The following is a 57,671-nucleotide window of genomic DNA, read 5'->3' on the forward strand; positions in this document are numbered from 1 at the left end:
CCCGTTGGCCAGCGCGGCGGCCACCTTGGCCTTGACCACCGCGTCGTCCTCGTTGTGGTACGCCCGCCGCTCGGAGTGGCCGACGGTGACGTACTGGCAGCCCAGCTTCGCCAGCATCGCCCCGGAGATGTCACCGGTGTAGGCACCGGAGGCGTGCGGCGACAGGTCCTGCGCGCCGTAGCCGATGGCCAGCTTGTCGCCGTCGATCAGCGTCTGCACGCTGCGCAGCGCGGTGAACGGCGGCAGCACCGCCACCTCGACGTCGGTCAGCTGCTGCTCGTTCAGGCTGAACGCCAGCTTCTGGACCAGCGCGATGGCTTCCAGGTGGTTGAGGTTCATCTTCCAGTTGCCGGCCATCAGCGGCCGGCGGGCAACGGTCTCAGGCACTGCTCTCACTTCTCCAGGGCGGCGATGCCGGGCAGGGTCTTGCCCTCCAGGTACTCCAGCGAGGCGCCCCCGCCGGTCGAGATGTGCCCGAAGGCGGACTCGTCGAGGCCGAGGGTGCGCACCGCGGCCGCCGAGTCGCCGCCGCCGACGACGGTGAAGCCGTCGACCTTGGTGATCGCCTCGGCGACGCCCCGGGTGCCGGCGGCGAACGGCGCCAGCTCGAACACGCCCATCGGGCCGTTCCAGAACACCGTCCGGGCCCCGGCGAGGGCCTCGGCGAACGCGGCGACGCTGCGCGGGCCGATGTCCAGGCCGAGCCGGTCGGCCGGGATCGCGGCGGCGTCGACCACGTCGTGGTCGGCGTCGGCGGCGAACGCGGTGGCGGCCACCACGTCCACCGGCAGCACGATCTTGCCGGCACCCCGCTCCAGCAGGTCGCGGCAGGTGTCGACCATCTCGGCCTCCAGCAGCGACTTGCCGACCTCGTGGCCCTGGGCCTTGAGGAAGGTGAAACACATGCCGCCGCCGACCAGCAGCTTGTCGACGGTCGGCAGCAGCGCCTCGATGACGGCGAGCTTGTCGGAGACCTTTGACCCGCCGAGCACCACCACGTACGGCCGCTCCGGTGCGCCGGTCAGCTTGCCGAGCACCTCGACCTCACGGTGCACCAACTTGCCGGCGACGTGCGGCAGCCGCGCCGGTACGTCGTACACGCTGGCGTGCTTGCGGTGCACGGCGCCGAACGCGTCGTCGACGTACGCGTCGGCGAACGCCGCCAGCTGGTCGGCGAAGGCGCCCCGCTCGTCGGCGTCCTTGCTGGTCTCCCCCGGGTTGAACCGCAGGTTCTCCAACAGTGCGACCTGTCCGCCGGTCAGGCCGGCGACGGTGGCCTGCGCCGAGGTACCGACGGTGTCGGTGGCGAACGCGACCGGCGCGCCGAGCAGCTCACCGAGCCGGGCGGCGACCGGGGCCAGGGTGTACTTCGGATCCGGGGCGCCCTTGGGCCGACCCAGGTGGGAGCAGACCACCACAGCCGCGCCGGCGTCACGCAGCGCGGTCAGGGTGGGCAGCACCGCCCGAATCCGGCCGTCGTCGGCGATGACCCCCGGGTTGTCCTTCTCGAACGGGACGTTCAGGTCGGCGCGCAGCAGCACGCGCCGACCCGACACACCCTCGGCGAGAAGGTCGTCGAGAGTGGTTACCTGGCTCACAGGGACGCGCCCACCAGCTTGACCAGGTCCACCAGGCGGTTGGAGTAGCCCCACTCGTTGTCGTACCAGCCGACGACCTTGACCTGGTCGCCGATCACCTTGGTCAGGCCGGCGTCGAAGATGCACGACGCCGGGTCGGTGACGATGTCGGCCGACACGATCGGGTCCTCGGTGTAGGTGAGGATGCCGGCCAGCGGGCCCTGCGCGGCGGCCTTGACCGCGGCGTTGACCTCTTCGACGGTGGTCTCGCGGCCGACGGTGACGGTCAGGTCGGTGGCCGAGCCGGTCGGGATCGGCACCCGCAGCGCGTAGCCGTCCAGCTTGCCCTTGAGCTCCGGCAGCACCAGGCCGATCGCCTTGGCGGCGCCGGTCGAGGTCGGCACGATGTTCAGCGCGGCGGCGCGGGCCCGGCGCAGGTCCTTGTGCGGGCCGTCCTGCAGGTTCTGGTCCTGGGTGTACGCGTGGATGGTGGTCATCAGGCCGCGCTCGATGCCGAACGTGTCCTGCAGCACCTTGGCCATCGGGGCGAGGCAGTTGGTGGTGCAGGAGGCGTTCGAGATGATCGTGTGCTTGGCCGGGTCGTACTGGCCGTCGTTGACGCCGAGCACGACGGTGAAGTCCTCGTTCTTGGCCGGGGCCGAGATGATCACCTTCTTGGCGCCGCCGTCGACGTGCGCCTTGGCCTTGGTGGCGTCGGTGAAGAAGCCGGTCGACTCGATCACCACGTCGGCGCCGAGCTCACCCCAGGGCAGCTTGGCCGGGTCGCGCTCGGCGAGGGCCTTGATGGTCTGCCCGCCGACGGTGATCTCGTCGCCGCTGGCCTTCACCTCGTGCGGCAGCCGGCCCAGGATGCTGTCGTACTTGAGCAGGTGCGCGGTGGTCGCGGTGTCGCCCAGGTCGTTGAAGGCGACGATCTGGATGTCCGCGCCGGAGGCGAGCACCGCCCGCGTGAAGTTACGGCCGATACGGCCGAAGCCGTTGATGCCAACCCGGATGGTCACAGGTCCCATCTCCTTGCTTCTCGCCCGTCCGGGCCGGAGCCGGACGGATTGGTGTGCGCCGACCGCGTGGCGGGCCGGGCGCCGATCAGATGATCCGGCTGGTCACGCCGCAGCCGTACGTGGCTCGGGCGGGACACCCGAGGCGGTGGTCGCGGCGGGAGAGCCGGGTGCCGGCCCCGTCGCCGTACACTGCGACCCTATCCGAGAAGCCCGTGCCGTGTTGCGCCGGGGCGTCCGGTCACCCTGGTTCACAACTGGTGTTCACCCGACGAGCATCTCCGCCGTCACCGCGTCCTCGGTGTCCGGAATGCCGAGATCGCGGGCCCGTTTGTCGGCCAGCGCCAGCAGCCGCCGGATCCGCCCTGCGATCGCGTCCTTGGTCAGCGGCGGGTCGGCCAGGGCGCCCAGCTCCTCCAGCGACGCCTGGCGGTGCTCCAGCCGCAGCCGGCCCGCCGACGTCAGATGCCGCGGGGCGTCGTCGGCGAGGATCTCCAACGCCCGGGTCACCCGGGCGGCGGCGGCCACCGCCGCCCGGGCCGAGCGGCGCAGGTTGGCGTCGTCGAAGTTGGCCAACCGGTTCGCGGTGGCCCGCACCTCCCGGCGTACCCGCCGCTCCTCCCAGGTCAGCACGCTGGAGTGCGCGCCGATCCGGGTGAGCAGCGCGGCGATCGCGTCACCGTCCTTGACCACCACCCGGTCGACGCCGCGCACCTCGCGTGCCTTGGCGGCGATCCCCAGCCGCCGGGCGGCACCGACCAGCGCCAGCGCCGACTCCGGCCCCGGGCAGGTGATCTCCAACGCGCTGGACCGACCCGGCTCGGTCAACGACCCGTGCGACATGAACGCGCCCCGCCAGGCCGACACGGCGCAGCAGACGTTCGCCGACACCAGGTGCGGGGGCAGGCCACGCACCGGCCGGCCCCGCACGTCCAGCAGGCCGGTCTGCCGGGCCAACGCCTCGCCGTCCTTGACCACCCGGATGATGAAGTGGTTGCCCTTGCGCAGCCCACTCGGGCTCAGCACGTGAATCTCGCTCGAGTAGCCGTAGACGTCGGCCACCTCCCGGCGCAGCCGCCGGGCGACCGCGTTGGTGTCCAGCTCGGCTTCGACGACGACCCGGCCGGCGACGATGTGCAGTCCGCCGGAGAAGCGCAGCAACGCGGCCATCTCGGCGCGACGGCAGCACGGCTTGGGCACGTCGACCCGGCTCAGCTCGTCCTTGACGGCAGCGGTCATCGCCATAGTCATTCACCTCACGGGGGCCGGTTAGACGGCGGGTACCGATACGTACGTGCTTAACGAGCGGACCCCAGGACAGGCACCAGGGCGGCACCCAACGCGACCGGATCGTGCCGGGGGCTGCCGTCGGCGACCGCCAACGGGGCGAGCGTCAAACGCGCACCCAGCGATTCTGCCGCACGGGCCGCCGGCTCGGGATCGCCGACCGCCGTACCGTCGGCGAGCACCGTGTCGACCTGCAGCTGCGGCAGGTACCAGCTGAGCGCGGCGAGGTGGTCGGCGACCGACAGCCCGAGGGTCTCCTTCTCCGCCGCCAGGTTCAGCGTGACCAGCCGCCGGGCCGGGCTGGCCACGATCGCGGCGGCCAGGTCCGGCACCAGCAGATGCGGGATGACGCTGGTGTACCAACTGCCCGGCCCGAAGATCAGCCAGTCGGCGTCGCGTACCGCCGCCAGCACCGGCCGGCAGGCGGCCGGTGCCTTCGGCTGCAGCCGCACCGACTCGACCCGGCCCCGGGTGACCGCCACCGCGTGCTGGCCCCGGACCGTGACCACGTCAGTCGGCCGGCGCGGGTCACCGCCGCGCACGTCGGCTTCGATCGACACCGGCTCGCAGGACATCGGCAGCACCCGGCCGGTCGCGCCGAGCAGCCGGCCGACGTGGTCGAGGGCGGCGACCGGGTCACCGAGCAGCTCCATCAGCCCGCACAGCACCAGGTTGCCGACCGCGTGCCCGGTGAGTGGGTCGGGACGGTCGGTGGCCGGTGCCTCCCCCGGCACCGGCACGAACCGGTGCTGGAACAGCTCGGCGGTCAACTGGTCGGCCGACGCCGGCCCGGCCAGCGCGGCGAGCGCCTGGCGCAGGTCGCCGGGGGGCAGCGCGCCCCGGTCGGCCCGCAGCCGACCGCTCGACCCACCGTCGTCACCGACCGTGACCACCGCGGTGAGGTCCAGCGCCAGCTCGGCACCGGCGTGACGCAGGCCACGCAGCGAGGCGGCCAGCCCGTGCCCGCCGCCGAAGGCCACCACCCGCAGTACGCTCACTCGCGCCCCAGGTCACGGTGCTGGGCGTTGACCGACAGCCGGGCCTGACGCAGCCGTACGGCGAGCTCCTCGGCGATCGCCACGGAGCGGTGCTTGCCGCCGGTGCAGCCGACCGCCACGGTCAGATAGCGTTTGCCCTCCCGCTCGAACCCGGCGGTGGTGGCGTTGACCAGCTCGGCGTAGTTGCGGACGAAGTCGTCGGCGCCTTCCTGGCTGAGCACATACCCGCTGACCGACGCCTCCCGGCCGGTGTACTCGCGCAGATCCGGGACCCAGTACGGGTTGGGCAGGAACCGCGCGTCGATGACGAAGTCGGCGTCCGGCGGCAGCCCGTACTTGAAGCCGAACGACAGCACGGTGATCCGCAGCCGGCGGGCGTCCTCGCCGCCGAACAGCTCCTCGACCCGGCGCCGGAGCTGGTTCTCGTTCAGATGGCTGGTGTCGATGATCACATCGGCCTGGTCGCGGGCCTCGGCGAGCAGGTCCCGCTCGGCGGCGATGCCGTCGGCCAGCCGGCCGTCGCCCTGCAGCGGATGCGAGCGCCGGACACTTTCGAACCGGCGGATCAGCACGTCGGCGGCGGCGTCGACAAAGACCACCCGGGGCTGGTAGCCGCGTTCCTTGAGCGCCCGGATCGCGCCGACCAGGTCGGTGGAGAAGGCGCGGCTGCGCACGTCCAGCACCATCGCGGTACGCCGGGCCGCCCCACCGGCCCGCATCGCCAGCTCGGCCATGTCGAGCAGCAGCGCCTGCGGCAGGTTGTCCACCACGTAGTAGCCGACGTTCTCCAGGGCCCGGGCCACCGTGCTGCGTCCGCCACCGGACACCCCGGTCACCACGACCAGCCGGGCCTCGTTCTGGTCGGCCACGGTACCGGCCGGTTCGCCGTCGTGCACGGCGCTGCTGGCCAGGTCGTCGACCGCCGCGACGCTGGCCGGTGTGTCGTCGGCCGGCCGGGTGATGTCGTCGCCCGGGTTCAGGCTGTTCTGCCTCACGGTCCTCCTGCCTCGGGTACGCGGCGCGCCAGGTGCGCGCAGGTCGGCACCACAGATGGGATTCTAGGTGCGATCCGCGCCGTCATCCGGCGACCCGGCGAGCGCAGCGACGATCGTCTCCGCGATCCGCCGGCCGATGCCGGGCACCTCGGTGATCTCGTCGACGGTCGCCGAGGCGATCCGCCGGACCGAGCCGAAGTGCCGCAGCAGCGCCTTGCGCCGGGTCTCGCCGAGCCCGGGCACCTGGTCCAGCCCGGAGGCCGTCATCCGCTTCGACCGGCGCTGCCGGTGGTAGGTGATCGCGAACCGGTGCGCCTCGTCGCGGATGCGTTGCAGCAGGTAGAGCCCTTCGGAGGTGCGCGGCAGGATCACCGGGTAGTCGTCGCCGGGCAGCCACACCTCCTCCAGCCGCTTGGCCAGCCCGCACAGCGCCACGTCGTCGACGCCGAGCTCGGCCAGCGCCGTCGCGGCGGCCTGCACCTGCGGCGCACCGCCGTCGACCACGACCAACTGCGGCGGGTACGCGAACCGGCGTGGCCGTCCGGTCTGCGGGTCGACACCCGGCGGTGGCTGGGCCACGTCCGCCGCCGGCGGCGCCGGCACGTCGTCAGCAGGCACCGTCGCCTGCGACGGCGGTTCGTCGGCGGGCTGGCGGTGGCGGGCGAAGCGTCTGCGCAGCACCTCGCTCATCGCGGACAGGTCGTCGGTCGCCCCCCGGACTGCGAACCGGCGGTACTCGGCCTTGCGGGGCAGCCCGTCCTCGAACACCACCAGGCTGGCCACCACGTCGGTGCCCTGGATCTGCGACACGTCGAAACACTCGATACGCAGCGGCGCGGCGGCCAGCCCCAGCGCCTCGGCGATCTCCTCCAACGCCTGGCTGCGGGTGGTCAGGTCACTGGCCCGGCGCAGCTTGTGCCGGGTCAACGCCTCGCCGGCGTTGCGGGCCACCGTCTCCATCAGGGCGCGCTTGTCGCCGCGTTGCGGCACCCGCAGCGTCACCCGGCTGCCTCGGCGGGCGGTCAGCCAGTCGGCGAGCGCCGGCGCGTCCGCCGGCAGCTCGGGCACCAGCAGCTCCCGGGGCACGTCGGTCTCGCCCTGCTCGGGGCCGTACACCTGGGTGCAGAAGTGATGCACCAGGTCGGCGGTGGTCAGCTGCTCGACCTTCTCCACCACCCAGCCGCGCTGACCGCGCACCCGGCCGCCGCGGACGTGGAACACCTGCACCGCGGCTTCGAGCGGGTCCTCGGCGAAGGCGACCACGTCGGCGTCGGTGCCGTCCCCGAGCACCACGGTCTGCTTCTCCATCGCCTTGCGCAGCGCGGCGACGTCGTCACGCAGCCGGGCGGCCCGCTCGAACTCCAACGCCTCGGCGGCGTCGTGCATGTCCCGCTCCAACCGGCGCACCATGGTGTCGGTGCGCCCGGCCATGAAGTCGCAGAACTCGTCGACGATCGCCCGGTGCCCGGCGGCGTCGACCCGGCCGACGCACGGCGCCGAGCACTTGCCGATGTCACCGAGCAGACACGGCCGCCCGACCTGGCCGGCCTGCCGGAACACGCCGGCCGAGCAGGTCCGCGCCGGGAAGACCCGCAGCAGCAGGTCGAGGGTCTCGCGGATCGCCCAGGCGTGCGAGTACGGCCCGAAGTAGCGCACCCCTTTGCGTTTCGCCCCGCGCATCACCTGCAGCCGGGGAAACTCCTCGTCCAGCGTCACCGCCAGGTACGGGTAGGACTTGTCGTCCCGGTAGCGGACGTTGAACCGGGGGTCGTACTCCTTGATCCAGAGGTACTCCAGCTGCAGCGCCTCGACCTCGCTGCCGACGGTCACCCAGTCGACCGACGCGGCGGTGGTGACCATCTGCTGGGTCCGCTGGTGCAGTTGCCACAGGTCGCCGAAGTAGGAGTTGAGTCGGCTGCGCAGGCTCTTGGCCTTGCCGACGTAGATGACCCGCCCGGTGGGATCACGGAACCGGTAGACCCCCGGCGAGTCCGGGATGGTGCCGGGGGCGGGGCGGTAGCTGGACGGATCTGGCATCGCCGTCAGCGTAGTCCAGGGCTGTGACAGCTCCGGGCGTCCGCGTCCGCGTGGGCGGCCTCGCACCCGGCGGACGCGGACGACCGGGTCGTCAGGCTACCGAGATGGTCTCGCCGTCGACGGTGACGGTCTTCTCCTCCAGCGGCGCCGACGCCGGGCCGGAGAGCACCGAGCCGTCGGAGATGGAGAAACTGCTGAAGTGGCAGGTGCAGTTGATGGTGCCGCCGTCGAGGTTGGCCACCGGGCAGCCCTGGTGGGTGCAGACGTTGCTGAACGCTTTGAACTCGCCCTCGGCGGGCTGGGTGACCACGACGCCCTGGGCGGCAAGGATGACGCCGCTGCCGACCGGCACCTGGCTGGTGGTGAGCCCGTCACCGCCGGACCCGGTGTCGCCGCCGTCGTCGGTACCGCCGTCCGTGCCGGCGGACTGGCCCGCGTCGGCCGGTGCGTTGGCACCGTCGCCCAGGCTGTCGTCGGTACCGGTGCCGCAGGCGGCGAGCGCCACGGTCGCTCCGACCCCGCCCGCGCCGATCAGCAGCGCCCGGCGGCTGGTCGGACCGGCGTCGGTGGTCGTCTGGTGCTCAGTCATTCAGCTTGCCTCCTGTCAGTTGCCACGGCTGGTCGTCCATGGCCACGCCAGTAGAAACGGCGAGGCGTCACGAACGGTTCATCCCGATATGACGGCAGGACCATGATCCATGCGCAGCCGTAGACGCCGCTGTACGGTCGCTGTGTCAATGCTGTGCGACCGCTTCGGCCGCCCGTCGCGCGCCGGAGCCACGCTTCGCCCGGGTCGACGCGGTGTTCGTCCGGCCGGGTACGCCGTTGGCCTTCGCGGCCCGCGCGGACGCGGCGGCGGCTCCACCGGCGGCGCCGGTACGGCCCAGGACCGGGCGCAGGAACGCCCCGGTGTGGCTCTCGGCGACCTCGGCGACCTCCTCCGGCGTGCCGGCGGCGACCACGGTGCCGCCCCGGTGCCCGCCCTCCGGCCCCATGTCGATCAGCCAGTCAGCGGTCTTGATCACGTCGAGGTTGTGCTCGATGACCACCACCGTGTTGCCCTTGTCGACCAGGCCGGCCAGCACGGTCAGCAGCTTGCGGATGTCCTCGAAGTGCAGCCCGGTGGTCGGCTCGTCGAGCACGTAGACCGTCCGGCCCGTGGAGCGCTTCTGCAACTCGGAGGCGAGCTTGACGCGCTGCGCCTCGCCGCCGGACAGGGTCGGCGCCGGCTGGCCGAGCCGCACGTAGCCCAGCCCCACGTCGACCAGGGTCTTCAGGTGGCGGTGGATCGCCGGGATGGCCTCGAAGAAGTCGGCCGCCTCCTCGATCGGCATCTGCAGGATCTCGGCGATGGTCCGGCCCTTGTAGTGGACCTCGAGGGTCTCCCGGTTGTACCGGTCACCCTTGCAGACCTCGCACGGCACGTAGACGTCCGGCAGGAAGTTCATCTCGATCTTGATCGTGCCGTCGCCCGAGCACGCCTCGCACCGGCCGCCCTTGACGTTGAACGAGAACCGCCCCGGACCGTAGCCGCGCACCTTGGCCTCGGTCGTCTCGGCGAACAACCGGCGGACGTGGTCGAACACCCCGGTGTACGTCGCCGGATTCGACCGTGGGGTACGGCCGATCGGCGACTGGTCGACCCCGACGACCTTGTCCACGTGGTCCAGCCCGGTGATCCGGGTGTGCCGGCCGGGCACCAGCCGGGCGTTGTTGATCTGGTTGGCCAGCACGGTGTAGAGGATGTCGTTGACCAGCGTCGACTTGCCGGAGCCGCTGACCCCGGTGACCGCGATCAGCTGGCCGAGCGGGAACGTGACGGTCAGGTTGCGCAGGTTGTGCTCGCGGGCGCCGTGCACCACCAGCTCGCGGCCGGCCGTCGCCGGCCGCCGGGTGGCCGGCACCGGGATCGCCCTGCGGCCGGACAGGTACGCCCCGGTCAGCGACTCCTCGCTGGTCAGCAGCTCGTCGACCGGCCCGCTGTGCACGATCCGGCCGCCGTGCTCACCGGCGCCGGGCCCGATGTCGACGATCCAGTCGGCGGTCCGGATGGTGTCCTCGTCGTGCTCGACCACGATCAGCGTGTTGCCCAGGCCGCGCAGCCGCACCAGGGTCTCGATCAGCCGGTGGTTGTCCCGCTGGTGCAGCCCGATCGACGGCTCGTCCAGCACGTACAGCACCCCGACCAGGCCGGAGCCGATCTGGGTGGCGAGCCGGATCCGCTGCGCCTCGCCGCCGGAGAGGGTGCCGGCCGGGCGGTCCAGTGACAGGTAGTCCAGGCCGACGTCGACCAGGAACCGCAGCCGGGCGTTGATCTCCTTGAGCACCCGCTCGGCGATCATCTTCTGCCGGTCGGTGAGCACCAGCCCACCCAGCAGGTCGGCGCACTCACCGACGGACAGCCCGGTCACCTCGGCGATGTTGCGTCCGGCCACGGTGACCGCGAGCACCTCGGGCTTGAGCCGGGCGCCGCCGCACGACCCGCACGGCACATCCCGCATGTAGCCCTCGTACTTCTCCCGGGACCACTCCGACTCGGTGTCGGTGTGCCGCCGCTCGATCCACTGCACCACGCCCTCGAAGCCGGTGTAGTAGGACCGCTCCCGGCCGTACTTGTTGCGGTAGCGGACGTGCACCTGGTCGTCGGAGCCGTACAGGATGGTCTTCTGCGCCCGGCTGGGCAGCTTGCGCCACGGGGTGTCCAGGTCGAAGTGCTCCGCCTCGCCGAGCGCGGCCAGCAGCCGGGCGAAGTACTCCTGGGTCTGCCCGCCGGACCAGGGCTGGATGGCGCCGTCGCGCAGCGACCGCTCCACGTCCGGGACGACCAGCTCCGCGTCGACCTCCTTCTTCGTCCCCAGACCGACGCACTCCGGACAGGCACCGTACGGCGCGTTGAATGAGAAGACCCGCGGCTCCAGGTCCTCGATCGCCAGCGGATGGTCGTTCGGGCAGGCCAGGTGCTCGGAGAAGCGCCGCTCACGGGCCGGGTCGTCCTCGGCGAGGTCGACGAAGTCGAGCAGCACGATGCCGCCGGTGAGGCCGAGCGCCGACTCCACCGAGTCGGTCAGCCGCCGCCGGGCGCTCTGCTTGACGGTGAGCCGGTCGACGACCACCTCGATGGTGTGCTTCTCCTGCTTCTTGAGCTTCGGCGGCTCGGTCAACGGGTGCACCACCCCGTCGACCCGGGCCCGGGCGTACCCCTTGGCCTGCAGATCGGCGAAGAGGTCGAGGTACTCGCCCTTACGGCCGCGCACCACCGGGGCGAGCACCATGAACCGGGTGCCCTCGGGCATGGCCAGCACCCGGTCGACGATCTGCTGCGGGGTCTGCCGGGAGATCCGCTCGCCGCAGACCGGGCAGTGCGGCTCGCCGACCCGGGCGAAGAGCAGCCGCAGGTAGTCGTAGACCTCGGTGATCGTGCCGACGGTCGACCGCGGGTTGCGCGAGGTGGACTTCTGGTCGATGGAGACCGCCGGGGACAGCCCTTCGATGAAGTCGACGTCCGGCTTGTCCATCTGGCCGAGGAACTGCCGGGCGTACGACGACAGCGACTCCACGTACCGCCGCTGTCCCTCGGCGAAGATGGTGTCGAACGCGAGGCTCGACTTGCCCGAGCCGGACAGCCCGGTGAACACGATGAGCGCGTCACGCGGCAGGTCGAGGCTGACGTCGCGGAGGTTGTGCTCACGCGCGCCACGGATGATCAATCGGTCGGCCACGGTCCGCCTGCTCCCGTAGAGGCGCACAAAGGTGCGTGTTTGTCAGGTGTCTGAATCGTCACGTTTGACGGTGCCGGGTCAGTTGGGTCTGCGCCGACCCGGCCGATGCCTCGGCAACTGTAGCCCCGGGCTCCGACAACTCTGCCCGACACACGTCGTCACCCGATCGGGGTATCCCGGCACCGGTCCCGCCAATACCGCCCGGACGAGCCGGATCTCCCGGCATACTGCACATACTGGTCAAGTCACCCATTGACCTGGCGTGGAGCAGGGGGTTCCTCCACGTGTCAGCGGGCCGGCCCGTCCGATCGGGGGGTGGGACGGGTCGGCCCCCGCTGCCATCCGGCCGGCAGGACCGACCAAGCCGGCAATGTCGGGCCGGGCAGCGGCGACGTAGCCTCTGATCCCATGTCCGACGCGGTCTCCGACCCCATGGTCGAAGCGAACGCCACGCCCGAAGCGCCCACCCCCGACACCGCGTCGCCACCCGACGCGACCGAGGCGTCACCCGAAGCGACCGGGCGGCCGACCACCCGCCGGCGCGGTGGCCGCTGGCTGCGTCTCGCCCTGCTCGTGGCGGGGCTGTCGCTACTCCTGGTGGTCGGTGGTACCGCCACCGCCGGATGGCTGTACGCCCGCTCCGTCGAGTCGCACGTCGACAAGGTGGAGATCTTCACCGCACTGCCCGAGGCGCAACGCCCGGTCAAGGCCGTCGAGCAGGCGAGGAACTTCCTGATCGTCGGCAGCGACTCCCGGGATCCGGACACCTCCGGTTCCCGCACCGACACGATCATCCTGGCGCACCTGCCGGCCGACCGCAGTGGCGTACAGATGATCTCCATCCCCCGGGACACCTGGGTCCAGGTTCCGGACCCGGACGGCGGCGGCCGCCAGGACAAGATCAATTCCGCGTACGCGACCGGCGGGACGCCGCTGCTGGTGCAGACCGTGGAGGCGTTCACCGGAGTCCGGATCGACCACGTGGTGCTCATCGACTTCGCCGGCTTCGCCGAGATCATCGACGCCGTCGGCGGCATCGAACTCGCCGTCGACGAATCGTTCACCTCGGTCCACCCGCCGTACCGGCAGTTCACCGCCGGACTGCAGCAGATGGACGGCGACACGGCGCTGGACTACGCCCGGCAGCGCAAACAGTTCGCCGACGGCGACTTCACCCGGGTACGGCACCAGCAGGAGATCATCGCGGCGGTGCTGGACCAGGCCAGCGGCAGCGGGCTGCTCACCAGCCCGGGCCGGCTGGACGACTTCCTGCGCGCCACCGCCGACGCGGTCACCGTGGACGAGGGCACCTCGGTGTTCGACACGGTGTGGGCGCTGCGGCAGCTGCGCAGCACCGACCTGACCATGCTCACCTCGCCGTCGGCGGGCACCGGCCAGCAGGCCGGGCAGAGTGTCGTCTTCCCCGACGAGGCGGCCGCGGCGGACCTGTACGCGGCGGTCCGTGGCGACACCGTCGACGACTGGCTGCGCGAACACCCGACCGGCAGCTGACCCACGCCGCCGCCACCCGGACCGCCCCGCGACCGGTGGGCCCGGTGACGACGACCGTCACCGGAGCCCACCGAACGGCGTCACCGCTGCCGGTAACGTGCCCGGTTGTCCTTCGTGATCCGCTTCCACTTGGCCCGCTCGGCGGCGGCCAGCCGCGCGTCCCGGCGACGCATCTCGTGCGCGACCTCCCGCTGCAGGCGCTGCCAACTCTCCCAGCGGCGCACCGGCAGGTCGCCCGACTCGATCGCGGCACGCACCGCGCAGCCCGGCTCACCGCTGTGCGCGCAGTCGGCGAACCGGCAGGCGGCGGCGAACTCGGCCACGTCGGAGAACGCCTCGTCCAAGCCGTCGGCGGAGTCCAGCAGACCCACCGCCCGTACCCCTGGGGTGTCCAGCACCGCCCCGCCGCCGGGGATCGGGATCAGCGCCCGGTAGGTGGTGGTGTGCCGGCCCTTGCCGTCGACCCGGCGGATGGCCTGCACCCCCATCACCTCGGTGCCGGCAAGGGCGTTGACCAGCGTCGACTTGCCCGCCCCGGACGGCCCCAACAGCCCCAGGGTGCGGCCAGGGGCCACGAGCCGGGACACCTCGTCGATGCCGTCACCGCGTTGCGCGCTGACCGTGATCACCGGTACGCCCGGTGCCACGGCAGACACCTGGTCGGCCACCGCCGCCGGGTCGGCCACCGCGTCGCACTTGGTCAGCAGGACCACCGGCTCGGCGCCGGACTCCCAGGCCAACGCCAGGAAGCGTTCGATGCGGCTCAGGTCGGGTGCCGGGTGCATCGGTTCGACGACGGCGGCCGTGTCGACGTTGGCGGCGAGCACCTGCCCGGTGGAGTCCTTGTCGGCGGTACGGCGCACCAGCGCGGTCCGCCGGGGCAGCACCTGCTCGACGGTGGTCCGCTCGTCCGGCCAGGTCCGCACCAGCACCCAGTCACCGGCGCAGGGCAGGGCCACCGGGTCGGACGCGGCGGCGGTGAGGACCGCGCCGGCGACACTGGCCCGCATCGGTCCGTCGGCCACCAGTACGGTGCACACCCCGCGGTCCACCCGGGCCACCCGGCCGGGCTGGTGGTCGGTGTCGGGAGCCGGCAGGGCACGGTCGTGGAAGGCGTCCCAGCCGAGGGACACGAGATCGAACGTCATGAGAACCCTTGTCAGGTCGTGGGGTGCCCGCCGGCCGGACCGGCCGGACGACCCCGGTGGGAAGGAGAGGCGGACGGACCGCAGGGGACAGTCACGGTCACCACCACCTCCCTCCGGAGAGCTCTGCCTGACGCGTCACGGCAACGGTAGCCTTCTGACGGCAGCCCGGGAAAGCCAATTCCGCCCAGCCACGACCAGCAGGAGGTTCCGGTGCCCTACCAGGGAGACGTCACCGTCGGCGGCGCGCCGGACGTCCGGGAGCTGACCGAGCTCACCATCACCAAGATCGCGGTCGGGCCGATGGACAACAACGCCTACCTGCTGCGCTGCACCAGTACCGGCGAGCAGGTGCTGATCGACGCGGCGAACGAGGCACCCCGGCTGCTGGAGCTGATCGGTCCGGCCGGGCTCGCCGCCGTCGTCACCACCCACCAGCACATGGACCACTGGGTGGCGCTGGAGGAGGTGGCCGCCGCCACCGGGGCCGCCTCGCTCGCCCACCCGGCCGACGCCGACGGGCTGCCGCTGGTCACCGCCACCATCACCGACGGCGACCGGGTCGCGGTCGGCGACTGTGAACTGGAGGTCGTCCACCTGGTCGGGCACACGCCCGGCTCGGTCGCCCTGCTCTACCGGGACCCGCACGGGGTGGCGCACCTGTTCACCGGCGACGCCTTGTTCCCCGGCGGGGTCGGCAACACCCGCAGCAACCGCCGCAACTTCTTGTCCCTGATCGACGACGTCGAGCACAAGCTGTTCGACCGGCTACCCGACGACACGTGGTTCTACCCCGGTCACGGCAGGGACTCCACACTCGGTGCCGAACGCCCGGCGCTGCCGCAGTGGCGGGCCCGCGGCTGGTGACCCGTCAGGGACGAGGTGGCGACGGTCAGATCGTCCGGCGACCGCCGGTCACGGCGAGCACCTCACCCGTGGTGTAGCTGGACTCCTGCGAGGCGAAGAAGACGAACGACGGGGCCAGCTCCGCCGGCTGCGCCGGCCGGCCGATCGGCGACGTGGTGCCGAACTCCCCCACCGCCTTCGGCGGCATGGTCGCCGGGATCAGCGGTGTCCAGACCGGCCCGGGCGCCACCGAGTTGACCCGGATCCCCTGGTCGACCAGGTTCGCCGCCAACCCTTTGGTGAAGTTGACGATGCCCGCCTTGGTGGTGGCGTAGTCCAGCAACGACGGCGACGGATCGAACGCCTGGATCGACGACGTGTTGATGATGCTGGACCCCGGCGGCATGTGCGGCACGGCCGCCTTGCAGATCCAGAACAACGCGTACAGGTTGGTCTTCAGCACCCGGTCGAACTGCTCGGTGGAGATCTCCGCGATCCCCTTCTCCTGCGCCATCTGGTACCCGGCGTTGTTGACCAGAATGTCGATGCCGCCGAGCTCCTCGACGGCGCGTCGCACCAGCTCGACGCACTGATGCTCGGTGGTGATGTCGCCGGGCACCGGCACCGCCCGCCGGCCGGCCGACTCGACCAGCCGGACCGTCTCCCGGGCGTCGCGCTCCTCCTGCGGCAGGTACGACAGGACGACGTCGGCGCCCTCCCGGGCGAACGCGAGCGCCACCGCACGGCCGATCCCCGAGTCCCCGCCGGTGATCACCGCCCGACGGTCGGTCAACCTGCCGGAGCCGCGGTAACTCTCCTCGCCGTGGTCCGGCGGCGGATCCATCCTGGCGCCGGTGCCCGGCGGTGGCTGCTTCTGCACCGGCTGCCCCCGCTGCTGACCGTACTGCTCCGTCGGATCTTGCCGGATGTGCTGGTCGGCCATGATCGTTCGCTCCTCACGGTACGGGCGCAACGGGTGTGAACACCGCAGCCGTACCCACACCGCCCCGGACCGAAACCGTCCGCCGGTCCCCCGCACCGGCGTCCATCGCCGGGCAGGTTTGAGCCACCCGCCGGCGGGCAGCCGTCGTTCGGCATCACCAGACCCGGCTCTCCACGGCCGGCCGGGACAGGACGGGCGGCGTGACCGGATGGGCACACGGGACGGAACGGACACCGCCGGCGCGAGCCGGGCGGCACCGACCCTCGGACCGCCCCGGCTCTGGCCGCTGGCTGTGCTGACCGTCGGGGCGACCCTGCTGGCTGCCACCGGCGCGCTGCCCCACTGGCCCGGCCTCGCGCACCTGGTCGCCCTGCCCCCGGTCGACCTGTACACCGACCTGCGGCTGCTGCTGACCAGAGCGCCGTCCCGGCCGTGGTTCGCCGCCGGGCTGATCGGGGCGCTGGCGGTACGGGTGAGCGTACTTGCGCTGATGCTCGGCGGGCTGGACCGGCAACGATTACGCTTGGCCGCCACCGTCTACCTCACGGCGCTGCCGGTCCTGCTGTTCGCCGCCGAGGCCACCTACATCGCCGCCGCCGTCCTCTACTCCCGGCTGTTCTGGGCCGGCGTCGGGCTGATGGCGCTGGTCGTGGTCGTCGTCATCACGCTGCCGTGGCAGGGCACGACCCGGCTGCGCCGGGCCTGGCGGCGCGCCTGGCGCCACGGGCTGCGGGTCGAGGTGACCGTTCCGTACGCGGCCGCCGTGATCGGCCTCGGCGTGCTCGCCGAACAGTTCCCGGCGCTGCTGCTGGTCGCCGTGCCGGTCTCCGGGGCGTTGTCCGCGGTCACGGTCCGGCTGCTCGCCCGCCCGGCCCCGGCGTTCCCCCGGCTGCGGCTCGTCGGCGCCACCGCGCTGTTCCTGGTCGCGACCGCCGGGTTCATCGCCACCAGGTCGGTGCCGGTCACCGATCCGGCCGCCCCGCGCGCCGGCTCCATTCTGCTGATGAGCGGAATCAACTCCGCCTCCGGCCGGGGCACCATCTTCGGCACCCGCACCGACGTCCTCGGCTACACCTGCGCGCAGACGTTCTACTTCTCCTACGCCGGCCCTGGCGACGGCCAGCCGCAGGGCCGGGCCCGTTGCCCGATCCGCACCGGTGCCCCGTACGACCGGACGGACACCCAGCGGCCGTTCGCCGAGCAGGTGGCCATCTTCGCCGACCAGGTCCGGGACCTGCCCCGCCCGCTGGTCGTCGCCGCCCACTCGCACGCGGTGTGGGTGGCCTGGGAGGCGGTGACCGACGGAGCCACGGCGCAGGTCGACGAGCTGATCCTGGTCGGGCCGTTCCCGGACAGCCCGGCCGGCTACCTCCCACCGGGTCGCGACGGGCCCGGTCGGGTCGGCAGCGACCTGTTCCGGCTGCTGGTGCCGATCTCCGACTGGGTGGACTTCCACTTCGAGCCGGACGCCCCGGCCGCCCGGGAACTACTCGCCCCGGCCAACGGCGGGGCCACCGTGCTGACCGATCCGCTGCCACCGCCGGTGCGGGCGGCGGCGGTCACCTCGGCGACCGATCTGCCGCTGATGCCGCATGGCTGGCGGCTGCCGGTCGCCCGCAACGTCTGTCCGGTCCGCGAGGCGCACCCTTTCCTGCCGGACACCCCGGCGTTCTACCACGAGGTCAACCGGTTCCTCGACGACGAACCGCCACTGCCCTGCCCACCGTGGCGGGACTGGGGCCGACCGATGGCGCTGCCGTTCGGCGTACCCCCGATGGACTGACCCCTGCCCACCGAGACCGGGAGGAACCCATGGCCAGACATCTCGACGACCGGGTCGTCGTCGTCACCGGCGCGTCCAGTGGAACCGGCCGGGCCTGCGCCCACCGCTTCGCCGCCGCCGGCGCCACTCTGGTGCTGCTGGCCCGCCGCCGGGACGCGCTGGAGACGGTGGCGACCGAATGCCGTGGGCGGGGCGGACAGGTGCTGGTGGTTCCGCTCGACGTGACCGACGCCGACGCCGTCGCCGACGCCGCCCGGCAGGCCGTCGCCCAGTTCGGCCGGATCGACGTCTGGGTCAACAACGCGGGGGTCAACCTGTACGGCGCGGTCGAGGAAACTCCCGCACACCTGTGGCATCAGGTGGTGCGAACCAACCTGTTTGGCACGTACCACGGCATCCGTGCCGCGCTGCCGTGGTTGCGGGACCAGGGACACGGGACCCTGATCACCGTCTCGTCGGTGCACGGCTGGGTGCCGACGCCGCAGCAGAGCGCGTACGCGGCGAGCGCGCACGCCGTCCGGGCGCTGAGCGACTGCACCCGGCAGGAGGTTCGTGACGTGCCCGGGATCGCGGTGTGCACGGTGCTGGCGGGGCCGGTGGACACCCCGATGTCGCGCAGCGCCGCGAACTGGACCGGTCGGCGGATGGTGCCGCCGGCCCGCCCCTGCCACCCCGACGAGGTGGCCATGACCGTCGTCAAGCTGGTCCGCAGCCCTCGCCGGGAGGTTCACGTCGGGCCCGGTGCCCGGCGCGGGGTGCTCGCCGCCCGGCTGCTGCCGGCGCTGACCGAGCGGGCCCGCGCCCGGGCGGCGCGGCGGTCCCAGGCCGCCGACGTTCCGGTCGGCTACACCGCCGGCAACCTGCTGCGACCCATGCCGCTCGGTGCCCGGGTCGACAGCGGCCGGAGTACGGCGTACCCCGCCTCGCGTGGTGCCCGATGAGTCCGCTGCTGACGCCGTCGCCGCCCGGCTCGCCGACGCCGCAGCCGGTCACCCGGCAGGTCGAGGTGCCGGCCCCGCCGAGCTGGCGGGTCCGGGCCGGCGCACCCTCGGACATCATGTGGACGATCACCAGCCTGTGCTGGGACCGACCGGCGGCGCCGACGACGCAGGGCCCGGACCGGCCGCCGGCACCGGCCAACCGCCGGCCGCCGATCGTGCTGGTGCACGGGCTCGGAGTCGCCGCCGGACTCGGCGTACCGGTGGCGGGCCGGCTCGCCGCCACCGGCACCGTACTGGCCCCGGACCTGCCCGGCTGCGGCCACAGCAGCAAGCCGGAGCCGGTGCCCGACGTCGCCGAACTCGGCACCGCCGTGGCCAGCTGGCTGCCCGCCGTGGTCACCGCCCCGGCCGTACTGGTCGGCGTGTCACTCGGTTGTCAGGTGGTGCTGGAGGCGGCCGCCCAGGCCCCCGACTGGGTGTCGGCGGTGGTGCTGGCCAGCCCCACGGTGGATCCGGGTCGCCGCACGTGGCGCAGCCAGCTGTGGCGCTGGCAGGCCGAGCAGACCACCCAGTCCGTCCGGCTCAAACGGATCCAGCTGACCGACTACCGCCGGGCGGGGGTGCGGCGGGTGCTGCGGACCTTCTCTGCGGCGCTGGCGGACCGGCCCGAGGACAGGATCCGCCGGGTCGGCGCGCCGGTGCTGGTGTGCCGGGGCACCCGCGACCCGCTGGTGTCCGACCAGTGGGTCGCCGACCTGCGCCGGCAGGCCCCCGATGCCCGGCTGTGCCGACTGCCCGGCGTGGTGCACGCGATGAGCCACGACAACCCGGCCGAGTTCGCCCGGGTGATCCACGGCTTCCTCGACGAGCTCGCGACGACCGGCGGAGGTGTCGACGGTGCCCGCGCCCGCGTTCCTGGCTAGCTTCGACTCGGCCTCGGCGATGCTGCTGGCCACCGCCGCGTACCTACGGGGTGAGTCGTTTCCCGCCCTCGGCCAGTCGAGACTGTTGAAACCGCTGGTGAAGGCGACCGACCTGCTGCCGGGCCGGGCCAGGGAGAAGGCGTTCATCGTCGGCGGGCTGACCGAGGCGGTACGGGCCGCGAAGATGGGCCGCATCGACGTGGCGGAGGTTTCCCGGTGGGTGACCCGGGAGTACCCACGGCGCCGCTATCCGGCGGTGGCGGTCGGCTCGTCCAGCGGCGCGCTGGTGCACCTGTGGGCGGCGCTGGGGGTGCCGTGGCTGCCGCAGACCTTCTTCATCCCGGTCGCCCAGCGGGTGCATCCGGACGATCCGACGACCGCGTTGCGCAAAGGTCTGCAGCCGGGTCGGGCGCTGCTCGACGCCAACCCGGACATCCAGCTGCACCACATGCACGACGCCAACCAGGACCGGTTGATGGTGCGGGCGCTGACCTACTTCCGGTTCAAGCGCCGCACCCTGGGCGCGGAGTACGAGGCGTTTCTCCGGGAACGGCTGGCTCCCGGCGGGACGATCATCATCGCCGACTGCCGCAAGCAGTGGCGGACCACCGCGGTCGGTGAGCGCCATGTGTTCCAGCACGGTGCGGTCGGCGGTGCCACCCAGAACGAGTTCCACCGGGGTGGCCCCCGGGTGGCCGCCTACCTGCACCGCTACGACTCCCCGGTACGCCGGTGGGTCGGCCCGGAACCGGACAGCGTCAGCCCGGAGGCGGAGTGGGGTTTCGCCCCGGAACTGGCCGAGGACGTCGACCGGTTCGCCGCCGAGAACGGCTACCAGGTCCGCCGGATCGGGTTCGACCGGCCGTCAGCACCCTCGCCGATGGTCGCCGACCTCTACCAGTGGTGGTACCGGCAGCGGCGCATCCCGGCGCGCCGGCTGCTGATCGAGTCGTTCATCGTGCTCGACCCGTGGTGGACGTTGCGGACCGGCTCGGTGCCCTACTGGATGACGTTCACCATGGATCCGAGCCTGCACGACGTCGAACGCTACCTGGACGAGCGGGATCCGTACGCCGACATCCACCTGGCGCTGTTCCAGAACGGTGTGCCGGACGCGGTGGGCTGGCCGCCGCCCGAGCGGTGGCAGGCGGTGCTCGACCGGGCCACCCGTAGCGGGCGCTACCTCGGCCGGAACCTGGCGGACTTCCCCTGTGAGATGTCGCTGTACGCACGGTACGACGAGGCGCTGCGGGCGATCCCGGCCCGGTATCCGATGCCGGGTCAGCTGACCCTCGCCCAGTTCGACGACTTCTGGCGGCGGTCCGGCGGGTACCCGGGCGTCAGCTGGGAGTCCCTGACACCGGACGGGTGAGGCCCGGGCCGCACCGGACCGCTCAGTTCTGCAGGAAGCCCTGGGCGACCCGGGCCTCGGCCAGCAACCGCGAGCAGGCGGCCGGGTCGGACTCGGTGATGGTGGGCACCTCGTCCTCGCCGCCGAGGCTGCGCAGGTACGCGAGTTCGGCGGGCCCGATGTGCCGGACCTTGCCGCTGTCGTGCACGACGTAGATCGGGTTCGGGGTCTGGATGGTGCACTGCACGAGGTACATGACGGTGTCTCCCGGGTCGTCGAGGTCGTCGATAATCCATCGCGGTCGGGGTGGTACCGGCGGTCGGATCGCGGTGACGATCTGCGCCGCCCGGGCGACGATCGTCGGCTTCTGAGCGACGATCGCCGGACCGGGACACTGGCTGTGTCCCCAGTCGAAGCCGTTCTCGGCCCCCATGCTGTGGTGGCCGAGTCCGCGTTCGAGCGGGCTGTTCGCGTTGCGGACCGGCACGCCGTGTTCGAGGTGTGATCGGGCCAGCAGTTGGGCGTTCGCCTCCAGCTGCGGTGCGGTGAGCCGGTCCGGCAGGAACCCTTCGTTCTCGATACTGAGCCAGGTGCGGTTGCCGGCCCGCTGTGTCCATGCCCGGATCTCGGTGTCGACCATCTGTGCGATGCGCCCGTCCTTGGCCACGACGAAGTGCGACGACACCCGCGACGCGGGGTTACGCTGCCAGGCGATGGTGCCCTCGAAGTAGCCGGCGGCGATGTGCACCACGATGCCGTGGTGCGCGTCGAGGCGGTCCTCCGGCTCGTTCAACGCACCGGTGCCGTTGCCGCTGTTCACGGTGGGACCCCGCCAGGTAGCGAGATCGGTCCAGATTCCCATGTGGTGGTGCCTCCTTTCCCAGCCGGCGGATGGGGTGGGTGGATCGATTCCAGTCGGCGTCGGAGGAACGTGGGACCGTGAACCGGCTCGGCCGCCGCCTGCCGGGTGGCCCCGCTCACCGGTGCGGTTCCGCTCGCCGGTGCGGGCGCCGCCGCGCCATCAGGTCCACTGTGTGCACCGGCTGGCCCGGCCGGTGACTCACCTCGATCGGCACGTCCGGCGACAACTCGACTCCGGTCCTCCCGGTGTCGTCAGTCTTGGTGACCGACGCCTCCCGACGGTGCCATGTATCGAGAATAGCGTGACCAACAAGCTCCTGACCAGGGCAAATAACTCTGAGTATTGGCAGCAATGGGTAAAGTTGTGGACCGCTGCTGGTTCGGATCGGTTGGCACCGGCCCGCCGCCGGAGGCCGGGTGGTGGCCGGCGGCGGCAGGGATCGTCAGTCCTGTGTGACCGGCAACCAGACCACCGACGGCCGCTGCGGGTCATGGAAGATCCACCGTTGGCTGCTCAGCAGCCGGGCGGCGGTACCCAGCGGCTCGCCGGAGCCCGGGTTTCTCGCCCACCGCGGATGCGCGCCACCGCTGACCTGCACCCGCAACCGTTCCCCCGCCGACAGCCGGCAGGCGGTCGGCCAGAGGGTCACCGGCACCCGGACCGCCTCGCCGTTCGTCGCCCCATCCACCCGGGACAGTCCATCACAGATGTTCCAGGACCTGCCGCGCCGGTCGACCCGGCACAGCCGAACGAACACGTCGAAGTACGCGACGGTGCAGCGGACGTACACCTCGGCCGTCACCGGGCCGATCAGCTCCACCGGCCCGGCCAGCGGCCCGCTCGTGTAGGTCAGCACGTCCGGGCGGGCCTCCAGCTCCCGGTTGTCGCGCACCCCGGCGTGCTGGGCGATCAGCATCGGCCCGCCCACCGCCGGAGTCGGTGCGGCCGGGTCGTAGCGGTGCCGGTCCGGTGCCGACCGGGGCGGCATCGCCCGGCCCAGCCGACCGCCCGGCCACAGGTACCACCCGGTGGTCGTCGCCGGCGGCGGCCAGTCGGCGAGGTCACGCCACCCGGCCCCGGCGACGTGCACCCGCACCGGCCGGTGCCCGGACGCGGCGGGCCCTTCGCCGAAATAGGTCGCGAAGAACTCCGCCGCCTCCCGGTACGCCGTGACGAACAGCCCGGGACTGCCGTGCGTCCACGGCCCGACGGTGAGCCGGGGCCGCCGGCCCGCCGCCCGCAACGCCGCGTAGTCGGCCAGCTGAGCCGGCAGGAAGATGTCGTGCCAACCGGTCACCATCGACACCGGAGCGCGGACCTGGGCGACCTCCCGGTGGAAGGTACGGGGCAGCCAGTACGGTGCCGCCGGACGGTGCTGGGTGAGCCACTCCTGGAAGAACGGCACGGTGACCCCGGTCGCGACCCGGTCGGCCTCGGCCAGTGGCAGATGCGCCAGGCCGGCGGTCAGCCGGGGCAGGCCACGACGTAGCTCACGCTGGCGGGTCAGCCACGGCACCTGCTGCGCCGACATCAGCTCCGCCCAGGTCAGCACCGTGTCCAGGGAGAACGCCCCGCCGGCGTACGTGGAGTCGCGGGTCTGCGCGGCGGTGACCACCGCGACCATCGCCCGCAGGTCGTCGCCGGCATGGGCGGCCGTGGCCCACTGCCCGAGGCCCTGGTAGGAGATGCCGAAGGTGCCAAGCCGTCCGTCGTACCAGGGTTGCCGGCGCAACCACTCCAACGTGTCCAGCCCGTCGGCCCGCTCGTGCAGCAACGGCTCGAACAGGCCGTCGGACCCGAACGTGCCCCGGCACGACTGGACGACGCAGTGCCAGCCACGGCGGGCGAACAGCAGACCGAGCAGCCGGACCGGACCGCCCCGACCGTACGGGGTCCGGATCAGCACGGCCGGCGCGGCGCCCGCACCCACCGGCCGATAGTGGTCGGTCCGCAGCCGCAGCCCGTCGCGGGTCCGCACGGCGAGGTCGCGCCGGATCCGGACCCGCCACGGACCCCCGGCACCGAACCGACGAAGGCCCGGGACCCCGAACCGCCGCAGGCCCGCAAGACCGTGCCGCCGCAGGCCCGCAAGACCGTGCCGCCGCAGGCCCGCAAGACCGTGCCGCCGCAGGCCCGCAAGACCGTGCCGCCGCAGGCCCGCAAGACCGTGCCGCCGATCGGGCCGGCCGTCAGCGCCCACGGCCGCCGTCCCGGGCAGCGGCGCGCACCTCGTCGCGGTGCGCCCGGGTGGACTCGCCCATCGCCGCCAGGAACCGGCGGACCGTCTCCAACTCGTCGTCGGTGAAGTCGGCCATCACGGCGTCGGTACGCCGGCCCAGCGGGGCGAAGAACTCGCGGGCCAGGGCGGCGCCCTCGGCCGCGTACCGCAGCCGCACCTTGCGCCGGTCGTCCGGGTCCCGGTCGCGGTACAGGTGTCCGGCCCGCTCCAGCCGGTCCACCAGGGCGGTGACCGAACCGGAGGTCAGGTTGAGGTGCACGCCCAGGCCGCCCGGGGTGATCGGGCTCCCGGTCTGCTCGGCGTCCATCACGGCGATCAGCGCCTGCAGGTCGGTGGCGTGCAGGTCGTGCAGTGCGGCGAAAGCATGGCCGACATGGCCGGCGTCGACGGTGTAGCTGCGCAACCGGCGGATGATCTCCGCCACCACCGCTGACCGACCACTCGGCCGGGTCCCCCATACACCGGCGCCCACCGTGTGCCCTCCGATCCATGTCCTGACATGACCCTATCCCAGCCCGGCTATAGTCTTGATGAACGAGATACTGGATGGCCGTGAGATTTTGCCCCCGCCCAACCGGCGACGAACGAGGTGCACACATGCCCACACCGCTCGGCACCCGGCTGACCGCGATCATCTGCGGCCGGTGGACCGCCTGGCTGGTTCTGCTCACCGCAGCCGCATTTTCCGCGCTGGTGATCGACTTCGCCGGCGATCCCCGCACCGGCGACGACCCCACCGGGGCGCTGCCCGACTCCGCCGAGTCCGTCCAGGTCGCCGAACTGCGCCGGCAACTGCCCGGCGGGCAGCTCAACCCGGCCCTCGTCGTCTACTCCCGCGACGGACAGCCGCTGACCGCCGACGACGACGCCGCCATCGCCACCGACCGTGAAGCCTTCGCCCGCGACGCCGTCGGCGAGGTCGGCCCACCGGTGTACGCCCCCGACCGCACCGCCGCCCTGGTCGCCGTCCCACTCCCCGCCGAAATCGACATCGAACGCCTCGGCGAGATCGTCGACCGGCTCCGCGCCGAGGCCCGCGCTGGACTTCCCGTCGGCGCCGAAGCGGAACTCACCGGCGGTGCCGGCTTCACCGCCGACGTCGCCGCCGCCTTCGACGGCGCCAACGTCACTCTGCTCGCCGCCACCGTCGCCGTCGTCGCCGCCCTGCTGCTGATCACCTACCGCAGCCCCTGGCTGTGGCTGGTGCCGCTCGCCGTGGTCGGCACCGCCGACGTGGTCAGCAACGGACTCATCGCCATCGTCAGCCGCGCCGTCGACCTGCGGATCGACCCCTCCACCACCGGCATCGTCGACGTGCTCGTCTTCGGTGCCGGCACCAACTACGCCCTGCTGCTGATCGCCCGCTACCGCGAGGAACTGCGCCGCGAACCCGACCGCCGCCGAGCCCTGCGCCGGGCGCTGAGCTCCGCCGGCCCAGCGATCACCGCCAGCGCCCTGACCGTTGTGCTCAGCCTGCTCACCCTGCTCGCCGCCGTACTCGCCAACGACCGCGCCATCGGCGTCGCCGGCGCCGTCGGCATCACCACCGCCATGCTGTACGGCCTGATCGTGCTGCCCGCCGCCCTGTCCGTCTGTGGACGTGGCCTGTTCTGGCCGTTCGTCCCCCGCCCGGGACAGGCCGACCCCACCCGCAGCGGCATCTGGGCCCGGGCGGGCGCGCTGGTCAGCCGGCGACCGCGCACCGTGCTCGCCGGCTCCCTGCTGCTACTTGCCGTGCTGGCCACCGGCCTGCTCGACGCCCGGATCGGGCTGAGCAAGACCGAACAGTTCCGGGTCAGCGCCGAATCCATCGACGGGCTGGCCACCCTGTCCCGGTCCTTCCCACCCGGCGCCGCCGACCCGGTGATCGTCGTCGCCGACGCCGCCCAGACGCCGGCGGTGCTCGCCGCCGTCGAAACGGTCGACGGGGTCGCCAGCGCCCGACCAGCCGGCGGCACCACCGACCTCGCCGTCGTCGAGGTGGTGCTGCGCGCCGAACCGGACAGCGCGGAAAGCTACCAGGTCATCCGGAACCTACGCGCCGCGCTCGACTCGGTACCGGCCGCCGACGCCCTCGTCGGCGGCTCCGTCGCCGCGAACCTCGACACCCGCGAGGCCGCCCTGCGTGACCTGCGGGTCGTCGTCCCACTGGTGCTCGTGGTGGTGCTGGCGGTGCTGATCGTGCTGCTCCGGTCGATCGTCGCACCGCTGATCCTGGTCGGTACGGTCGTCGCCACCTTCTTCGCCGCCCTCGGCGCGGCCACCACCCTGTTCACCCAGGTGCTCGGCTACCCGGCGCTGGACACCAGCGTGCCGCTGCTGGCGTTCCTGTTCCTGGTCGCCCTCGGCGTCGACTACAACATCTTCCTCACCACCCGGGCCCGGGAGGAGGCGGCCGTCGACGGCACCCGGCAGGGCGTGCGGACCGCGCTCGCCGTCACCGGCGGAGTGATCACCAGCGCCGGTGTCCTGCTCGCCGCGGTCTTCACCGTCCTGGGGGTGCTGCCGCTGGTCACCCTGACCGAGATCGGGGTGATCGTCGGGTTCGGCGTACTGCTCGACACGTTGCTGGTCCGGACGCTGCTGGTGCCGGCGATCGCGATGGTGCTCGGCCGACGGTTCTGGTGGCCGAGCGCGCTCGCCCGCCACCGCGTCCCGCAGCCGGTGCCGGTCAGGGCCGACCCCACGCCGAAGCCGGTCGGGGCCGACCCGATGCCGGGCCGGCGCGCCGATGCCGGAGGATAGGAGCATGCAGACCCGCTCCGATCTCCGTAACGTGGCCATCATCGCGCATGTCGACCACGGCAAGACCACGCTGGTTGACGCGATGCTGCGCCAAGGCGGCCAGCTGCACGCCCGCGCCGAACTGCCCGACCGGGCGCTGGACTCCATGGACCTGGAGCGCGAAAAGGGCATCACCATCCTGGCCAAGAACACCGCGATCAGCTACGTGCCCGACCAGGGCGACCCGGTCGTCATCAACATCATCGACACCCCGGGGCACGCCGACTTCGGCGGCGAGGTGGAACGCGGCCTCACCATGGTCGACGGCGTGGTGCTGCTGGTCGACGCCAGCGAGGGTCCGCTGCCGCAGACCCGGTTCGTGCTGCGCAAGGCGCTGCAGGCCCGGCTACCGATCATCCTGGTGATCAACAAGGTGGACCGGCCGGACGCGCGGATCAAAGAGGTCGTCGACGACACGTACGAGCTCTTCCTCGACCTCGACGCCGACGAGACCCAGATCGACTTCCCGATCGTGTACGCCTGCGCCCGCGACGGCGTCGCCTCGCTGACCCAGCCGGCCGGCGGCGCGGTGCCGGACGACAGCGACAACCTGGAACCGCTGTTCCGCACGCTGCTGGAGACGATCCCGGCACCGGCCTTCGACCCGGACGCGCCGCTGCAGGCGCACGTGACGAACCTCGACGCCTCCCCGTTCCTGGGCCGGCTGGCGCTGTGCCGGGTCCGGCAGGGCACCATCCGCAAGGGCCAGACCGTCGCCTGGTGCCGCACCGACGGCAGTCTGCAGAAGGTCCGCATCTCCGAGCTGCTGATGACCGAGGGACTGGAACGCAAGCCCGCCGAGGCCGCCGGCCCGGGCGACATCATGGCGGTGGCCGGCATCCCGGACATCATGATCGGCGAGACCCTGGCCGACGCGGACGACCCCCGCCCGCTGCCGTTGATCACCGTCGACGAGCCGGCGATCTCGATGACGCTGGGCACCAACACCTCACCGTTGGCCGGCAAGGTCAAGGGGTCGAAGGTGACCGCCCGGCTGGTCAAGGACCGGCTGGACCGCGAACTGATCGGCAACGTGTCGCTGCGGGTGCTGCCCACCGAACGTCCGGACGCCTGGGAGGTGCAGGGCCGTGGTGAGCTGGCGCTGGCCATCCTGGTCGAGCAGATGCGCCGCGAGCAGTACGAGCTGACCGTCGGCAAGCCGCAGGTGGTCACCCGGGAGATCGACGGACGGGTCTGCGAGCCGGTGGAGCGGTTGACCATCGACGCCCCCGATGAGTACCTGGGCGCGATCACCCAACTGCTGGCCACCCGCAAGGGCCGGATGGAGCAGCTGGTCAACCACGGCACCGGCTGGATCCGGATGGAGTGGCTGGTACCGGCCCGCGCGCTGATCGGGTTCCGGACCGAGTTCCTCACCGAGACCCGCGGCACCGGCATCCTGCACCACGTCTTCGAGTCCTACGAGCCGTGGTTCGGCGAGCTGCGGACCCGGCCCACCGGGTCGCTGGTCGCCGACCGGACCGGCGTGGCGACCAGCTTCGCCATGTTCAACCTGCAGGAACGCGGCTCGCTCTTCGTCGAACCGGGCACCCCGGTGTACGAGGGCATGCTGGTCGGCGAGAACTCCCGCGCCGACGACATGGACGTCAACATCACCAAAGAGAAGAAGCTGACGAACATGCGCTCGTCGACCGCCGACGAGTTGGAGCGGCTGGTGCCGCCCCGCAAGCTCTCCCTGGAGCAGGCGCTGGAGTTCTGCCGCGAAGACGAGTGCGTCGAGGTCACCCCCGAGGCGGTACGGCTGCGCAAGGTGATCCTCGACCAGACCGCCCGGGCCCGGGCGGCGGCCCGCCGCAAGCACCAGAGCTGAACCGCACCGCCGGTGGGAGCCCTCGGACGGGGTCCCACCGGCGGTGCCGGTCACTTGACGATGTCGGCGAGCTCCCGCTTACGGTCCCGGGACGACTTGACCAGGCTGGCTACCGTGGTGACCAGCAGGGTCACGAAGATGACGGCCAGCGACAGCCAGATCGGGATGTGCGGTGCCCAGCCGACCGGATCGCCACCGTTGACGAAGAACAGGGTGTTGTCGGCCAACGCCTCCAGCACCAGCTTGACGCCGATGAAGCCCAGCACCACCGCCAGGCCGTAGCTGAGGTAGACCAGCCGGTCCAGCAGGCCGCCGAGCAGGAAGTAGAGCTGCCGCAGCCCCATCAACGCGAAGACGTTGGCGGTGAAGACCAGGTACGGCTCCTGGGTGATGCCGAAGATCGCCGGGATCGAGTCCAGCGCGAAGATCAGGTCGGTGACGCCGATCGCGATCATGACGATCAGCATCGGCGTGAACATCCGCCGGCCAGCCTCGGTCACCGTGGTCAGCCGCCCACTGTCGTAGGCGCCGGAGACCGGCAGCACCCGCCGGCTCCACCGGATCAGCGCGTTCTCGGAGAACTCGTCGGTCGTCTCAGGCTGGCGCAGCTGGCCGATGGCGGTGTAGATGAGGAAGGCGCCGAAGATGTAGAACACCCAGGAGAACTGGGAGATCAGCACGGCGCCCGCCGCGATGAACCCGCCGCGCAGCACCAGCGCCAGCACGACGCCGACCAGCAGCACCTTCTGCTGGTACTTCCGGGGCACCACGAACCGGCCCATGATGATCACGAACACGAAGAGGTTGTCGACGGAGAGGCTCTTCTCCGTGACGTAGCCGGCGAAGAACTCGCCGGCGTACCGCCCGCCGGACGTGGCCCACACCCCAAGCCCGAAGATCACCGCGAGCACGATGTAGAAGACGGTCCAGCCGGCCGACTCGCGCATGCTCGGTTCATGCGGCCGCCGGACGATGATCAACAGGTCGGCGATCAGCACTGCGGTCAGTACGACCAGGCTGACCAGCCAAACCCAGGCAGGGATGTTCACTCGGACCTCCGGCAGACACAGGGCACCGCCGACCGGAACCGGGACAGGATGCCCCGGTCTTCGTGGAGATGCGCACAGCAGTGACTGACGGAGGTCTCTTCCGCCATCATCCACCGAACTTGTCTGCCTTCGGGGACGATGACCGCAGGTGCCGGGTCGGTCCACCATGCGGGCCAACCGTGCTGACGACACCAGCGCGAGGGAATACTCCCCTCCTCCTGCGTCATTGTTGCGCAACTACCGGGCAAACGACACACCGGGGCGGGTTACCGGTGACGACAAGCACAACTTCTCAGCCATCCTAGGAGGCTAGATAGTCCTCGAAGCGGCAGCCATACCCGCCGGAGACGGCCCCTCGGGCCGGTCCGGGCGCAGCCGTGTGGCAGGCTTCCCGCCATGGTGCTTGAGATCGCGCTGGTCGATGTCCAGCCCGGCCGGGAAGCCGACTTCGCCGCAGCGTACGCCGCCGGCCGCCACCTGCTGGCCACCACTGACGGCTGCCGGTCGGTGCGGATGACCCGGGGGGTGGAGAGTCCCAGCCGGTTCGTACTGCTGGTCGAGTGGGACTCTGTCGACGCGCACGAGCAGAACTTCCGCGCCACCGACCGGTACCTGCGGTGGCGGGAACTGATTGGTCCGTACTTCGCCGCGCCGCCGGTGGTCGAACACTTCGTCGACCTGCCGGCGTGACCCGGACCCTGCCGATGTCCGGCCGGTCCGGACCAGGTCGGAGCCCGCGGTGCGGATAGAGATCGTGACCGCCGGCAGCCGGGGCGACGTCGCACCGTACACCGGTCTGGGGCAGGCCCTGCGGGCCGCCGGCCACCGGGTCACCGTGACGACCCACGGCGCCTTCGACGCGCTGGTGACCGGCGGCGGCCTCGACTTCCGGTCGCTGCCCGGTGACCCGTACGCCGCCCAACTCACCCCCGGCGGGCGGCGGCTGCACCGGCTCGGCGGTGGGCTGCGCGGCACCGCCGAGTTCGTCCGGCAGGGCCGGCGCTACCTCGACGATCTCGCAACCGGGCTGGTCGACGTCGGTGCCGACGCCGACGTGCTGCTGCTGGCCACCACGACCGCTCCGCTGGGCTACTCGGTGGCACAGCGACGCGGGATCCCGAGCATCGGGGTCTTCCTGCAACCGGTCGCACCGACCGGCGACTTCCCGCCGGTGCTGCTCGGCGACCGGTCCTTCGGGTCGGCCGGCAACCGGGCGCTGGGGCGCGGAGCCGAGGCGGCCAGCGCTCGGGCGTACGACCACTCCTCCCGGCGGCTGCGCCACCGGCTCGGCCTGCCGCCGGTCCCGCTGGCCGCCCTGCTGCGGCAGGCCAGGCGCTCAGGCTGGCCGGTGCTGCACGGGTTCAGCCCGAGCGTGCTGCCCCGACCGGCCGACTGGCGCCCCGGGCTGGAGGTCGTCGGCTACTGGTGGCCGGCCGCCGACCCACACTGGACTCCCCCACCGGAGCTGACCGGGTTCCTGCGCGACGGTCCGCCGCCGGTGCTGATCACCTTCGGCAGCATGGCGGTGCTCGACGCGGCACTGCCGACACTGCTCGGTACGGCGTTGCGCCGGGCCGGCGTCCGCGCGATCGTGCAGGCCGGCTGGGGTGGGCTGCGGGTCGGCGGCGACGACGTCCTCGCGGTCGGCGACGTACCGCACGACCGGCTGCTGCCCCGGGTCGCGGCGGTGATCCACCACGCGGGGGCCGGCACCACCGCCGCCGGGCTGCGGGCCGGGGTGCCGGCGGTGACCGTACCGCTCATCGCCGACCAGCCGTTCTGGGCCGCCCGGCTGGCGCGGCTCGGGGTCGCCGCCGAGCCGCTGCCGGCCCGGCGGCTCACCGCCGACCGGCTGGCCGACGCCGTCCGCACGGTGCTCGACCGGCCCACGTACGCCGAACGGGCCCGGCACCTCGCGACCCGGATCGCCGCCGAGGACGGGTACGCCGCAGTGCTGCGCGCCGTCGACCGGGTCACCCGCCGCTGACCGGATCCGCAGCAGCGGCCGGACCGGCCACCGCTGCGACCTCAGACGCCGTATCGGGGAAGGCGTGCGGGATGCGTTCCAGGACGCCGCCGGCGAAGACGTCGTACAGCGGCAGCTCCCGCAGATGCACGTAGCCGATGTGGCAGTCGCACGAGTCCAGTGGGCAGGGGCGCGGGCGCAGCGCGGCCCGGTAGGAGCCGTCGTAGAGGTTGCCCAGCGGTTCGGCGACGAAGTGGCACCGGCGTACCGTGCCGTCCCCGTCGACCGAGACCACCGACTCCCCGGTGCGGCACGACCGCCCGGCCGACTGGTGCGGGTGGACGCTGTAGCCGAACAGCGGGTCGAGCTCGGTCCACGCCCGCTGCTGGGCGGCGTCGTAGCGGTGCCCGTCGGCGGCGTTGACCCAGAGGTAAACCTCGGCCGGTAGCGCGGCCCGCAGCGACCGGGCGGCCGCCAGGTGCTCCGGCAGGCCGACGACCCCTACCGAGAACCGCACCCCGGCGGTACGCAGCGTGCCGCAGCGGCGCAGGAAGACCTCCCGGTCGACCTGGCCCGGGTGGTACGTGGCCCAGAACGCCAGCCGGCGACGCTGGTCGGTGTCGGCGTCGGCCAGGAAGTCCAGCCGGGCGGCCAGGTTGGTCTGGATCGCCACCCGGCCAACCTGCGGCAGCCCGGCCAGCCGCAGCAGCGCCCGCCGGTACCAGGACCGGGTCAACGCCTCGCCCCACGGGGTGAACAGCACCGAGATCCGGTCGTCGTGCGGATTACGCACGGCCCAGTCGACGAACCGGTCGAGCGCCACCCGGTCGGTGCGCAGCGTTGCCGGGTCGTCGCGGCGCTTGGCGAACGGACAGTACGGGCAGTCGTAGTTGCAGCTGGCCAGCGGACCCCGGTAGAGGATGCTCAGGTCCATCCGGCTCACCGGGCCGGCAGGTCGGCCATCGCCGCCCGGACCCCGGTCGAGACCAGCCACGGGCCGATCGCGTCGCTGCGGGCCAGGCCGGCGCCGGTCAGCGCCAGCCGGTCCGGGGTGACCGTCAGCCACCCCTGGTCGACCAGCGTCGCCAGCTGCGGGAAGTCGTCGACGGCCCGGGTGGCGAACCGCGCCGCGTACGCCGCCTGGTCGCATCCGTCGGCCCGCAGCAGCGAGGTGATCAGCCAGCGTCGGCGCTGTTCGTCGCGGTCCAGCCGGAAACCCACCTCGGCGACGTCGAAGTCGGACTCCGGCCGGCGCAGGTAGTCGTCGATGATCGCCCGCACCTGACCGACGGAGACCGCGTAGTCGAACGAGTAGTGCAGGTCGCTGGTGTAGGACCGGGCGCCGCAGCCGAGTCCGATCATCCCGTCCTCCTGGCAGGAGTACGCCGGGGCGTCGACGACCGGCAGCGACGCGCGGCGGAAGTGCCGCATCGACAGTTGCCGGTAGCCGGCGGCGCGCAGCCGGTCGACACCGTGCCGGTACAGCGTCTGCCGTTGGGCGTCCCACTGTGGATCAGGCAGGTCGGCCGGGGCACGGCGGGCCAGGCCGGTCAGTGGGCGGACGTAGAGCGGGTAGAGGTAGATCTCCTCCGGCTCCCAGCGCAGCGCCGCGTCGAGCGACTGCGCCCAGGTGGCGTCGGTCTGGCCGGGGATGCCGTAGATCAGGTCGATGTTCAGCTCCGGGATCGGCTGGTCCCGAATAGCGGCCAGGGCGCGCTCGACCTCGACGCGACGCTGTGGCCGGCCGGCGGCCCGCGCCTCGGCGTCGAGGAAGCTCTGCACCCCGATGCTGATCCGGGTGGTGCCGCGGGCGGCGAGCACCGCCAGCCGGTCCGGGGTGGCGGTGGCCGGCGACGTCTCCACCGCAGTCGGCACGCCCGCCGGCCGGAACCTGTCGACCAGGTCGAACATCGTCGACAGCTCGTCGGCGTCCAGGTAGGTCGGCGTACCGCCGCCGACGGCGACCCGGGCGAACCGGGCGTCGTCGCCGAGCGCGGCGGCCACCCGTACCGCCTGGCGGCGCAGCTGGTCGAGGTAGGCGGCCACCTGCCCGGCCGGCGGGTTGGCTCGGGTGAACAGGTTGCAGAAGCCGCAGCGCATCTCGCAGAACGGCAGGTGCAGGTAGAGGAACAGCTCCGTGCGGCGCTGCCCGGACCAGACGTCGGCCAGCGCGGGACGCGGCCGCAGCGGCCGGTACGCCGTCTTGTGCGGATACCCGTACAGGTAACCCTGGTACGGCGAGCCGTCCAGGTCCGCGACGGTCACGCCGGGTCCGGCGGCGCGGCGTCGGACCAGTCGCCGGGGGCGATCACGAAATCGGCGTACGGCACCGTCCACACCACCTCGTGCCCGACCCGGTGCCCGCTGTGCCCGTCCTCGCCGTACGCGGTGCCGTGGTCGGCGCAGATGATCGTCAGGCAGGGCCGGCCCCGGGAGCTGGCCATGGCGAACAACCGGCCGATGTGCCGGTCGACGTACTCCAGTGCGGCGGCGTGGCTGTCCCGGTTGTCGCGTTCGGTGCCCGGCAGGTAGTGCCGGTTCGGCTGGTGCATCGCGGCCACGTTGACGAACAGGAACAGCGGCTGGTCGGCGGGTACGGCCGGGACGACCTCGGCGATCCGGTCCAGCTGGGCCTCGAAGCAGCCCGGCGCGGTCACCCCGAACGCCGGCTCCCAGTGCGCCTCGGCGAACAGTCCCGGCAGGGTCGCGCCCAGCGGCGAGGACCGGTTGAAGAACCCGACCCCGCCGACGCACACCGTGTGGTAGCCCTCCTTGCGCAGCGCGGTGACCAGGTCGGGTGCGTCGAAGACCCAGGTGTGCTCGTCGGTGGTGGCGCTGCCCGGGAAGGCGGCGGCGAACATCCGGGGGTGGCTGCCCGGTTCGGCCGGGGTGGGCAGGAAACCGGTGAAGAACGCCTGATGCGCGGCGTAGGTGAAGCTGGCCGGGCTGTGCCGGCGCTGCCACTGCCCGTCCGGTAGCGCGCGGGCCAGCTGCGGTGTCCGACCGGCGGCGAGCAGCTCGGCCGCCACGTCGTAACGCAACGTGTCGAGCGTGACGAACAGCAGGTCGTGGCTGCCGATCAGGTCCTTCATGCCGACCTCCCCATCGCGGCCGTGGTCCGCCAGGCGGCGAACCGGCCGGTACGTATGGCATGCAGTTGGGCAGCGTAGCTGTCCCGCCCGGCGGCGTCGCACACGCCGGGAAGCAGATCGCCGAAGGCGTTCACCTCCGCCACGGCGTGCCGCCGCCAGTCACTGCCGATCATCAGGTCCACTCCGACGTGCAGGCTGCCGGTGAAGCAGCGGGCCGTGCGTACACAGTCGGCCAGCGCCGCCGCCCACCGGCGGGGACCGAACGCCGCCCGCACCGCCGCCGGGTCACCGCGCCGGTTGCCCAGGTGCAGGTTGGTCAACGGACCGTCGCTGCTGCGTACCACGAGGTGGCCCGGTACGCCGGCGATCACCAGCACCCGCAGGTCGACGACCCGGCCGTGTAGACCGGCCTTCGGGAACCAGCGCTGCACCAGCAACCCGTCCGGGGCCAACCGGTCCACGATAGAGGCGACCTCCCGCTCGGTGCGGTAGGTCCGCACCCGCAGCGAGTTGAACAGCCGCCCGTCGTCGGCCAGCTCGACCGAGGTGACCGCCTGCACCCGCCGGCCGTGTGTGTGCAGGGCGAGCACCCCGGACGCCGACGACCCGTGCACCGGCTTGACGAAGACCCGGGCCCAGCCGACGTCGGACAGAGCGGTACGCAGCTGCGCCCAGTCGCCGGGTGCGGTGTCCAGGATGGCCGGTTGCGCCACCCCGGCGGCGGCCAGCCGCCGGTGCCCGGCCCGTTTGTCGAACAGTACGGCGATGTCGGCCGGGTCGTTGAGCAGGGTCGCGCCGGCCCGCCGGGCGGCGTCGGTGAGCCGGCCCAGGGCGGCGCGCAGCCCGACGTACCAGGCGGCGCCGCCGCTGATCTCGCCGTGGTCGAGTGGCCGGCCGGCGCCGCGCAGCAGCCGGTCCACCTCGGAGTCCTCGCCGGGCGAGTCGATCCGTACCGTCGCCCCGCCGGGCAGGGCGATGTCCTCCCCGGCGGCGAGCTTCCGCCAGGGCAGCACCCGAACCCGCAGGCCAGCGGCGTGCGCGGCGGTGCGGAACGCCCCGACCCGCCGGTTGCCCGGGTTGCCGACCACGACCAGCGGCGTGGTGTGGCTCATCGGGTGAGGTTAACAACCGGTCATTCGCCGACCGAGACGTACCGCCCCCGGTGCGGGTCGACCTCCTGCTGATCACTCAGGTCGACGTCGACGCCGGGCAGTGCGGCCGGCAACCGGACCATCATCGCGTCGGACAGGTAGTGCCGGTGCAGGTCGAGACGGCGCAGATGGGTCAACGGCTGCCCGGCGAGCAGGGCGGTGGCCCCATCGTCACCGAGGGTGCCCAACGACAGGTCGATGGTTTCCAGGCGGGGCACCACCGGCGCGGCGGTCAGCGCGGCGGCGACCGCGTCGGCGATCTCGGCGTTACGCAACCCGAGGGTACGCAGCGCGGGCAGCCGGGTGCCGTCGAGGATCGGCGCCAGGTCGTCCACTGAGGTGTCACCTTCGTAGTCGGGGGTGCCCAGCCACAGTTCCAGATGGGTGCAGGCCGGCAGATCGCTGGCGGCCACGGCGCGGGTGAGGGCGGCCGGCAGCCCGCCGGACTCGATGGCGAACTCCCGCAGCCCGGTGTGCCGCACCGGCTGCAACAGCAGCGACATCGCACCGCGTACCCGCAGCACCTGCAGCGCCGGGTAGGCGGCCAGCAGCGGGGTGACGTCGGGCTGCAGGATCCAGGAGATCTCGCACTCGTCGAAGGTCATCTCGCCGAGGAAGACGGCCCGCAGGTTGGTCAGCCGGGGCGCGGCGTCGACCAGCAGCTCCAGCGGGAACGCCACGTCCCACGGTTCGCCCCAGTCACCGGTCACCAGCGCGTCGACGCTCGCCGGGTCGACGGTGTCCAGCCAGGTGGCGAAGAGTTGGGCGAATTCGACCTCGTCCTCCTCCGACGCGCTGAGTCGCCAGGCGACCGGGGTGCCGGTGTGCTCCGCCGCGGTCTGCGGATCGAAGTCGACCACCGGCAGTCCGGCGAAATGGGTGATGTGCTCGTTGATGGTCATCGACGGCGCTCCGGGGAGGGCGTGGGGCTGCGGACCCGGCACGATAGCAACCCGGTGCGACGCGGCGCTGCCCGTACGGCCTACTGCGGCGACCGCAGTTCAGTTGATTGCCCGGAGTCGGCCATTGAGGGAAGGGCTGCGGCGATGCAGTCGAAAACCCGCTGGAGTCCGTCTCGGAACTGGTCGTCGCGGCTCAGGTGTGGCTGACGCGCCCGAGTTACGATCTTGGTGAAGATCGGGTACTCGCCGCTTCTCACCAGTTGGTCGATGTACGGGTGGCTCCGCGCCATCCACTCCGACTCGCTGAGCCCGCTGCGGCGCAGCTCCTTGGCTGAGCCGATCTCCTCGCGGACGGTGCCCTCGATGTAGCCGCTCAGCATGGCTATGAGGCCGAGGTTCTCGTCGATGGGGATGACGTCATCGAGCACGCCCATCAACCGTTCGATCAGGAGCAGCTGGTTAGGGCCGAAGCTGGGCAGTGACCGCTGCACGGTGGCCATCCAGGGATGCCTCAGCCACATGGCCCGAAGCCCGTCGGCGTAGCGCGTCAGGTCCGTGCGCCAGTCGCCCGAGGGCATCCCCGCGACGTCGATCTCGCCCATCACCTGGTCGGCCATGAGATCGACAAGATTGTCGCGACTCGGGACGTACCGGTAGAGGGACATCGCACCGGCGCCGATCTCGGCGGCGATCCGTCGCATGGTGGCGGCCTCCAGCCCTTCGGCGTCGGCGATCCGGATCGCCGCCTCGGTGATCTGGGCACGGCTGTAACCCGGTTTCGGCCCGTAGGCCGGGCGCTCGGGTCGCATCCAGATGTTCACGTACTCGCCGTCGGTCACCGTATCCACCCCTCCGTTGCGTACATGGTACCCAGTCTCTTAGAGTGGCCACCATGACCGCGTACAACGTACCCAGTAAGGAGACAGGGGCGGATCCGATCGTCGTCGCCGACGGGCTGCGAAAGTCCTTCGGCACCGTCCCTGCGCTGCGAGGTCTGGACCTGAGCATCCCGAGGGGAACGGTGTGCGGCGTGCTGGGGCCCAACGGGGCAGGGAAGACGACCGCGGTACGCATCCTGGCGACCTTGTCCGATCCCGATGCCGGACACGCCCGGATAGCCGGATACGACGTCGTCCGCGAGGCCGGCAGGGTACGCGAGCGGATCGGGCTCGCAGGCCAGTACGCCGCCGTGGACGAGAAGCTCACCGGCCGTGGCAACCTGCGCATGTTCGGACGCCTCTACCACCTGTCCCACCGCGAGGCGCACCGGCGGGCCGACGAACTGCTCGACCGCTTCGACCTGACGCACGCCGCCGACCGCCCGGTCGCCGGCTACTCCGGTGGCATGCGCCGCCGGCTGGACCTGATCACCAGCATCATCCTGCGCCCCGAGGTGCTCTTCCTGGACGAGCCGACCACCGGCCTGGACCCGCACAGCCGCGTCGAGATCTGGGACAGCATCCGCGAGCTGGTGGCCGAAGGCACCACCGTGCTGCTCACCACGCAGTACCTGGATGAGGCCGATCAGCTGGCCGACGACATCGCCGTCATCGACCACGGACAGGTGATCGCCACCGGCACGCCGGACGAGCTGAAGGCCACGATCGGGGACCGTCTCGACGTCACCGTCGAAGACCCCGCCGCGTTGGCGACGGCGGCGACGGTTCTGACCGTCCTGACCGGCGCCGAACCCACGACGACCGGAGCCGACCGGCTCAGCGTCGCGCTGCCCGTCACCGGCATGCGCCTCGCCGACATCGTGCGCGAGCTCGACCACGCCGGAGTCGCCGCCGCCGACGTGAGCCTGCGCCGCCCCACCCTCGACGAGGTGTTCCTGCGCCTCACCGGTCGCAGTGAGCCCGTCCGATGACCGCCAACAGCACACCACTGGGTCGCCTGGGCTGGACACTCACCGACGGGCTGACCCTGATCGGCCGCGAGCTCGCACGGCTGCGGCAGGAGCCCGGGCAGATTGTCGCCGCGCTGGTCTTCCCCGCCGTCATGGTGGTGCTGTTCGGCTACGTCTTCGGCAGCGCGATCCAGGTGCCGGGTGGCGGTGACTACCGCGAGTACCTCATGCCTGGGCTGTTCGCGATGGTGACCTTCTCCGCGTGGTTGGGGGTCCTGACGCGGACGGCCAGCGACGCCGCCCGCGGCGTGATGGACCGATTCCGCTCCATGCCGATGGCGCGCTTGGCGGTGCCGTTCGGGCAGACCGGCGCAGACCTGCTGACCGGCCTGTTGATGCTGACCATCATGGTGGGTGCGGGACTGCTGGTGGGCTGGCAGCCACACCGCGGCCTGATCCCCACGATTCAGGCGTTCCTGTTGATGATCGTGCTGCGGTATGCGCTGAGCTGGGTGGGCGTCTATGTGGGCCTGGCGGTCAAGAACGACCAGGTCGCCGACGCGATGGTGCCGCTTGGCCTGCCGTTCACGATGCTGTCGAACGCGTTCGTCCCGACCGACGGCATGCCGGGCTGGTTGCGCCTCCTGGCGGACTGGAACCCGGTGAGCGCGCTCACCATCGCCTTGCGGGAGCTGTTCGGCAATCCGGGCGCCCCCTCGGGAAACGCGGCCTGGCCACTCGCGCATCCGGTGACCGCCGTCCTGCTCTGGACGGCCGCCCTGCTGGTGACCTTCGTCCCGCTGTCGTTGCGCGCCTACACGCGCCGAGGACGCTGAAGGCTCCTGGTTTCCTTACTCTTTCTGACGCAAGGCGTGGCGGCTCGTCAGAGTGCGCGGCACACAGCCTCGTCCAATGCCGGGGAACGGTTCGGCTGTCAGGGCTTCGGCAAGGAACGCCGGCTTCCCGTGCAACGCCCCAGGCCGAGGTCAGGCTGACCCCGACCCTTTTGGGGTGTGAGGCTCGGCGGCACCCCGGAGTCGTGACCGGGCACTCGACCGTCTACCCGGTCGGCGGGTCAGACGATCGGTTGGCGGCGCCACGCTGCCGCCCTTTACGGTAGGGCTTCGCCCCGCACGACGTCAGCCGCGCAGGCTGTCCACGAAGGATCGCCAGCCGGTGGCCGGGAAGGCGAGCTGCGGACCGGTCGGATCGGTGGAGTCGCGGACCGCCACCACCCCGCCGGCCGGCGCGACCTCGACGCAGTTCCCGTTCGCGTTGCTGCGGCTGCTCTTGCGCCAACACAGCGGCTCGGTTGGGGTCGACTCCACGGCGCACCCCCTTCCGGCGGGCAATCCACTCAACTCTCTGCCACCAGCTTAGCCAGCAGATCCCGGCTTTCATCGGCCGGCAGCGCAGCCTTCTGAAGCCAGCGGCCGATCCGGGCGTACAGGATCACGTCCTCGTCGTCGGTGAGGTGGATGTCGCTGGTCAGCGTCTCCAGCACCACGGTGCGAGGATCGGCCGGGTCGGGGAACGAGTAGAGCGAGAAGCTGGTGTGCGGCATGAACGAATCGTGCACGACCGCTTCGAGCGGCAGCACCTGGATGGTGACGTTGTCCAGCTCGCTGAGCGCGGTCAGGTGGCGCAGCTGGCCGCGCCGGGTCTCGGGTGGCACGCTGGCCCGCAGCAGCGCACTCTCGTCGATGACCGCCTCGTAGTGCGGCGGATGTTCGCGACGCAGCACTTCCTGTCGGGCGGTACGCGCCAAGGTGTCAGCGTTGATGTCGAGGTCACCGTAGACGTCGCGACCGGAGCGGACCCGCAGCCGGGCGTACTCCGGGGTCTGCAGCAGCCCAGGCACCAGCAGTTGCTGGTACTCGAAGATCGTGGCAGCGCTGGCTTCGAGCTCGGTGTAGCCACGCTGGCGCTGACCCATCGAGCCGAGCGCCTTCCACCAGCCACGGGTGGCGGCGGCGTCGCGGGCGATGATGACCAGCTTCTCCCGCTCGGCCGGCACGACGTGGTAGACGTCGAGCAGGTCCAGAATGTCGGCCAGGTCTGGTCTGCTCTGGCCCAGTTCGAGCCGGGACAGCTTCGATGTCGACGCCCAGCCGAGCTGGTCGCAGACCTGCTCCAGGGTAGAGTTTCCGGCCGTCGGGTGGGGTCTGGAGTACGCCGACGAGGCACTGGTCTACTTCCGGCACCCGCAGCGGGAGATCCGCGAGGTCGGCATCCTCCGCACCGTCGAGGACGCCTGGACGTTCTACCTGCAATGGGGTGAGCTGGAGCTGGTCCGCCCCGGCGAGCCGGGCTGGCCTGCCACGCCTGCCCAGCCGACACCACCACCCGGCCAAGTCACAACCGACCGGCAAGGCGACGACGAGGCGAATCTCGACGACACGTGGGGGCTGCTCTGGCGGGCCAGCCAGCGCCCCGGTGCCGAGCTGGCCCAGCTCTACCCCGGCGATCGGCTCAGCTGACGCCGGCGACGTCCATCGCCCGCAGCTCCTTCTTCAGCTCGGAGATCTCGTCGCGGATCCGGGCGGCCAGCTCGAACTGCAGCTCGCGGGCGGCATTGAGCATCTGGTCGTTGAGCTCCTGGATCAGCTGGGCCAGGTCGGCGCGCGCCATGCCGGCGCTGGACGGGGTGGTGGTGCCCCGGCCCTTGCTGCGGGTCTCCGGCACCGGGCCCTTGCCGCGCGACATCTGCCGGCCGGAGCCGCCGGCCGACCGACCGGCGAGCGCGCCGTCGGTGTCGTCGGCCTCCCGGTAGATGTCGTCGAGGATGTCGTGGATCTTCTTGCGCAGCGGCTCCGGGGAGATGCCGTTGGCCTCGTTGTACGCCACCTGCTTGGCCCGACGCCGGTTGGTCTCGTCGATCGCGTCCGCCATCGACGGGGTCATCTTGTCGGCGTACATGTGGACCTCGCCGGAGACGTTACGGGCGGCCCGACCGATGGTCTGGATCAGCGACCGGCCGCTGCGCAGGAAGCCCTCCTTGTCGGCGTCGAGGATCGCCACCAGGGACACCTCGGGCAGGTCCAGGCCCTCGCGGAGCAGGTTGATGCCGACCAGTACGTCGTAGTCGCCCTTGCGCAGCTCACGCAGCAGCTCGACCCGGCGCAGCGTGTCGACCTCGGAGTGCAGGTAGCGCACCCGGATGCCGTGCTCCAGCAGGTAGTCGGTGAGGTCCTCGGCCATCTTCTTGGTCAACGTGGTGACCAGCACCCGCTCGTCGCGGTCGGTGCGCAGCCTGATCTCGTGCATCAGGTCGTCGATCTGGCCCTTGGTCGGCTTGACCTTGACCTGTGGGTCGACCAGGCCGGTGGGGCGGATCACCTGCTCGACGAACTCGCCGGCCGCCTGCTCCAGCTCCCACGGCCCGGGGGTGGCGGACAGGAACACCATCTGGCCGACCCGCTCCAGGAACTCATCGAAGCGCAGCGGCCGGTTGTCGGCCGCACTGGGCAGCCGGAACCCGTGGTCGATCAGCATCCGCTTGCGGGAGGCGTCGCCCTCGAACATGCCGCCGATCTGCGGGATCGTCACGTGCGACTCGTCGACGACGGTGACGAAGTCGTCCGGGAAGTAGTCGAGCAGGGTGTGCGGCGGACTGCCGTAGTCGCGGCCGTCGATGTGCATCGAGTAGTTCTCAATGCCGGAGCAGAAGCCGACCTGACGCATCATCTCAATGTCGTACGTGGTGCGCATCCGCAGCCGCTGCGCTTCGAGGAGCTTGCCCTGCCGGTCCAGCTCGGCGAGCCGGTCGGTCAGCTCGGCCTCGATGTCGCGGATCGCCCGCTCCATCCGCGCCGGCCCGGCGGCGTAGTGCGTGGCCGGGAAGATCAGCAACTGGTCGACCTCGCGCACCACGTCACCGGTCAACGGGTGCAGGTAGTAGAGCCGCTCGATCTCGTCACCGAAGAACTCGATCCGGACCGCCAGCTCCTCGTACGCCGGAATGATCTCCAGGGTGTCGCCGCGGACCCGGAACGTGCCCCGGCTGAACGACAGGTCGTTGCGGGCGTACTGGATGTCGACCAGGCGGCGCAGCAGCGAGTCACGGTCCTGCTCGGCGCCGGCGGTCACCTTGACCGCGCGTTCGAGATATTCCTGCGGGGTGCCCAGGCCGTAGATCGCCGAGACGGTGGCGACCACGATCACGTCGCGGCGGGTCAGCAGCGACATGGTCGCCGAGTGCCGCAGCCGCTCCACCTCCTCGTTGATCGAGGAGTCCTTCTCGATGTAGGTGTCGGTCTGCGGGATGTACGCCTCGGGCTGGTAGTAGTCGTAGTAGGAGACGAAGTACTCCACCGCGTTGTGCGGCATCAACTCGCGGAACTCCTTGGCCAGCTGGGCGCAGAGCGTCTTGTTGGGGGCCATCACCAGGGTGGGCCGCTGCAACCGCTCGACGAGCCAGGCGGTGGTGGCGCTCTTACCGGTGCCGGTCGCGCCGAGCAGCACCGAATGCCGGTCTCCGCGACGCACCCGGCGCTCAAGCTCGTCAATGGCTGCCGGCTGGTCGCCGGCCGGCGAGTAGTCGCTGACGACCTGGAAGCGGCCGTCGAGTCGCGGGATGTCGAGCGCCATGGCCCAAACCTACGCCGTGGGTCCGACAGAGTGCCGCCGGTCGCGGATCGGCATCGATATTGTCATTGTGTGGGTTGCCTCACCCGCGATACCGTGACAGGGTAGGCCGCTCGCGGCGGCCGCGCGGACCACCGGCAGCGCCCATCACGGCGCGCCACGGGTCCGGACGTTCGGGTAGCTGCCCTGGCGCGAGCCGGTGAGCGCACCCGGAGTTGTCACGCCCCGCGTGACCCGGCCGCCGCGAGCGCCCCACCTACCCGCCCCACGCTGGCCGCTCCCGTCGTCACGGCTGCCAGCCGGTCTCCTCGATCCACCGCAGCAGGCGCGGCCAGACCTGGTCGAACCACGGCTCCTTGGCTTCGGCATACTCCCGGGTGGTCGGCGCGGTCGCCGCGATCCGCCGCTTGACGGCCAGGTAGTCGGCCCGCTCACCCGGATCGGCGCGCAGCAGGTCGCGGAACGCCAACGCGTACCGCCAGCCCGGCGAGTCGGCGACCCGCACGTGCAGGTTGACCGGCCGGCCGGGGTCGGCGTTGCCGTGCAGCCGCTTCGGCCAGCGTTCACCCGGCCGGCCGGTCGCCGGATCGGGGCGCGGGTTGTCCCACCAGTCGCCGGGAAACCGGGGGAACCCGGCGGCGGCGAGCGCGTCCGCGCAACCGTCGGCATCGTCCAGCGACTCGACGGTGAGCTGGATGTCGATGACGTCCTTGGCCGGCAGACCGGGCACCGAGGTGGAGCCGATGTGGTCGACCCGCCGGCCGGCGCCGACCGTCTGCCGCACCCGGGCGGCCAGCCGGTCGAACTGCTCCGGCCAGGTCGGGTCAGGCTCGGTGAGGACCGCCAGCGGCGGACGCGGCGCGGGCCGGGCGGCCCGCAGGTTCGCCTCGTACGGCACCAGCCGGTCGTGCCAGAGCCGGTCGACGGCGTCGGCGAGGTCGTCGCGACTACCGTCGTTGGACAGCAGCACGTCAGCGGCGGCGCGGCGTTGCGCGTCGTCGGCCTGGGCGCGGATCCGGGCCCGCGCGTCGTCGGGCGCCATCCCCCGGTCGCGGGTCAGCCGTTCGACGCGCAGTGCCTCGGCCGCCGACACCACGACCACCAGGTGGTACGTGGCGGCCAGCCCGGTCTCCACCAGCAGCGGTACGTCGTTGACCACGACCGCGTCGGTCGGTGCGGCGGCGGTGAGTTCGGCGGTACGGGCCCGGACCAGCGGGTGCACGATTTCCTCCAGCCGACGCCGGGCGGCCGGATCGGCGAAGACCCGGGCACCCAGGGCCGGCCGATCCAGGGCACCGTCGGCGGCGACGACGTCCGGCCCGAAGGCCGCGACGACCCTGGCCAGCCCGTCGGTGCCCGGTGCCACCACCTCCCGGGCCAGCCGGTCGGCGTCGACGATCACCGCGCCGTTGGTGGCGAGCCGGTTGGCGACGGCGCTCTTGCCGGCGCCGATGCCGCCGGTGAGACCTACCCTCAGCATGCCGCCCAGTGAACCGGATCGGCTGCCCGGCCGGTCCGCCGGGGGGCTCGTGTCCGCCGGATCGGGTCAGTGGGTGGTCCCCCAGGGGCCGGCCGCACGGTGGGCACGGCAGACAGTGGTACGCCACGACAGACAGCGGTCCCGCCGGGCATCCTGCCCGGCGGGACCGCTGTCTGTGTCAGCCGATGTTGCTATGGGGCCTCAGCTCTTGCCGCCGGCCAGCTTCTCCCGCAGCGCGGCGAGCGCCTCGTCGGTGGCGAGGGTGCCGGCCGGCTCCTCGCTGGCCCGCGACGGGGTCGAGCTGGAGGTCGCCCCACCACCGCCGCCGCCACCGCCGCCCGCGGGGGCGGCGACCGGCGGAGCCGGGTTGGCTGCGGCGTCCGCGTCGGCGGCCCGGGCGGTCTGCACCTGCCGGGTGTGCGCTTCCCAGCGGTTGCGGGCCTCGGCGTACTGCTGCTCCCAGGTCTCCCGCTGCTTGTCGAAGCCTTCCAGCCACTCCCCGGTCTCCGGGTCGAAGCCTTCGGGGTAGATGTAGTTGCCCTCGTTGTCGTACGTGGCGGCCATGCCGTAGAGGGTCGGGTCGAAGTGCTCCTCGCCCTCGACGAAGCCCTCGTTGGCCTGCTTGAGCGACAGCGAGATCCGGCGACGCTCCAGGTCGATGTCGATGACCTTGACCATGACGTCCGAGCCGACCTGGACGACCTGCTCGGGGATCTCGACGTGCCGCTCGGCGAGCTCGGAGATGTGCACCAGGCCCTCGATGCCGTCGTCGACGCGGACGAACGCACCGAACGGCACCAGCTTGGTCACCTTGCCGGGCACGATCTGCTGGATCGCGTGGGTCCGGGCGAACTGACGCCACGGGTCTTCCTGGGTGGCCTTGAGCGACAGCGAGACCCGCTCGCGGTCCAGGTCGACGTCGAGCACCTCGACCTCGACCTCCTGGCCGACCTCGACCACCTCGGACGGGTGGTCGATGTGCTTCCAGGACAGCTCGGAGACGTGCACCAGGCCGTCCACGCCGCCGAGGTCGACGAAGGCGCCGAAGTTGACGATCGAGGAGACGACGCCCTTGCGGACCTGCCCCTTCTGCAGCTTGTTGAGGAACTCGGTGCGCACCTCGGACTGCGTCTGCTCCAGCCAGGCCCGGCGGGACAGGACCACGTTGTTACGGTTCTTGTCCAGCTCGATGATCTTGGCTTCGAGCTCGCGGCCGACGTACGGCTGCAGGTCACGGACCCGGCGCATCTCCACCAGCGACGCGGGCAGGAAGCCACGCAGCCCGATGTCCAGGATCAGGCCACCCTTGACCACCTCGATGACCGAGCCACGGACGACCCCGTCCTCGTCCTTGATCTTCTCGATCGTGCCCCACGCGCGCTCGTACTGGGCGCGCTTCTTCGACAGGATCAGCCGGCCTTCCTTGTCCTCCTTCTGCAGGACAAGGGCTTCGATGTGGTCGCCCACCGAGACAACGTCGGCTGGGTCCACGTCGTGCTTGATCGACAACTCGCGCGAGGGGATGACACCCTCGGTCTTGTAGCCGATGTCGAGCAGGACCTCGTCCCGGTCGACCTTGACGACGGTACCTTCCACGATGTCGCCGTCGTTGAAGTACTTGATGGTCTCGTCGATCGCCGCGAGGAAGGCTTCCTCGGTGCCGAGGTCGTCGACGGTGACCTTGGGGGCGCTCGAGGTGGCCTCGATGCTGCTCGTCATGTGGGCGGTTGCTCCGGATCGGATGGGTGTCACTGCTGGCTTGTCGTTGCGGTGACCTGGCGTGGCTCACGGATCCGCCGGCGGGCACACCGCGACGATGACGTCTTCGTCACCGACCGTGACCGAGGGGATCATCGACCGCCGCTGCCATCATCGGATGTAACCGCCGACCGCGGACCTGCTCCCTGCCGAGGCACACGATCCGCGAGCGCATCGACTAGCCTACCGGTTGCATTACCACAGCGTGCAAGCCCTCCCGGGAGCTATCCGGGCGCACATGTCGGTGGTTGGGAAAAATCGGACCCACAGGCGGGGATTCCCGCACTTTCGTGGACTCGCTGTGACCGAGATCACACCCGTTTCGCGGGCCGTCAAGCGTAGCACGCCGGGCCGGTAACGCTCCCACGCGACGCTGCCCGTACCGTCTGCGCCGTGACCACCGCACCGCCCACACCCGCCGACCGGCCCGACGTCGACCCGGATCCCGACCGGCTCCCGGATCCCGACCAACTCAGAGTGACCAGGCACGAAGTCACCGATCAGCAGGCCCGGCAGGCCAACCGACGCTGGTGGGACGCCGACGCCGACGCCTACCAGACCGAGCACGGCGAGTTCCTCGGCGACGCCGACCTGCGCTGGTGCCCAGAAGGGCTGCGGGAGGCCGACGCCGGGCTGCTCGGCGACGTCGCCGGGCGGCGGGTGCTCGAACTGGGCTGCGGAGCCGCCGCCGGCAGCCGGTGGCTCGCCCGGCAGGGTGCCGAGAGCATCGCGCTGGACCTGTCGGCGGGCATGCTGCGCCAGGCCGTCGCCGGCGCCGACCGCACCGGCGTCGCGGTGCCGCTGGTGCAGGCCGACGCGCTGACGCTGCCGTTCGTCGACGCCGCGTTCGACACCGTCTGGACCGCGTTCGGCGCGGTGCCGTTCGTCGCCGACTCGGCGGCCGTGATGCGCGAGGTGCACCGGGTGCTGCGCCCCGGCGGACGCTGGGTCTTCGCCGTCACCCACCCGATGCGCTGGATCTTCCTCGACGACCCCGGCGAGCGCGGCCTGGTCGCGGTGCACTCCTACTTCGACCGGCGGCCGTACGTGGAGACCGACGACGACGGCACCCCCAGCTACGTCGAGCAGCACCGTACGCTCGGCGACCGGGTCCGGGAACTCGTCGCCGCCGGGTTCCGGCTGCTCGACGTCGTCGAACCGCCGTGGCCGGACGGGCACGAGCAGATCTGGGGGCAGTGGAGTCCGCTGCGCGGGCGGCTCTTCCCCGGCACCGCGATCTTCGTCGCCGACCGGCCGCCCACGGCTGGCTGAGACGGCCACCGCGCACCGCGCCGACCCACCGCGCGCCGCCGGCCCTCGCCGGCACCCCGGCGGCGGTACGCTGACCGGGTGAGCGCCGAGCCGATCCATCCTGCCGCAGCGTCCGGCAGGGCGTGGACCGCACCGTGGCAGCCGGACCCGGTCCGGCAGCAGCTGGCTGACTACAGCATCGAAGACGTCCTCGCCCTGCCCGCCGACGCCCCCCGCGTCGAACTCCTCGACGGAGTCCTCACCGTGGTTCCCTCCCCCACTCTCGGTCACCAGAGCATCACGAGCCTGCTGTGGTTGTGGCTGCACCGGCACGCGCCGGACGGCTACCGGGCCACCCAAGCGGTCGGGGTCGCCGTCGGGCCACGCAACACCTACGAGCCCGACGTGCTGCTGCACCGCGCCGAGGGCAGCCGCGACCGGCACTACCTGACCCCCGACGAGGTGCTGCTGGTCGTCGAGGTGGTTTCCCCGGCGACCCGCCGCCGGGACCGGTTCGACAAGCCCGCCGGGTACGCCGCCGTCGGCATCGGCCACTACTGGCGGGTCGAGCAGGACCCGGTGCGGATCTACGCCTACCAGCTCGGCGACCGGCCGGGCGCCAGCGGCGAGCGGGAGTACGCCCTCGTCGCCGAGTCCGCCGACCTGCTCGAACTCGACGCCCCGTTCCCGGTGAAGCTGCCGATCTCCGAGATCACCCCGTAGGCCCCGGCCCAGCGGGATTGCCGGCCCGGCCGGCGGGTACCCGGCCGCCATGGCGAGGAACAAACGCCCCCGCGAGGGCGACCGACCCGACCAACGGCCCGGCCGACCGGTCGAGCACCCCCGACCTGGTGACCGGGTCAACTGGCGCAGCCACGGGGTGACCGTGCCGGGCACCGTCGAAGAGGAGATCACCACCCGGCGGAAGTCCGCCGGACGTACCGTGGTCGCCGATTCGGAACATCCGCAGTACCGGGTCCGTAGCGACAAGTCCGGCCGCGACGCGGTACACAAGCCGGAGGCGTTGCGCCGTGCCGAGTGACCGCACCCGCACCGCCGGGCACCGCCCGACCCGGACCGACGCCTCCGATGGCGCGGCGGCGTACCGGGCGTTCGTCGAAGCGGTCAACATGAGCCCGGGTGAGCTGGAGAAGTGGCTGCGCACCCCGGAGTCGACCGCTGCCGGGCAGCACCACGACGGCGGCGAGTCGGTCGGGCACGCCTCCGGCCGCCGGATCGTCGACCTGCTGCGGACCAAGCGGGAGGCGTTGTCCGACGACGACTACGCCCACATGCGCAAGGTGGTCGGGTACGTGCACCGGCACCTGGCCCAACGCCCGTCCGGCGACGTCAGCGACACCCGGTGGCGTCACTCGCTGATGAACTGGGGCCACGACCCGCTGAAGGCGTGATCAACGGCTGGCCGTCATCGGTGCGGCGGCCCGTCCGCGATCAGGTCGCCGGGCGGTCAGTGCCCGGCGGTGTGCCAGTCGGTGCCGACCCCGACGGAGACCTCCAGCGGCACCGACAGCGGGTGGGCGCCGCCCATCTCGCGGCGGACCAGGCTCTCCAGCTCGGCCCGCTCCCCCGGCGCCACCTCGAAGACCAGCTCGTCGTGCACCTGCAGCAGCATCCGCGAGCGCAGCGACGAGGTGCGCAACGCGGTGTCGACGTGCAGCATCGCGACCTTGATCAGGTCGGCGGCGGAGCCCTGAATCGGGGCGTTGAGCGCCATCCGCTCGGCCATCTCCCGACGCTGCCGGTTGTCGCTGACCAGGTCAGGGAGGTAACGGCGGCGGCCGAGGATCGTGGAGGTGTAGCCGTCCTGGCGGGCCTGGCCGACCAGCGCCTGCAGGTAGTCACGGACCCCGCCGAACCGGCGGAAGTACTCCTCCATCAGCGCCTTCGCCTCGTCGGTGGCGATGCCGAGCTGCTGGGACAGGCCGAAGGCGCTCAGCCCGTACGCCAGACCGTAGTTCATCGCCTTGATCCGGCGGCGCTGCTCGGCATCGACCGACTCCAACGACACCTGGAACACCGATGCCGCGGTGACGGCGTGGAAGTCCTCGCCGGAGTTGAACGCGTCGATCAGGGCCTCGTCGCCGGACAGGTGCGCCATGATCCGCATCTCGATCTGGCTGTAGTCGGCGGTCAGTAGCGACTCGTAGCCGGCTCCGACGACGAACGCCCGCCGGATCCGGCGGCCCTCCTCGGTGCGGATCGGGATGTTCTGCAGGTTGGGGTCGGTGGAGGAGAGCCGGCCGGTGGCGGCCACCGTCTGGTTGAAGGTGGTGTGGATCCGGCCGTCGTCGGAGATCGACTTGAGCAGCCCGTCGACGGTCGACTTGAGCCGGGCCACGTCGCGGTGGCGCAGCAGGTGGGCCAGCAGCGGATGCTCGGTCTGGGCGAACAGCCACTGCAGCGCGTCGGCGTCGGTGGTGTAACCGGTCTTGATCTTCTTCGTCTTGGGCAGCCCCAGGTCGGTGAAGAGGATCTCCTGCAGCTGCTTGGGCGAGCCGAGGTTGAACTCACGCCCGATCACCCGGTACGCGGCCTGGGCGGCGGCCTTGACCTCGGCGGCGAACTGAGCCTCCAGCTCGGTCAGGTACTCGGTGTCGGCGCCGATGCCGGCCTGCTCCATGCCGGCGAGGACCTCGACCAGCGGCAGCTCGACGTCGGCGAGCAGCCGGGTCGAGGCGTCGCCGTCGCGGGCCAGCTCGGCGTCGATCGCCGCCGCCAGGTCGAGGGTGGCCCGGGCGCGCAGCATCAGGTTCTGCTCGACCTCGCTCTGCGGGCCGAGCCCGTCGAGGGTGAGCTGGCCGTCGTCGGGGGCGTCGACCCGCAGCTCCCGGTGCAGGTAGCGCAGGGCCAGATCGACCAGGTCGTAGGAGCGCTGGTCCGGGCGGGCCAGGTAGGCGGCGAGCGCGGTGTCCCGGTCGATGCCGTCCAGCGACCAACCGTGCGCGGCGAACGCCAGCCGGGCCGGTTTGCTGTCGTGCAGCACCTTGCGCCGACCGTCGTCGGCGAGCCAGCCGGCGACCGCCGCCTCGTCGGCCGGGTCCAGGGCGGAAGGGTCGAACCATCCGGCGGCCCCGTCCGCGGTGGCCACCGCAATCGCGCTGAGGTTGCCGGTGCCCCGGCCGAAGATGCCGGCGACCGCGACGCCGACGCTGGCCCCGGCCGTGGTGTGCCCGGCCAGCCAGGGGGCGACCGCTCCGGCACCGAGCACCTCCCCGGCCAGGTCGAAGCCGGCTTCGGCCTCCGGCTCGACGGCGTCGAGGTACTGGTAGAGCCGGTCGCGCAGGATCCGGAACTGCAGCGTGTCGAAGACCTGGTGGACGGCTTCCCGGTCCCAGCCGGTCCACCGGGCGTCGGCCGGAGTCAGCGGCAGCTGCAGATCAGCCACCAGACAGTTGAGCTCGTAGTTGCGGATCACGTCGGCGAGCCGCTCCCGCAGGCTCTCCCCCGCCTTGCCCTTGATCTTGTCCGCCTGGGCGATCACCCCGTCCAGACCACCGTACTGGCTGATCCACTTGGCGGCGGTCTTCGGACCGACGCCGGGCACCCCGGGCAGGTTGTCACTGGACTCGCCGACCAGCGCCGCCAGGTCGCGGTAGTGGCCCGGCCCGACGCCGTAGCGGGCGGTGACCGCCGACGGGTCCATCCGGGCCAGGTCGGACACGCCCTTGCGCGGGTACAGCACGGTGGTCCGGTCGTCGACCAGCTGGAAGGCGTCCCGGTCGCCGGTACAGATCAGCACCTGCATGCCGGCGTCGCGCCCCTGCCCGGCCAGGGTGGCGATGACGTCGTCGGCCTCGTAGTTGTCCTTCGTGACGTACGGGATGCGCAGCGCGGTCAGCACTTCCTGGACCAGGCTCACCTGACCGGCGAAGTCGGCCGGGCTCTCCGAACGGCCGGCCTTGTACTCGGCGTACCGCTCGGTGCGAAACGACCGGCGGGAGACGTCGAAGGCGACCACGATGTGGGTCGGCCGCTCGTCGCGCAGCACGTTGATCAGCATCGAGGTGAAGCCGTAGACCGCGTTGGTCGGCTGGCCGGTGCTGGTGGAGAAGTTCTCCACGGGCAGCGCGAAGAACGCCCGGTAGGCCAGCGAATGGCCGTCGAGCAGCAACAGGCGGGGCGCGTCGTCGGTCACGTCAAGCGACTCTAGTCGTGGGGTACGACACCGTGCCGGGCGGCTCGCGCCGGGCGCGGCGCCGGGGTCACAGCACCTTGCTGAGGAAGGCCCGGGTCCGGTCGTGCCGTGGATCGGCCAGGACCTGCCGGGGTACGCCCGACTCGACCACCACCCCGCCGTCCATGAATACCAGCGAGTCACCGACCTCCCGGGCGAAACCGATCTCGTGGGTCACCACGATCATCGTCATCCCGTCCCGGGCCAGGTCCCGCATCACGTCCAGCACCTCGCCGACGAGTTCCGGGTCCAGCGCGCTGGTCGGCTCGTCGAACAGCATCAGCTTGGGCCGCATGGCCAGCGCGCGGGCGATCGCCACCCGCTGCTGCTGCCCGCCGGACAGCTGCCCCGGGTAGGCGCCCGCCCGGTCCGCCAGACCCACCCGGTCCAGCAACGCCGCCGCCAGCTCACGGACCGCCGGCCGGGGCTGACGGCGGACCCGCAGCGGCGCCTCCATCACGTTGTCCAGCGCGGTCATGTGCGGGAACAGGTTGAACCGTTGGAACACCATGCCGATCTGCTGGCGCTGCGCGGCCACCTCCCGGGCCGGCAGCTCGTGCAGTTTGCCGCGCCGCTGCCGGTAGCCGACCAGTTCCCCGTCCACCCGGATCCGCCCGGCGTCGATCTTCTCCAGGTGGTTGATGCAGCGCAGAAAGGTCGACTTGCCGGAGCCGGACGGCCCGATCACGCAGCACACCTCACCGGGCCGGACCGCCAGGTCCACCCCGGTGAGCACGTCGACCGGGCCGAACGACTTGTGCACGTTCTCGGCGTGCACCATCAGGGTGTCCGACCCGGCGGGTGGCGCGGTCATCGGGCCCCTTTCGCAGCAACGGTGCCGAAGCCGCGGGAGAACCGCCGTTCGACGAAGGACTGGCCGACCATCAGCACACTGGTCAGCGCCAGATACCACAGGCAGGCGGCGACCAGCATCGGGAAGACCTGGAAGGTCCGCGAGCCGACCGCCGACAGTTGGAAGAACAGCTCGTTGGTGACCGGTACGAAGGCCAGCAGCGAGGTGTCCTTGAGCATCGCGATGGTCTCGTTGCCGGTCGGCGGCACGATCACCCGCATCGCCTGGGGCAGCACCACCCGGCGCAGAGTCAGGCCCTGGCTCATGCCGAGCGCGGCGCAGGCCTCGGCCTGGCCGGGGTCGACCGAGCCGATGCCGGCGCGGACGATCTCCGCCATGTAGGCGGCCTCGGACAGCGCCAACCCGAGCAGGCCGGCGACGAAACCACTGATCGCGGTCCGGGCGTCGAAGCCCCAGATCCGGGCCTCGAAGTCGGTGACGCCGAACAGCGCGCCGAGCTGCCGGTCGAACGGCAGCCCGAACTCCAGCCGCTCCCAGAGGATGCCGAGGTTGCCGAAGAGCACCAGCAGCACCACCCGGGGCACCGCCCGGAAGAACCAGGTGTAGAGCCAGGCGACGCCGGCCAGGACCGGGTTGCCGGACAGCCGCATCACCGCGACCAGCACCCCGAGCGCGACGCCGATCACCATCGCGAGCAGGGTCATCGTGATGGTGGTCCGCACGCCCTCGACGATCGGCGGCCGGAACATGTTGTCGATCATGAAAGTCCACTGGAACCGGTCGTTGGTGACCAGCAGGTGGACGAACATCGCGGCGAGTACGGCGAGCACGCCGACCGCCAGCCAACGGCCCGGCCGGCGTACCGGCACCGCCCGGATCGGCTCGGGTCGGCCACGCGCCGGCTCCGGCGAACCGGACTCGGGCGCAGGCGGCCCGGGTGAGGGTGCCTCCCCGGACGGCGTCACGCCGTCCGGGGAGGAAGGGTTGTCCGCGGACATCGGCAGCCGGGGACTCAGGGGTTGACGGCCGGGTCGGTGATCCCGCCCGCCTCGACGCCCCAGTTGCTCAGCGCCTGCTCGTAGCCGCCGTCGGCGATGATCGCGTCAAGCGCCTCGGCCAACGCCTCGGCGAACCCGGCCTGGTCCTGGGCCACCACGTAGCCGTACGGCGCCGAGTCGTAGATGTCGCCGGACAGTTCCAGCTCGCCGTTGGTCTGCTGGACCGCGTACGCGCAGACCGGCGAGTCGGCCAGCATCGCGTCGTTCTTGCCGGAGACCACCGAGGTGGTCGCCTGGTCCTGCCCCTGGAACTGTTCGATGACGATCTCCGGGTCGCCGGCCTCGACGCACGCCGCCGAGCGGGCCTCGATGTCCTCCACCTGCACGGTGCCGGCCTGGACCGCCACCCGCTTGCCGCAGGCGTCGTCCGGGTCGACCGGCTCCCCGGCCCGCGACGCCCACTGGGTGCCGGCCGAGAAGTAGGACACCATGTCGACCTGGGCCTTGCGCTCGTCGTTGATGGTGAACGAGGAGACCCCGATCTCGTACTTGCCGGACATCACCCCGGGGATGATGTCGTCGAACTGGCTGGGCACGTACTCGGTGGTCAGGCCGAGCTTGCCCGCGACGGTGTTGAACAGGTCGACGTCGAACCCGATGACCGTGCTGCCGTCGGTGTCGAGGAACTCCGCCGGAGCGTAGGTCGCGTCGACACCGACCAGGATCTTGCCGTCGGCCTTGATCTCGTCCGGGACGAGCGCGGCCAGCTCGTCGTCGGCCGACGCGCTCGGCGCGTCGCCGCCCGGCTGTTCGACGCTGTCCTGCTCCCCGCAGCTGGCGACGGCCAGCAGCAGAGCGAACGCTCCGGCGGCGCCGGCGACGGCCCGCCGGATCCGGTGATGTGAGGTGGTCACGTTTCCTCCGAGGGGGTGGTCGGGTCGTACCGGTGCCGGGTCAGGCGACACCGAGGTACGCCTCCTTGACGGCCGGGTCGTGCAGCAGGTCGGCGCCGGTGCCGGACTTGACGATCCGGCCGGTTTCCAGCACGTACGCGCGGTGCGCCCGGGACAGCGCCTGTTGGGCGTTCTGCTCGACCAGCAGGACCGTGGTGCCCTGCTGGTTGATCTCCACGATGATGTCGAAGATCTGCTGGATCAGCATCGGGGCGAGCCCCATCGACGGCTCGTCGAGCAGCAGCAGCTTCGGCCGGCTCATCAGCGCGCGGCCCACGGCGAGCATCTGCTGCTCGCCGCCGGACAGCGTGCCGCCGGGCTGCCTGCGACGCTCGGCCAGCCGGGGGAACAGGCCCAGCACCCGGTCCAGGTCGGCGGCGATACCGGCGCGGTCGCGCCGGGTGTACGCCCCCATGTCGAGGTTCTCCAGCACCGTCATGCCGGGGAAGATGCCCCGGCCCTCCGGTGCCTGGCACAGTCCGCGCCGGACCCGCAGGTCGGCCCGGAGCTTGGAGATGTCCTCGCCGTCGAAGGTGATCCGCCCGGCGGCGATCGGCCGGATGCCGGAGATCGCCCGCATGGTGGTGGACTTGCCGGCGCCGTTGGCGCCGATCAGGGCGACGATCTCGCCCTCGTTCACCGTCAGGCTGATGCCGTGCAGCGCCTGGATCCGCCCGTACAGCAGGCTGACGTCGTCGATCTCAAGCAGCATCGTCCGGCACTCCCAGGTAGGCGGCGATCACCCGGTGGTCGTCCCGCACCTCGGCGGGGAGCCCTTCGGCGATCTTCTTTCCGAACTCCAGCACCACGATCCGGTCGGTGACCCCCATCACCAGACGCATGTCGTGCTCGATCAGCAGCACGGTGACGCCCCGGTCGCGGATCTGCCGGATCAGTTGGAGCAGCTCCTCCTTCTCCGCCGGGTTGAACCCGGCCGCCGGCTCGTCGAGGCAGAGCAGCACCGGGCTGGTGGCCAGCGCCCGGGCGATCTCCAGCCGCCGCTGTTCGCCGTACGACAGGTTGCGGGCCATCTCGTCGATCCGGTGGCCGATGCCGACGAAGTCCAGCAGCTCGCGGGCCTTCTCCCGGCCGTCACGTTCCTCGCGCCAGTGCCGTGGCAGCCGCAGCATCGCCGAGATGACGCTGGTCTTGTGGTGGGCGTCCGCGCCGACCTGGACGTTCTCCAGGGCGGTCATCTCGGGGAACAGCCGGATGTTCTGGAACGTCCGGGCCATGCCCATCTTGGTGATCTGGTGGCGTTTCTTGCCGGTGATCCGCTCGCCCCGGAACCGGATCTCGCCCTCGGTGGGCCGGTAGATGCCGGTCATCGCGTTGAAGCAGGTCGTCTTGCCGGCCCCGTTCGGGCCGATCAGGCCGAGGATCTCGCCCTTGTAGAGGGTGAAGTCCACGTCGTCCAGGGCGACCACACCGCCGAAGCGCAGCGTGACGTGGTCGACCTCGAGCAGGGGTTCGCGGGTCGCGGCGCTCGGGCCGGCCCCGGTCGCTTCGGTGTCAGCCACCGACGGCCACCTCCTTACGGCGGTCCTTGAACTCGGCGGATCGTCGCCGGTTGGCGATCAGGCCCTGCGGCCGGAAGATCATCATGATCACGAGAGTCAGGCCGAAGACCAGGAACCGGTACTCGTAGAGTTCGATGCCGAACAGCTCGATGCCCCGGAAGCGTTCGATCAGGTACGCCACCAGGCCGCCGCCGACGATCGCGCCGACGATGTTGCCGGAGCCGCCGAGGATCACCGCCGCCAGGATGATGATCGAGTTGAGTAGCTCGAAGTTCTGCGAGCTGACGAAGTTCTGCTTGCCGGCGAACAACGCGCCGGCCAGCCCACCGATCGCCGCGCCCATGGCGAACGCCCACAGCTTGAACTTGAAGGTGGGCACCCCCATCAGCTGGGCGGCGTCCTCGTCCTCCCGGATCGAGACCCAGGCCCGGCCGACCCGGCTGCGGTTGAGGTTGCTGACCAGGATCACCACCACGATGATCAGGGTGAGCACCAGCCAGTAGTACGGGCGGGCGTCGAGTACGCCGAAGACCGGTTTGCCGTCGGCGTACTCGCCGGGCGGGTGCGGGATCTGGTTGAGCCCGCGCTGGCCCTTGAGGAACTCGGAGCTGACCGCGGCGATCCGGATCATCTCGGCGAAGCCGAGGGTGACGATCGCCAGGTAGTCGCCGCGCAGCCGCAGGGTCGGGGTGCCGAGCATCAGGCCGGAGATCATCGTGATGCCGATCGCCAGCGGAAGCGCCATCTCCCACTGCCAGAGCGTCTTCAGGTCGCTGCTGGGTGAGGTGAGCACCGCGACCGTGTACGCCCCGACGGCGAAGAAGCCGAAGTAGCCGAGGTCGAGCAGGCCGGCGAAACCGACCACGATGTTCAGCCCGACCGCCAGCAGCACGTAGATGGAGACGGTGAACAGCACCTGACCGAAGTTGGACTCGGTGGTCGGGATCGGCCCGAGGTGCTGGTAGAAACCTTCGTTGGGCAGGGCGTAGAAGAACACCACCACGGCAGCGATCAGCACCCAGCGGGTCCACTTGGGCATGTGGTGCCAGCGGTCGGAGAGCTGGCCGCGTGCGTCGTGCAGCTTGGTCCGCAGACTGGTCATACCCGCGCCCTCCCCAGGGATTCGCCGAGCAGGCCGGTCGGCCGGAACATCAGCAGGACGACCAGCACGGCGAAGGCCACGAAGTCCTTCCACTGCGTACCGAACAGGCCGGAGGCGTAGTTCTCGACCACGCCGAGCAGAAAGCCGCCGAGCAGCGCGCCGCGCAGGTTGCCGATCCCGCCGAGCACGGCTGCGGTGAACGCCTTGAGCCC

The 57,671-nt window shown here is 71.7% G+C and carries 51 protein-coding genes (2 of these 51 only partly in view); 17 read left to right on the plus strand and 34 right to left on the minus strand.

What is annotated here, in order from left to right; translation table 11 throughout:
* The 9 genes from tpiA to uvrA all read right to left on the minus strand — a co-directional run.
* On the minus strand, positions 1-357 hold the 5' portion of the coding sequence (gene tpiA, locus O7629_RS15350; protein ID WP_278174545.1) for a triose-phosphate isomerase. 408 nt of this gene lie to the left of the window's left edge; 357 of the gene's 765 nt are visible here — the first part of the coding sequence; the start codon lies at positions 355-357; its stop codon lies off the left edge, out of view.
* A 35-nt stretch (positions 358-392) separates the two neighbouring features.
* Positions 393-1,598, minus strand: a complete 1,206-nt coding sequence (locus tag O7629_RS15355) for a phosphoglycerate kinase (RefSeq protein ID WP_278169957.1) — start codon at positions 1,596-1,598, stop codon at positions 393-395.
* Positions 1,595-2,599 carry a type I glyceraldehyde-3-phosphate dehydrogenase gene (gap, locus tag O7629_RS15360; RefSeq protein ID WP_278169959.1) on the minus strand — a complete coding sequence of 335 codons (1,005 nt, stop codon included), beginning with the start codon at positions 2,597-2,599 and terminating at the stop codon, positions 1,595-1,597. The genes O7629_RS15355 and gap overlap by 4 nt, the downstream gene beginning before the upstream one ends.
* A 261-nt stretch (positions 2,600-2,860) precedes the next feature.
* The gene (gene whiA / locus O7629_RS15365; RefSeq protein WP_123602428.1) at positions 2,861-3,841 is read right to left on the minus strand and encodes a DNA-binding protein WhiA; all 981 of its coding nucleotides are present in this window, start codon (positions 3,839-3,841) and stop codon (positions 2,861-2,863) included.
* Positions 3,842-3,894: 53 nt separating this feature from the next.
* The gene (yvcK, locus tag O7629_RS15370; protein WP_278169961.1) at positions 3,895-4,881 is read right to left on the minus strand and encodes a uridine diphosphate-N-acetylglucosamine-binding protein YvcK; all 987 of its coding nucleotides are present in this window, start codon (positions 4,879-4,881) and stop codon (positions 3,895-3,897) included.
* A complete protein-coding gene (rapZ, locus tag O7629_RS15375) occupies positions 4,878-5,777 on the minus strand; it encodes an RNase adapter RapZ (RefSeq protein WP_278174546.1) in 900 nt (299 codons plus the stop codon). The genes yvcK and rapZ overlap by 4 nt, the downstream gene beginning before the upstream one ends.
* Positions 5,778-5,939: 162 nt before the next feature.
* Positions 5,940-7,913 carry an excinuclease ABC subunit UvrC gene (gene uvrC, locus O7629_RS15380; RefSeq protein ID WP_278169962.1) on the minus strand — a complete coding sequence of 658 codons (1,974 nt, stop codon included), beginning with the start codon at positions 7,911-7,913 and terminating at the stop codon, positions 5,940-5,942.
* A 91-nt stretch (positions 7,914-8,004) separates the two neighbouring features.
* Complete coding sequence (locus O7629_RS15385) at positions 8,005-8,502, minus strand: Rieske (2Fe-2S) protein (protein ID WP_278169963.1); 498 nt, start codon at positions 8,500-8,502, stop codon at positions 8,005-8,007.
* A gap of 145 nt (positions 8,503-8,647) precedes the next feature.
* A complete protein-coding gene (uvrA, locus tag O7629_RS15390; protein WP_278169965.1) occupies positions 8,648-11,632 on the minus strand; it encodes an excinuclease ABC subunit UvrA in 2,985 nt (994 codons plus the stop codon).
* A gap of 408 nt (positions 11,633-12,040) precedes the next feature.
* Here uvrA and O7629_RS15395 point away from each other — a divergent pair, with 408 nt between their 5' ends.
* Positions 12,041-13,144: an LCP family protein gene (locus O7629_RS15395; protein WP_278169966.1), complete on the plus strand. Its 1,104-nt coding sequence runs from the start codon at positions 12,041-12,043 to the stop codon at positions 13,142-13,144.
* Positions 13,145-13,224: 80 nt separating this feature from the next.
* On the opposite strand, the gene rsgA is transcribed toward O7629_RS15395, so the two are convergent.
* Positions 13,225-14,292 (minus strand): ribosome small subunit-dependent GTPase A, encoded by a 1,068-nt coding sequence (rsgA, locus tag O7629_RS15400; protein WP_278169968.1) that lies wholly within the window; start codon positions 14,290-14,292, stop codon positions 13,225-13,227.
* Positions 14,293-14,502: 210 nt separating this feature from the next.
* On the opposite strand from rsgA, the gene O7629_RS15405 reads away from it, so the two are divergent.
* Positions 14,503-15,156, plus strand: a complete 654-nt coding sequence (locus O7629_RS15405) for an MBL fold metallo-hydrolase (RefSeq protein WP_278169969.1) — start codon at positions 14,503-14,505, stop codon at positions 15,154-15,156.
* Between the two features lie 25 nt (positions 15,157-15,181).
* On the opposite strand, the gene O7629_RS15410 is transcribed toward O7629_RS15405, so the two are convergent.
* Positions 15,182-16,081 (minus strand): SDR family oxidoreductase, encoded by a 900-nt coding sequence (locus O7629_RS15410; protein ID WP_278174547.1) that lies wholly within the window; start codon positions 16,079-16,081, stop codon positions 15,182-15,184.
* 205 nt (positions 16,082-16,286) lie between these two features.
* On the opposite strand from O7629_RS15410, the gene O7629_RS15415 reads away from it, so the two are divergent.
* The 4 genes from O7629_RS15415 to O7629_RS15430 are packed head-to-tail and all read left to right on the plus strand — an operon-like array spanning position 16,287 to position 21,097.
* Complete coding sequence (locus tag O7629_RS15415; protein ID WP_278169971.1) at positions 16,287-17,861, plus strand: hypothetical protein; 1,575 nt, start codon at positions 16,287-16,289, stop codon at positions 17,859-17,861.
* A 29-nt stretch (positions 17,862-17,890) separates the two neighbouring features.
* The gene (locus O7629_RS15420) at positions 17,891-18,802 is read left to right on the plus strand and encodes an SDR family NAD(P)-dependent oxidoreductase (RefSeq protein WP_278169973.1); all 912 of its coding nucleotides are present in this window, start codon (positions 17,891-17,893) and stop codon (positions 18,800-18,802) included.
* Positions 18,799-19,725: an alpha/beta hydrolase gene (locus O7629_RS15425; RefSeq protein WP_278169974.1), complete on the plus strand. Its 927-nt coding sequence runs from the start codon at positions 18,799-18,801 to the stop codon at positions 19,723-19,725. The genes O7629_RS15420 and O7629_RS15425 overlap by 4 nt, the downstream gene beginning before the upstream one ends.
* Positions 19,700-21,097 carry a hypothetical protein gene (locus O7629_RS15430; protein ID WP_278169975.1) on the plus strand — a complete coding sequence of 466 codons (1,398 nt, stop codon included), beginning with the start codon at positions 19,700-19,702 and terminating at the stop codon, positions 21,095-21,097. Before O7629_RS15425 ends, O7629_RS15430 begins: the two co-directional genes overlap by 26 nt.
* Positions 21,098-21,119: 22 nt before the next feature.
* Here the strand turns inward: O7629_RS15430 and O7629_RS15435 are convergent, their stop codons facing one another.
* The 3 genes from O7629_RS15435 to O7629_RS15445 form a co-directional block, all read right to left on the minus strand.
* Positions 21,120-21,938 (minus strand): peptidoglycan recognition family protein, encoded by an 819-nt coding sequence (locus O7629_RS15435; protein ID WP_278169976.1) that lies wholly within the window; start codon positions 21,936-21,938, stop codon positions 21,120-21,122.
* 442 nt (positions 21,939-22,380) lie between these two features.
* Positions 22,381-23,997, minus strand: a complete 1,617-nt coding sequence (locus O7629_RS15440) for a CocE/NonD family hydrolase (RefSeq protein WP_278174548.1) — start codon at positions 23,995-23,997, stop codon at positions 22,381-22,383.
* 130 nt (positions 23,998-24,127) lie between these two features.
* Positions 24,128-24,649 carry a MarR family transcriptional regulator gene (locus O7629_RS15445; protein ID WP_278169977.1) on the minus strand — a complete coding sequence of 174 codons (522 nt, stop codon included), beginning with the start codon at positions 24,647-24,649 and terminating at the stop codon, positions 24,128-24,130.
* 125 nt (positions 24,650-24,774) lie between these two features.
* Between O7629_RS15445 and O7629_RS15450 the strand changes: the two genes are divergently transcribed.
* Positions 24,775-26,922, plus strand: a complete 2,148-nt coding sequence (locus O7629_RS15450; RefSeq protein WP_278169978.1) for an MMPL family transporter — start codon at positions 24,775-24,777, stop codon at positions 26,920-26,922.
* Positions 26,923-26,926: 4 nt separating this feature from the next.
* A complete protein-coding gene (gene typA, locus O7629_RS15455) occupies positions 26,927-28,792 on the plus strand; it encodes a translational GTPase TypA (RefSeq protein ID WP_278169979.1) in 1,866 nt (621 codons plus the stop codon).
* 50 nt (positions 28,793-28,842) lie between these two features.
* On the opposite strand, the gene O7629_RS15460 is transcribed toward typA, so the two are convergent.
* A complete protein-coding gene (locus O7629_RS15460; RefSeq protein WP_278169980.1) occupies positions 28,843-29,841 on the minus strand; it encodes a TerC family protein in 999 nt (332 codons plus the stop codon).
* A gap of 396 nt (positions 29,842-30,237) precedes the next feature.
* Between O7629_RS15460 and O7629_RS15465 the strand changes: the two genes are divergently transcribed.
* Positions 30,238-30,531 carry an antibiotic biosynthesis monooxygenase gene (locus O7629_RS15465; RefSeq protein WP_278169981.1) on the plus strand — a complete coding sequence of 98 codons (294 nt, stop codon included), beginning with the start codon at positions 30,238-30,240 and terminating at the stop codon, positions 30,529-30,531.
* 49 nt (positions 30,532-30,580) lie between these two features.
* A complete protein-coding gene (locus O7629_RS15470; RefSeq protein ID WP_278169982.1) occupies positions 30,581-31,828 on the plus strand; it encodes a glycosyltransferase in 1,248 nt (415 codons plus the stop codon).
* Here the strand turns inward: O7629_RS15470 and O7629_RS15475 are convergent.
* The 6 genes from O7629_RS15475 to O7629_RS15500 all read right to left on the minus strand — a co-directional run bounded on the left by O7629_RS15475 (position 31,815) and on the right by O7629_RS15500 (position 37,791).
* Positions 31,815-32,741, minus strand: a complete 927-nt coding sequence (locus tag O7629_RS15475; protein ID WP_278169992.1) for an STM4011 family radical SAM protein — start codon at positions 32,739-32,741, stop codon at positions 31,815-31,817. The genes O7629_RS15470 and O7629_RS15475 overlap by 14 nt on opposite strands.
* 5 nt (positions 32,742-32,746) lie before the next feature.
* Positions 32,747-34,072, minus strand: a complete 1,326-nt coding sequence (locus O7629_RS15480) for an STM4012 family radical SAM protein (RefSeq protein WP_278169994.1) — start codon at positions 34,070-34,072, stop codon at positions 32,747-32,749.
* On the minus strand, positions 34,069-34,899 hold the full coding sequence (locus O7629_RS15485; RefSeq protein ID WP_278169995.1) for an STM4013/SEN3800 family hydrolase: 831 nt from the start codon (positions 34,897-34,899) through the stop codon (positions 34,069-34,071). Before O7629_RS15485 ends, O7629_RS15480 begins: the two co-directional genes overlap by 4 nt.
* Positions 34,896-36,011 carry an STM4014 family protein gene (locus O7629_RS15490; RefSeq protein WP_278169996.1) on the minus strand — a complete coding sequence of 372 codons (1,116 nt, stop codon included), beginning with the start codon at positions 36,009-36,011 and terminating at the stop codon, positions 34,896-34,898. The genes O7629_RS15485 and O7629_RS15490 overlap by 4 nt, the downstream gene beginning before the upstream one ends.
* A 20-nt stretch (positions 36,012-36,031) precedes the next feature.
* Positions 36,032-36,952, minus strand: a complete 921-nt coding sequence (locus tag O7629_RS15495) for an STM4015 family protein (RefSeq protein WP_278169997.1) — start codon at positions 36,950-36,952, stop codon at positions 36,032-36,034.
* An 80-nt stretch (positions 36,953-37,032) separates the two neighbouring features.
* Positions 37,033-37,791 carry a TetR/AcrR family transcriptional regulator gene (locus O7629_RS15500; RefSeq protein ID WP_278169998.1) on the minus strand — a complete coding sequence of 253 codons (759 nt, stop codon included), beginning with the start codon at positions 37,789-37,791 and terminating at the stop codon, positions 37,033-37,035.
* A 53-nt stretch (positions 37,792-37,844) separates the two neighbouring features.
* Between O7629_RS15500 and O7629_RS15505 the strand changes: the two genes are divergently transcribed.
* Both O7629_RS15505 and O7629_RS15510 read left to right on the plus strand, forming a co-directional pair.
* Positions 37,845-38,822: an ATP-binding cassette domain-containing protein gene (locus tag O7629_RS15505; RefSeq protein ID WP_278170000.1), complete on the plus strand. Its 978-nt coding sequence runs from the start codon at positions 37,845-37,847 to the stop codon at positions 38,820-38,822.
* Positions 38,819-39,637, plus strand: coding sequence for an ABC transporter permease (locus O7629_RS15510; RefSeq protein WP_278170001.1), 819 nt, complete (start codon positions 38,819-38,821; stop codon positions 39,635-39,637). Before O7629_RS15505 ends, O7629_RS15510 begins: the two co-directional genes overlap by 4 nt.
* A gap of 303 nt (positions 39,638-39,940) precedes the next feature.
* Here the strand turns inward: O7629_RS15510 and O7629_RS15515 are convergent, their stop codons facing one another.
* Together O7629_RS15515 and O7629_RS15520 are read right to left on the minus strand one after the other, a co-directional pair.
* Positions 39,941-40,129, minus strand: coding sequence for a DUF397 domain-containing protein (locus O7629_RS15515; protein ID WP_278170002.1), 189 nt, complete (start codon positions 40,127-40,129; stop codon positions 39,941-39,943).
* A gap of 29 nt (positions 40,130-40,158) precedes the next feature.
* Positions 40,159-40,938 (minus strand): DUF5753 domain-containing protein, encoded by a 780-nt coding sequence (locus O7629_RS15520; RefSeq protein WP_278174549.1) that lies wholly within the window; start codon positions 40,936-40,938, stop codon positions 40,159-40,161.
* On the opposite strand from O7629_RS15520, the gene O7629_RS15525 reads away from it, so the two are divergent.
* Entirely contained in the window at positions 40,847-41,281 is a 435-nt protein-coding gene (locus tag O7629_RS15525) for a hypothetical protein (protein ID WP_278170003.1), read from the plus strand. The genes O7629_RS15520 and O7629_RS15525 overlap by 92 nt on opposite strands.
* Here O7629_RS15525 and uvrB read toward each other — a convergent pair.
* The 3 genes from uvrB to rpsA form a co-directional block, all read right to left on the minus strand.
* Entirely contained in the window at positions 41,274-43,391 is a 2,118-nt protein-coding gene (gene uvrB, locus O7629_RS15530; RefSeq protein WP_278170004.1) for an excinuclease ABC subunit UvrB, read from the minus strand. The genes O7629_RS15525 and uvrB overlap by 8 nt on opposite strands.
* A 283-nt stretch (positions 43,392-43,674) precedes the next feature.
* Positions 43,675-44,868 carry a dephospho-CoA kinase gene (gene coaE / locus O7629_RS15535; RefSeq protein ID WP_278170006.1) on the minus strand — a complete coding sequence of 398 codons (1,194 nt, stop codon included), beginning with the start codon at positions 44,866-44,868 and terminating at the stop codon, positions 43,675-43,677.
* Positions 44,869-45,069: 201 nt separating this feature from the next.
* A complete protein-coding gene (gene rpsA, locus O7629_RS15540) occupies positions 45,070-46,587 on the minus strand; it encodes a 30S ribosomal protein S1 (RefSeq protein WP_278170007.1) in 1,518 nt (505 codons plus the stop codon).
* A 516-nt stretch (positions 46,588-47,103) separates the two neighbouring features.
* Between rpsA and O7629_RS15545 the strand changes: the two genes are divergently transcribed.
* The 4 genes from O7629_RS15545 to O7629_RS15560 all read left to right on the plus strand — a co-directional run bounded on the left by O7629_RS15545 (position 47,104) and on the right by O7629_RS15560 (position 49,289).
* Positions 47,104-47,898: a class I SAM-dependent methyltransferase gene (locus O7629_RS15545; protein WP_278174550.1), complete on the plus strand. Its 795-nt coding sequence runs from the start codon at positions 47,104-47,106 to the stop codon at positions 47,896-47,898.
* 78 nt (positions 47,899-47,976) lie between these two features.
* Positions 47,977-48,600, plus strand: a complete 624-nt coding sequence (locus O7629_RS15550; protein ID WP_278170008.1) for a Uma2 family endonuclease — start codon at positions 47,977-47,979, stop codon at positions 48,598-48,600.
* Positions 48,601-48,649: 49 nt separating this feature from the next.
* Complete coding sequence (locus O7629_RS15555; RefSeq protein WP_278170010.1) at positions 48,650-48,919, plus strand: DUF2945 domain-containing protein; 270 nt, start codon at positions 48,650-48,652, stop codon at positions 48,917-48,919.
* Positions 48,909-49,289 (plus strand): DUF3140 domain-containing protein, encoded by a 381-nt coding sequence (locus O7629_RS15560; RefSeq protein WP_278170011.1) that lies wholly within the window; start codon positions 48,909-48,911, stop codon positions 49,287-49,289. Before O7629_RS15555 ends, O7629_RS15560 begins: the two co-directional genes overlap by 11 nt.
* A gap of 56 nt (positions 49,290-49,345) precedes the next feature.
* Here O7629_RS15560 and polA read toward each other — a convergent pair whose 3' ends face one another.
* The 8 genes from polA to O7629_RS15600 all read right to left on the minus strand — a co-directional run.
* Positions 49,346-52,033, minus strand: coding sequence for a DNA polymerase I (gene polA, locus O7629_RS15565; RefSeq protein ID WP_278170013.1), 2,688 nt, complete (start codon positions 52,031-52,033; stop codon positions 49,346-49,348).
* Between the two features lie 67 nt (positions 52,034-52,100).
* Positions 52,101-52,886, minus strand: a complete 786-nt coding sequence (locus O7629_RS15570) for an amino acid ABC transporter ATP-binding protein (protein WP_278170014.1) — start codon at positions 52,884-52,886, stop codon at positions 52,101-52,103.
* The gene (locus tag O7629_RS15575; protein ID WP_278170016.1) at positions 52,883-53,755 is read right to left on the minus strand and encodes an amino acid ABC transporter permease; all 873 of its coding nucleotides are present in this window, start codon (positions 53,753-53,755) and stop codon (positions 52,883-52,885) included. Before O7629_RS15575 ends, O7629_RS15570 begins: the two co-directional genes overlap by 4 nt.
* 143 nt (positions 53,756-53,898) lie before the next feature.
* The gene (locus O7629_RS15580; protein WP_278170018.1) at positions 53,899-54,798 is read right to left on the minus strand and encodes an ABC transporter substrate-binding protein; all 900 of its coding nucleotides are present in this window, start codon (positions 54,796-54,798) and stop codon (positions 53,899-53,901) included.
* Between the two features lie 40 nt (positions 54,799-54,838).
* A complete protein-coding gene (locus tag O7629_RS15585) occupies positions 54,839-55,549 on the minus strand; it encodes an ABC transporter ATP-binding protein (protein ID WP_278170019.1) in 711 nt (236 codons plus the stop codon).
* Positions 55,539-56,357 (minus strand): ABC transporter ATP-binding protein, encoded by an 819-nt coding sequence (locus tag O7629_RS15590; protein ID WP_278170020.1) that lies wholly within the window; start codon positions 56,355-56,357, stop codon positions 55,539-55,541. The genes O7629_RS15585 and O7629_RS15590 overlap by 11 nt, the downstream gene beginning before the upstream one ends.
* The gene (locus tag O7629_RS15595; RefSeq protein WP_278170021.1) at positions 56,350-57,459 is read right to left on the minus strand and encodes a branched-chain amino acid ABC transporter permease; all 1,110 of its coding nucleotides are present in this window, start codon (positions 57,457-57,459) and stop codon (positions 56,350-56,352) included. The genes O7629_RS15590 and O7629_RS15595 overlap by 8 nt, the downstream gene beginning before the upstream one ends.
* On the minus strand, positions 57,456-57,671 hold the final stretch of the coding sequence (locus O7629_RS15600) for a branched-chain amino acid ABC transporter permease (RefSeq protein WP_278170022.1). The gene runs 735 nt beyond the window's last position; the window shows 216 of its 951 coding nt (coding positions 736-951); the start codon falls outside the window, past its right edge; it ends in the stop codon at positions 57,456-57,458. Before O7629_RS15600 ends, O7629_RS15595 begins: the two co-directional genes overlap by 4 nt.

The organism is Solwaraspora sp. WMMD792, assembly GCF_029626105.1.
GTDB lineage: Bacteria > Actinomycetota > Actinomycetes > Mycobacteriales > Micromonosporaceae > Micromonospora_E.

Coding starts and splice junctions, on each gene's coding strand:
- whiA (WP_123602428.1), bottom strand. CDS start 3,841: ATGGCGATGACCGCTGCCGTCAAGGACGAGCTGAGCCGGGTCGACGTG.
- uvrC (WP_278169962.1), bottom strand. CDS start 7,913: ATGCCAGATCCGTCCAGCTACCGCCCCGCCCCCGGCACCATCCCGGAC.
- O7629_RS15385 (WP_278169963.1), bottom strand. CDS start 8,502: ATGACTGAGCACCAGACGACCACCGACGCCGGTCCGACCAGCCGCCGG.
- O7629_RS15395 (WP_278169966.1), top strand. CDS start 12,041: ATGTCCGACGCGGTCTCCGACCCCATGGTCGAAGCGAACGCCACGCCC.
- rsgA (WP_278169968.1), bottom strand. CDS start 14,292: ATGACGTTCGATCTCGTGTCCCTCGGCTGGGACGCCTTCCACGACCGT.
- O7629_RS15415 (WP_278169971.1), top strand. CDS start 16,287: ATGGGCACACGGGACGGAACGGACACCGCCGGCGCGAGCCGGGCGGCA.
- O7629_RS15420 (WP_278169973.1), top strand. CDS start 17,891: ATGGCCAGACATCTCGACGACCGGGTCGTCGTCGTCACCGGCGCGTCC.
- O7629_RS15425 (WP_278169974.1), top strand. CDS start 18,799: ATGAGTCCGCTGCTGACGCCGTCGCCGCCCGGCTCGCCGACGCCGCAG.
- O7629_RS15435 (WP_278169976.1), bottom strand. CDS start 21,938: ATGGGAATCTGGACCGATCTCGCTACCTGGCGGGGTCCCACCGTGAAC.
- O7629_RS15450 (WP_278169978.1), top strand. CDS start 24,775: ATGCCCACACCGCTCGGCACCCGGCTGACCGCGATCATCTGCGGCCGG.
- typA (WP_278169979.1), top strand. CDS start 26,927: ATGCAGACCCGCTCCGATCTCCGTAACGTGGCCATCATCGCGCATGTC.
- O7629_RS15465 (WP_278169981.1), top strand. CDS start 30,238: ATGGTGCTTGAGATCGCGCTGGTCGATGTCCAGCCCGGCCGGGAAGCC.
- O7629_RS15475 (WP_278169992.1), bottom strand. CDS start 32,741: ATGGACCTGAGCATCCTCTACCGGGGTCCGCTGGCCAGCTGCAACTAC.
- O7629_RS15485 (WP_278169995.1), bottom strand. CDS start 34,899: ATGAAGGACCTGATCGGCAGCCACGACCTGCTGTTCGTCACGCTCGAC.
- O7629_RS15490 (WP_278169996.1), bottom strand. CDS start 36,011: ATGAGCCACACCACGCCGCTGGTCGTGGTCGGCAACCCGGGCAACCGG.
- O7629_RS15495 (WP_278169997.1), bottom strand. CDS start 36,952: ATGACCATCAACGAGCACATCACCCATTTCGCCGGACTGCCGGTGGTC.
- O7629_RS15505 (WP_278170000.1), top strand. CDS start 37,845: ATGACCGCGTACAACGTACCCAGTAAGGAGACAGGGGCGGATCCGATC.
- O7629_RS15510 (WP_278170001.1), top strand. CDS start 38,819: ATGACCGCCAACAGCACACCACTGGGTCGCCTGGGCTGGACACTCACC.
- O7629_RS15525 (WP_278170003.1), top strand. CDS start 40,847: ATGTCGGCCAGGTCTGGTCTGCTCTGGCCCAGTTCGAGCCGGGACAGC.
- uvrB (WP_278170004.1), bottom strand. CDS start 43,391: ATGGCGCTCGACATCCCGCGACTCGACGGCCGCTTCCAGGTCGTCAGC.
- coaE (WP_278170006.1), bottom strand. CDS start 44,868: ATGCTGAGGGTAGGTCTCACCGGCGGCATCGGCGCCGGCAAGAGCGCC.
- rpsA (WP_278170007.1), bottom strand. CDS start 46,587: ATGACGAGCAGCATCGAGGCCACCTCGAGCGCCCCCAAGGTCACCGTC.
- O7629_RS15555 (WP_278170010.1), top strand. CDS start 48,650: ATGGCGAGGAACAAACGCCCCCGCGAGGGCGACCGACCCGACCAACGG.
- O7629_RS15570 (WP_278170014.1), bottom strand. CDS start 52,886: ATGACCGCGCCACCCGCCGGGTCGGACACCCTGATGGTGCACGCCGAG.
- O7629_RS15585 (WP_278170019.1), bottom strand. CDS start 55,549: ATGCTGCTTGAGATCGACGACGTCAGCCTGCTGTACGGGCGGATCCAG.
- O7629_RS15595 (WP_278170021.1), bottom strand. CDS start 57,459: ATGACCAGTCTGCGGACCAAGCTGCACGACGCACGCGGCCAGCTCTCC.